Origin of the sequence: Pantoea graminicola (assembly GCF_048452665.1) — a bacterium.
GTDB lineage: Bacteria > Pseudomonadota > Gammaproteobacteria > Enterobacterales > Enterobacteriaceae > Pantoea.
In genome coordinates, this window is record NZ_JBLWSJ010000001.1 from 111,567 (window position 1) to 167,382 (window position 55,816).

Genomic DNA, 55,816 nt, shown 5'->3' on the forward strand with positions numbered 1-55,816 from the left:
GTTAACCTGGTTTACGGTGGCAAACGCATCAACAAGCTGTCTATCTGAGGAGTGCGTTGTGGCACAGGAATATAACATTGAGCAGTTAAATCACGGGCGTAAAGTCGTCGACTTTATGCGCTGGGATAAGCTGGCCTTCATCATTTCGGGACTGCTGATCCTCGCGGCGATTGCGATCGTAAGCGTGCGTGGCTTCAACTGGGGTCTCGATTTCACCGGCGGTACGGTGATTGAGATCGCGCTGGAGAAACCCGCCGACCTCGACACGCTGCGCAGTGAGCTGGTGAAGGCGGGCTTTGACGAGCCGCTGGTGCAGAACTTTGGCAGCAGCCGCGATGTGATGGTGCGTATGGCGCCGGTGACCGGTGGAGCCGGTACCGAGTTAGGCAATAAAGTGGTGTCGGTGATCAACCAGACCACCCAGCAGAACGCGACCGTGAAGCGCATTGAGTTCGTTGGCCCGAGCGTGGGCAGCGACCTGGCGCAGGCGGGGGCGATGGCGCTGCTGTCTGCACTGATTGCGATTCTGATCTATATCGGTTTTCGCTTTGAGTGGCGTCTGGCGCTGGGTACGGTACTGGCGCTGGCGCATGACGTGATCATCACCTGCGGCCTGCTGGCGCTGTTCCGCATTGAAATCGACCTGACTATCGTTGCCTCGCTGATGTCAGTGATCGGCTACTCGCTTAACGATAAAATCGTGGTGTCAGACCGTATTCGTGAAAACTTCCGCAGGATCCGTCGCGGCAGCTCTTACGACATTACGAACGTGTCGCTGACCCAGACCTTAAGCCGTACGCTGATCACCTCGCTGACGACGCTGGCGATGATCCTCATCCTCTTCATCTTTGGCGGTGCGTTGCTGAAAGGCTTCTCGCTGACCATGCTGATTGGTGTGGCGATTGGTACGATTTCATCCATTTATGTCTCTTCGGCGCTGGCGCTGAAGCTGGGCATGAAGCGTGAACATATGCTGGTTCAGAAGGTGGAGAAAGAGGGCGCCGATCAGCCTTCAATCCTGCCGTAAAGACCGTCGCGCAATGAAAACGGGCAGCCCTGTGGCTGCCCGTTTTCATTGCATCGCGCCCCTAAGGGGTAGCGGATGCCGCAGGACGGGTCGGGGCGGGGGCATCACCGGTCACGTTGTGCACCCGGACATAACCTAACTGTTCGGGTGTCAGACCGCTGAGCCGCAACGGAATGGACGCCGTATGCTGTGGCAGCAGCGAGGCTGGCAGCGCAACGGTCTGGCTCAGGCTGTCCCTGTTCAGCGGTTTACCGGTTGCCGGGTCGAGTTCACCCCAGATGACGGTTGCATGCAGGGCGGGCAGAGGCCTATCGTCCATTGAGCGAACGGTCAGAGTCGCCCGCGAGCCGCTGGCTTCGGCGGTGACCGGCGACAGCGTCAGCCGCAGCGTGCCGAGCCGGGTCTTCAACGCCACCGGCGTGTTCGCCTGCGGCACCAGCCACGCACCCTGTTCAGAGTGGGCGTTAAGCTGCCCCTGGATCTCCAGCGCACTGGCCTGCGTAGTCAGATGCTGCATCTGCTGATTCAGCTGAGTGACTTCCTGATGCAGCTCTCTGACCTGCGGATTACCGGCCGTTGTGCTACAGCCGCTCAGCGTAATCAGCGAAAGTGCCACCGGCGCCCAAACCAACCTGTTCATAAGTTATCCTTGTCCGTTATTTGGGAATACGTAAAACCTGACCAGGATAGATTTTATCAGGATGAGAGAGCATCGGCTTATTCGCCTCAAAAATCCTGTTGTATTCATTGGCGTTGCCATAAACCTCTTTAGAGATTGCGCTCAGCGTATCGCCTTTTTTCACGGTGTAGAGCGCTGACTCGGCCGCGCTGTCGGTAACGGTGACCTTGTCTTCCACTTTGGTAATGCCTGCGACGTTGCCCGCTGCGATCAGGATCTTCTCTTTCAGCTCCTGCGAAAGGCCATCGCCGGTGACGGTAACGGTATCGCCGTTGACCTTCACATCCACTTTGTCGCTGTCGGGTAAGCCCAGCTTGTTGATGTGATCCTGCAGCTTTTTATTCTGGTCATCGCCGCCATGCACCGCATCCCATAATTTTTCGCCAGCTTCTTTCACAAAGTTAAACAGCCCCATATTACCTCCGGTGTGTGAGTGGAAAATTTTTACTGTCGTCTGTAAAGCGTAGTCCGTTTTGCGGCAGACGAAATTCAGCGTCATTTATCCTGCGATGAGAATCCCAGGAAAGGCACGGAAGAGATTTTGTTGATCCGCAGTTCGCGTTACACTGTCTGGCCTATCACTCTCGCGTCAGGAAACGTCATGCATTGCCCATTCTGCTCCGCTGTGGACACCAAAGTGATTGATTCTCGTCTGGTTAGTGAAGGATCGTCGGTGCGACGCCGTCGCCAGTGTCTGATGTGTCATGAACGCTTCACGACCTTTGAAGTGGCGGAACTGGTGATGCCCCGCGTGGTGAAAAGCAATGACGTGCGCGAACCCTTCAATGAAGACAAAATGGCCAGCGGGATGATGAAGGCGCTGGAGAAGCGTCCGGTCAGCGCCGACGCGGTCGAGAGCGCCGTGAACCATATTAAAACCCAGCTGCGCGCCACCGGCGAACGTGAGATCCCGAGCAAACTGATTGGCAATCTGGTGATGGATGAGCTGAAAAAGCTCGATAAAGTCGCCTATATTCGCTTCGCTTCGGTTTACCGCAGCTTTGAAGACATTCGTGATTTTGGCGAAGAGATCGCCCGGCTACAGGATTAAACCATGGACGAACGCTACATGGCGCGCGCGCTGGAACTGGCGCGACGCGGCCGCTTTACCACCATGCCGAACCCCAACGTCGGCTGCGTTATCGTGCGCGATGGCGAAGTAGTGGGAGAGGGCTGGCATCAGCGTGCGGGTGAACCCCATGCGGAAGTCCATGCGCTGCGTATGGCTGGCGAAAAAGCGCGGGGCGCAACCGCCTATGTCACGCTCGAACCCTGCAGTCATCATGGCCGCACGCCGCCCTGCTGTGACGCACTGATCGCCGCCGGTGTGCAGCGTGTTGTGGCCGCGATGCAGGATCCCAATCCCCAGGTTGCCGGCCGTGGACTCCACCGCCTGCATCAGGCGGGCATCGACGTCAGCTACGGGCTGATGATGGCCGAAGCAGAGGCACTGAATCGCGGCTTCCTCAAGCGGATGCGCACCGGCTTTCCGTGGGTGCAGCTCAAGCTGGGCGCGTCACTGGATGGCCGGACGGCGATGGCCAGCGGCGAAAGCCAGTGGATAACCTCGGCGGCGGCCCGTCGCGATGTGCAGCAGCTGCGCGCGCAGAGCGCCGCGATCCTCAGCAGCAGCGCCACGGTACTGGCAGACGATCCTGCCCTGACGGTGCGCTGGTCTGAACTCAATGAGGAGAGCCAGGCCCTGCTGGATGAACAGGCAGTGCGCCAGCCGGTGCGGGTCATCATCGACAGCCAGAATCGCGTGACGCCGCAGCATCGGATTATTTCGCAGCCGGGTGAAACCTGGCTGATGCGCCATCAGCCGGATCAGCAGCACTGGCCGGACGGGGTGACGCAAATCGCGGTGCCGCTGCGCGAGCAGCAGCTGGACATGGTGGCGACGATGATGCTGCTGGGACAGCGTCAGATTAACAGCGTCTGGGTTGAAGCTGGCGCCGCGCTGGCCGGTGCCCTGTTGCAGGCGGGCGTTGTCGATGAGCTGATCCTCTATGTCGCGCCTAAACTGTTAGGTCACGAAGGGCGCGGCCTGTGCCAGCTGCCAGGGCTCAGCCAGCTGGCTGACGCCCCGGCGTTCCGTTTCAGCGATGTCCGCCAGGTTGGTGACGATTTACGCCTGACGCTGACACCGCAATAGCATGGTCGGAAAAGCGAGAGCACGCCGCCCAAGAGTATGATAGAATCCGCCCCCCTGCGCGGGGCTAACCAAACCCCTTAAAGGATAAGTATGAAAGTTATCGAAGCTGCTGTTGCAACGCCTGAGGCCCGTGTTGCCATCGTTATTGCGCGTTTTAACAACTTCATTAATGACAGCCTGCTGGATGGCGCAGTTGATGCCCTGAAACGCATTGGCCAGGTCAAAGATGACAATATTACCGTCGTCTGGGTGCCAGGTGCCTATGAACTGCCTCTGGCCGCCCGCACGCTGGCTAACGCTGGCAAACACGATGCGATTATCGCACTCGGTACCGTGATTCGTGGCGGCACCGCTCACTTCGAATATGTGGCGGGTGAAGCCAGCTCCGGTATCGCCAGCGTCGCCATGAACAGCGATATTCCTGTCGCGTTTGGCGTGCTGACCACTGAAAGCATCGAGCAGGCCATCGAACGTGCCGGTACCAAAGCGGGTAACAAAGGTGCCGAAGCGGCGCTGACCGCGCTCGAAATGATCAACGTATTGAAAGCCATTAAAGCCTGATTTTTGTAAGGGGAATTTTGTGAAACCTGCTGCTCGTCGTCGCGCCCGTGAGTGCGCTGTTCAGGCGCTTTACTCCTGGCAGTTGTCGAACAACGACATTGCCGATGTGGAATACCAGTTTCTGGCGGAACAGGACGTCAAAGATGTCGACATTACCTACTTCCGCGAACTGCTGTCCGGTGTGGCGACCAACAGTGCGTATCTGGATGGACTGATGAAGCCCTGGCTGTCGCGTCAGCTCGAAGAGCTGGGTCAGGTAGAGAAAGCGATTCTGCGCATCTCGCTCTATGAGCTCAGCAAACGTGATGATGTGCCCTATAAAGTGGCCATCAACGAAGGCATTGAGCTGGCGAAAGTCTTCGGTGCCGAAGACAGTCATAAATTTGTCAACGGCGTGCTGGATAAAGCCGGTCCACAAATTCGACCCCATCGCAAATAATCAAAAAGGCCGGCTTGCCGGCCTTTTTTCATGAAGGGTTAAGCGGAACGTAATTATGTCTTGTGGTGAATTTGAACTCATCGCACGCTACTTCAACCGCAGAACGCGCAGCCGCCGTGATGTCGAGCTCGGCATCGGTGACGATTGTGCGTTACTTAGCGTGCCGGAAAAACAGACGCTGGCGATCAGCACGGATACGCTGGTCGCGGGTGTCCACTTCTTACGGGATATCCATCCTGCCGATCTCGGTTACAAAGCCCTGGCGGTCAACCTCAGCGATCTCGCGGCGATGGGTGCCGATCCCGCGTGGCTGACGCTGGCCCTGACGCTGCCGCAGGTCGATGAGAGCTGGCTGTCCGCCTTCAGCGAAAGCCTGTTCGAACTGCTGGAATATTACGATATGCAGCTGGTCGGCGGCGACACCACGCGCGGGCCGCTGAGTCTGACGCTGGCGATCCACGGCATGGTGCCGCAGGGTCGTGCCCTGAAGCGTTCCGGTGCAAAACCCGGCGACTGGATCTATGTGACCGGCACGCTGGGCGACAGTGCGGCCGGGCTGGCGCTGCTGCAGCACCACTGTCGCATCAGCGATCCGGTAGTGCATGAAGCGCTGATTAAACGGCATCTGCGCCCGATGCCACGCATTCTGCAGGGACAGGCTCTGCGTTCACTCGCCTCTTCAGCGGTGGATATCTCCGACGGTCTGATCTCCGATCTCGGCCATGTGCTGAAAGCCAGCGGCTGTGGCGCCCGCCTGAATCTGGAGGCGCTGCCGCTCTCGGCGGCGCTGCGCGATCACTTCGAGCCGGAGCAGGTGCTGCGCTGGGCGCTGAGTGGCGGCGAAGATTACGAACTCTGCTTCACCGTGCCGGAAGTCAATCATGGCGCGCTCGATGTGGCGCTGGGTCACCTGGGCGTGCCTTACACCTGTATCGGGCAGATAGCGCCGGAGTCGGATGGCCTGACGCTGCTGGACAACGGCAAGCCCGCGACATTCCGCCATAAAGGGTTCGATCACTTTGAGACTAAATAACGACGTGGCGAAAAGCCGCCTGCGGATGCGTAATCCCTGGCATCTGCTGGCAACCGGTTTTGGCAGCGGGTTAAGCCCGGTGGTGCCCGGTACCATGGGGTCGCTGGCGGCGATTCCCTTCTGGTGGCTGATGACGTTTCTGCCGCAGGATCTCTATTCGCTGGTGGTGCTGGTGGGCATCTGCGTTGGTGTCTATCTGTGCCATCGCACTGCTAAAGACATGGGCGTACACGATCACGGCAGTATTGTCTGGGATGAGTTTATCGGCATGTGGATTACCCTGATGGCGATTCCGGTCAACAGCTGGCAGTGGGTGGCGGGGGGCTTTGTGCTGTTCCGTATTCTTGATATGTGGAAGCCGTGGCCGATTCGCTGGTTTGACCGCAACGTTCACGGTGGCATGGGCATCATGGTGGATGACATCATTGCCGGCGTGATCGCGGCGGTGATGCTCTACGGCTTTGGGGTCTGGCTGGCGGGCTGACCGCTAAGCCGAATCGCTTCCCAAAGGGTGTGACGCCCGGCCAGGGCGTCACGTCTGGCACTACTCGAACCCCACCGCCTGATGCGGCTGGTAAACCTCTTCCAGCAGGGTAATCTCCTCGTCACTCAGCGTGACATCGACCGCCTTCACCAGATCCGCAAACTGCTCCGCACGCGACGCGCCGATAATCGGTGCCGTGACGGCAGGCTTGCTCAGCAGCCAGGCGAGCGCCACCTGCGCACGGGTGACGCCTTTACTCTCCGCCACCTGTGCCAGTCGCCCGGCGATCGCGGCATCGTTCTCTTCAGTGCTCTCATAGAGCTTCGCCATTACCTGATCGGAGACGGAACGTGCGGTGTTTTCACCCCACGGGCGGGTCAGCTTACCGCGTGCCAGCGGGCTCCACGGCAGCACGGCAACCTGCTCTTTCAGGCAGAGCGGATGCATTTCGCGCTCCTCTTCACGCTGAATCAGGTTGTACTGATCCTGCATGGTGACAAAGCGGTGCCAGCCCTGTTCCGACTGCATCTGCAGGGCGCGGGCAAACTGGCTGGCGTGCATTGACGACGCGCCGATATAGCGGGCTTTGCCCGACTGTACAACGTCATGCAGGGCTTCCAGCGTCTCCTCCAGCGGCGTGTCGTAATCCCAGCGGTGGATCTGCAGCAGGTCAACATGCTCCATGCCGAGGCGCTGCAGGCTGTCATCGATGGATTGCAGGATATTTTTGCGTGACAGACCCTGAGAGAGATTGCTCAGCGGAAAATAGACTTTTGTGGCAACCACGATCTCTTCACGGCGGGCAAAATCCCTGAGCGCGCGGCCCAGAATCTCTTCGCTGCTGCCATCAGAGTAGCTGTTGGCGGTGTCGAAGAAGTTGATGCCCGCGTCCAGCGCCTGCTGGATCAGCGGACGGCTGCCTGACTCCGGCAGCGTCCAGGCGTGATTGCCGCGCGTGGGCTCACCGTAGGTCATACAGCCCAGGCAGAGGCGCGAAACCTGGAGATCGGTGGTACCCAGTTGAATCATTTTCATGGTGGAGGCTCCTGCGAAAGTGCAAAGGTTTTAGCATAGCAGGATGTTGCGCTCCCCGAGGGGGAGCGCAGAGAGGAGTGACTACTGCGCCAGCCAGCGGGCGATCTGCTGCTGAATGCCCTCCGCGTCCAGCTGATAGTCGTGGCGTATTTCATCCTGCGTCCCCTGCGGGATGAACTCATCAGGCAGACCGATGTTGAGCACCGGTACAGCCAGGCGTTTCGCCATGATAAATTCATTGACGCCACTGCCGGCGCCGCCTTTGATGGCGCCTTCTTCCAGCGTGATCAGCGAGTCGTGCGTAGCGGCCAGCCCGGCGATCAATGCTTCATCCAGCGGCTTCACAAAGCGCATATCGACCAGGGTCGCGTTCAGCGCCTCTGCAGTGGCAGCGGCTTCCGGCAGCAGCGTGCCGAAGTTCAGGATCGCCAGCTTTTCACCCTGACGCTTCGCCACGGCTTTGCCCAGCGGCAGGCTCTGCAGCGGCGCCAGTGGCGTGCCGACACCGGTGCCACGCGGATAGCGCACGGCGCTGGGGCCATCCTGATAGTGATAGCCGGTGTAGAGCATCTGACGGCATTCGTTTTCGTCGCTCGGGGTCATGATCACCATATCCGGCACGCAGCGCAGATAGGCGAGATCAAAGGCGCCCTGGTGGGTCTGGCCATCCGCGCCAACAATACCACCACGATCGATAGCAAACAGGACCGGCAGTTTCTGAATAGCGACGTCATGGATCAGCTGATCGTAGGCGCGCTGCAGGAAGGTGGAGTAGATGGCCACGATCGGCTTATAGCCGCCAATCGCCATACCGGCCGCGAAGGTGACCGCATGCTGTTCGGCAATCGCCACATCAAAATACTGGTTCGGGAATTCGCGCGAGAAGGCCACCATGCCGGAGCCTTCGCGCATCGCCGGGGTGATCGCCATCAGCTTCGGATCGTCTGCGGCCATCTCGCACAGCCAGTTACCGAAGATTTTCGAGTAGCTCGGCAAACCCTCTGCGCTTTTCGGCAGTTCACCAATCGCCGGGTCAAATTTAGGCACCGCGTGCCAGGCAATCGGATCTTCCTCGGCTGGCGCGTAGCCTTTGCCTTTTTTGGTCATGATATGCAGGAACTGCGGCCCTTTCAGGTTGCGCATGTTGCTCAGCGTATTGACCAGCGTCAGAACATCGTGACCGTCAACCGGGCCGATGTAGTTGAAGCCCAGCTCTTCAAACAGCGTCCCCGGCACGACCATGCCCTTGAGATGCTCTTCGGTGCGTCTGACCAGCTCTTTGATCGGGGGCAGGCTGGTCAGCACCCGCTTGCTGCCTTCGCGCAGGCGGGAATAGGTTTTGCCGGACAGAATCTGCGCCAGGCGGTTGTTCAGCGCGCCGACGTTCTCGGAGATCGACATTTCGTTGTCGTTGAGGATCACCAGCATATCCGGCTTGATATCACCGGCGTGGTTCATCGCCTCAAACGCCATACCGGCGGTGATGGCGCCATCGCCAATGATGCAGGCGGTGCGGCGGCCCTGACCTTCACGTTCGGCCGCAGCCGCCATGCCCAGACCGGCACTGATAGAGGTGGAGGAGTGACCGACGCTCAGCACGTCATATTCACTTTCGCCGCGCCACGGAAACGGGTGTACGCCATTTTTCTGACGGATGGTGCCGATGCGATCGCGGCGACCCGTCAGGATTTTATGGGGATAAGCCTGATGACCCACATCCCAGACCAGATGGTCAAAGGGGGTGTTGTAGACATAATGCAGCGCGACCGTCAGTTCGACTACGCCCAGACCCGACGCAAAATGGCCGCTGGAGCGGCTCACACTGTCTAACAGATACTGACGCAGTTCATCACACAGCGCAGGCAACTTCTCTTTGGGCAGGGCGCGCAGCTCCTGAACCGTGTTTGCCAGCGCCAGTGTCGGGTATTTAGCAATATCAAAACTCATCAGAGACTCATTATGGAAGTTATTTGTCGCGTTCAATTATGAAGCTCGCCAGCGCCTGCAGTGCTGTAGTGTTATAAGAGTGCGCAGCGAGCATTTCTAAAGCATCAAGAGCTTCCTGATACAAATCCCGCGCTTTGGCACGGGCATTTTCAAGACCTAACAATGAAGGATAGGTGCTTTTTCCCAGATGCTCATCGGCACCCTGGCGTTTTCCGATGATCGCTGTGTCACCCACCACATCCAGAATATCGTCCTGCACCTGAAAAGCGAGACCGATCGCCGCGGCATAGCGGTCCAGCAGCGGCAGCGCATCACGGCCCGCGTCACCTGCCGCCAGCGCACCCAGACGCACGGCGGAACGGATCAGGGCACCGGTTTTGTGGCGATGAATCTGTTCAAGCTGGTCGAGACCGACCTGTTTGCCTTCTGCGGCTAAATCCAGTGCCTGGCCGCCACACATCCCGGCAACGCCGCTGGCTTGCGCCAGTTCGGAGAGCATCTTAAGACGATATTCCGCGCTGACACCGGGCATCGCTGCATCGGCCAGAATAGAAAAGGCCAGCGTCTGCAGGGCGTCGCCCGCCAGAATCGCGGTGTCTTCGCCATATTTAATGTGACAGGTTGGCTGCCCGCGACGCAGTGCATCATCATCCATCGCAGGGAGATCGTCATGAATCAGGGAGTACGCATGAATGCATTCAACCGCGGCGGCGGGCGCATCCAGACTCGCCGGGTCGGCGTGGAGCATTTCGCCGGTAGCGTAGACCAGAAAAGGACGCAGGCGTTTACCGCCTAATAATGCCCCATAATGCATGGCATTCACCAGAGGAGAACTCTGAAAAGGAAGTGGCTCTATAAAACGCGTCAGCGCGGCGTTGATCTGCTGCTGACGATCGTCGAGTAAGCGGGCAAAATCCATTAGTTGTTTTCCGGCGTGAAAGCAGTGAGATCGGCGTCTTTGTCGTCGTTCAGCAGAATACGGACGCGCTGTTCAGCCTGCTGCAGCGTCTGCTGGCCGGTGCGCGCCAGCTGAACGCCGCGCTCAAACTCATTCAGGGCTTCTTCCAGCGGCAGTTCACCACTTTCCAGACGGCTGACAATCTGCTCCAGCTGCTGCAATGACGTTTCAAAGCTGGCTGGCTGTTCGGCTTTTTTCGGCATATTTCGTGTCGACTCACGGTTGGGACATTATCTCGCAATCGGTCATGGTAGCTGAGACCCTATGATTAGCAAAATAATCAATGCGGCGGCTGATGAAGAAGCAGTCACCTGACAAAGGTGATATACTCCCGCGCCTCGGATGCGGTTGCGCCTTGCAGCCCGCAATTTTGTGATTTTACCAGCTAAGTGCTGCCTGTTTTAGCACTTATTTGCCCAACGAAGCTGTGTCGCCATGAAGTTTATCATCAAGTTATTTCCTGAAATCACCATCAAGAGTCAGTCGGTGCGTTTGCGCTTTATCAAGATTCTTGCCAGCAATATCCGTAACGTCCTGAAAACCGTGAGCGACGACATCGCCGTTGTGCGTTTCTGGGATCACATTGAAGTGCGGTCAAAAAATCCGGCGCTGCGGGACATTATTCCCGATGAGCTGACGCGCATTCCAGGGATCCATCACGTTTTAGCGGTCGAAGATCGTGAGTACACCGATGTCCATCACATCTTTGAACAGACGCTGGCGCAGTATCGCGACAGTCTCGAAGGAAAGAGCTTCTGCGTACGTGTAAAACGCCGTGGTAAGCATAGCTTCAGTTCGCAGGATGTGGAGCGTTATGTCGGCGGCGGTCTGAATCAGCACATTGAAAGCGCCCGCGTGCAGTTGAAAAACCCGGAAGTCACGGTTCATCTTGAGGTGGAAGAGAACCGACTGACGCTGGTGACCGCGCGCTACGAAGGCCTGGGCGGTTTCCCGATCGGGACGCAGGAAGATGTGCTGTCGCTGATTTCCGGGGGGTTTGACTCCGGCGTCTCCAGCTATATGCTGCTGCGTCGTGGCAGCCGCGTGCACTACTGCTTCTTTAATCTTGGCGGCGCGGCGCATGAGATCGGCGTCCGTCAGGTGGCACATTATCTGTGGAACCGTTTTGGCCGTTCACACCGCGTACGCTTTGTGGCCATCAATTTCGAGCCGGTGGTGGGCGAAATTCTGGAAAAAGTGGATGACGGGCAGATGGGCGTGGTGCTGAAGCGCATGATGGTGCGTGCCGCCTCGACGATTGCGGAGCGTTACGGCGTGCAGGCGCTGGTTACCGGTGAAGCGGTCGGCCAGGTGTCGAGCCAGACGCTGACCAATCTGCGTCTGATTGATAATGCGTCCGATACGCTGATTCTGCGTCCCCTGATTTCGCATGATAAAGAACACATCATCAAAGTTGCCCGCGAGATCGGCACCGAAGATTTTGCCAGCACCATGCCGGAATATTGTGGCGTGATCTCAAAAAGCCCGACGGTGAAAGCGGTGAAGGCGAAGATTGAAGCTGAAGAGCAGAACTTCGACTTCTCCATTCTGGATCGGGTCGTGGAGGAGGCGACGAACGTCGATATCCGTACCATCGCCGAGCAGACCGAAGAGGAAGTGGTGGAAGTGGAAACTGTCGCCCTGCTGAGTGAAAACGATGTGGTGCTGGATATCCGCGCCATCGACGAGCAGGAAGAGAATCCGCTGGAGCTGAACGCCACGGAGGTGAAGTCGCTGCCGTTCTACAAACTCAGCACGCAGTTTGGCAATCTCGATCAGAACCGCACCTGGCTGCTCTATTGCGATCGCGGGGTGATGAGCCGTCTTCAGGCGCTCTACCTGCATGAGCAGGGCTTTAAGAACGTGAAAGTCTACCGGCCTTAGGGCTGTGCGTATTGCCGGTCACGCCTGCTCAGGGCTGACCGGCTTCACTGAAATACCCTGTTTTAAGCCTGATAGTCGTAAATGCCGGGGGCCAGCACCAGCTGTGCCGCAACCTCGCGCGCCCGCTCTTTTCCCACCAGCAGATCGATCAGCTTCAGCGCAAAATCCATCGCCGTGCCCGGTCCCTGGCTGGTCAGCAGATTGACGCGCGGATCCCAGACGACACGCCGCTCCATCCATTTCTCCGCCGGGATCGTCTCTTTTAAGCCGGGAAAACCGGTCATGTTGCCGATCGGGAACAGTTCGTGCGGGATTAATACCGTGCCCGCCGCGGCGCAGATCGCGGCAACGATTTTCTCATTCAGGTGAAACTGACGCACCGTTTCGACCAGCAGCGGGCTGTCGCGAAAGGTTTCTGCCCCTTTGAGACCGCCCGGCAGGACAATCGCGGCGAAATCGTTGTCGGCGACTTCGACCAGCGTGACGTCAGCCAGCAGACGCACACCGCGCGAGCAGACGATCTCCCGGCTGCCATCGCTTTCGACGCTGGCAGTGACGACCCTGAGTCCGGCCCGGACCAGCAGGTCGATGGTGGTGACGGCTTCGGTTTCTTCACTGCCATGTGCCAGGCAGACCAGCACCGATGCGTTCGCGCTCATAATGAGACTCCTTGCGTTTAATCATGTCATACAGACGGCTATTCTCCGTCAGCACCAGGCCGTGCGTCCGGGCGCGGCGCAGCAGAAAACCACTGATATAGTCGATTTCGGTGAGCCGCTGGGCGCGCACGTCCTGCAGCATCGAAGAGGTGTTGGCCGCGGTGCTTTCAATTACGTCGAAGATAATGTCCTGCAGACTTTCGCTGGCGATACTCTGACCTTCACGCTCCATCACCCAGCTGATCTCTTCGCAGAGTTGCGCGATCTGCGCCGGATAAGCGCGCAGGGCACCGTTCTGGCACTCATACTCCACGCTCAGCGGGTTAATGATGCAGTTGACGGCCAGCTTACGCCAGCAGGCCGCCCGGATGTTATCATGCCAGGCCACATCGGGCAGGGCAGGGTGCAGGATATCGGCCAGATCGCTGTAAGCGGCACTCTTGCGGTTGCCGGGGCCGATGTGGGTGATGCCACTGGCAATATGTTTGATGACGGTACCATCGCGCATGGCGGCATGGGTCGTCACGCCGCGCAGCAGCGGCTGCGTCAGCCCTTTCAGCTCCTCCAGCGTGCCCATGCCGTTGTGCAGCAGCAGCACCGGGCAGTTTTCCGGCAGGACGCTTTCCAGATTTTTGACGGCGGGCGAAACCTGCGGCGCTTTAAGCGTGACCAGCAGGAGCTGGCTCTCCGCCAGAAACAGCGGATCGTTGGCGATAAACGTGCGATTCGAGATCGTGCCCTGAGGATCGATCACGTTCGCCGAGCAATAGGGCTGCGGCACCCGCAACCATCCCTGCACATCGTGTCCCTGGCGGGCAAGCGCGGTCAGCCAGACCTGACCCAGAGCGCCGCAACCTAACACGGTAATTTTCATACTGCCTCCCGCTGGCGGGCTATCCATCTGTTATTTGCTGTCACACCTTATTATAGCGTTGTGTGCAGCCTGATTTTATTTAGCACCCTAAGACGCGTATTATGCATGTCACTTTAGCGTCAGGAGAAGAAGAGATGCCATCTTTCGATATCGTTTCAGAAGTCGATCTGCAGGAAATTCGCAATGCGGTGGAGAATGCCAACCGTGAAGTGTCAACCCGCTTCGATTTCCGCAACGTGAGCGCCGAGTTTGAGCTCAACGAAAAGAATGAAACCATTAAAATCACCAGCGAGTCCGACTTTCAGGTTAAGCAGCTGGTCGATATTCTGCGTGAGAAACTGCTGAAGCGCGGAATTGAAGGCGGTGCCTTAGAGGTGCCGGAAGAGATTGAGCACAGCGGTAAGAGCTGGACGGTCGAGGCGAAACTGAAAAAAGGCATTGAAAGCGACGTCGCGAAGAAACTGGTGAAGCTGATCAAAGACAGCAAGCTGAAAGTGCAGACGCAGATTCAGGGCGAAGCGCTGCGTGTGACCGGTAAAGCGCGTGATGATCTGCAGAGTGCGATGGCGATCGTGCGCGGCAGCAATCTGGGGCAGCCGTTCCAGTTTAAAAACTTCCGCGACTAAGCGGGAGAGGCTGAGTTTATTCAGCGCGAAGGCAGTTCAGTGATGAAACCCGGCTCAGGCCGGGTTTTTGATTGACGGGCGGACATCGTCAGGAGGAGGGCGTTTGCATCAGGGAGCCTCTGCCTTTCGCAAAGGGCCGCCATCGCCACAACACCGGTCAGCAACTGCCCAGCAGCGCCTCCAGTTCAGGGCGGCTGGTGACTTTACTGTCGATTTTGATGTAGGCGCTTTTCTCTTCCGGCACGATAAACACGGCGTTCACTCCAGGCTGCGCCTTCAGACGCTGTTCCAGATTCGGCACGGCCAGTGCCGCATCGCTCAGCACGATGCGCAGGCTGCTGACATAAGGCGGCTCCTGCATCGTCATGCTGACAAACAGCCAGGCCACCGCCACGATCGCGCCAGCCAGGAAGACGGTCTGCGCATCGAAATGTCCAAACACCCAGCCGCCCATGCTGCCGCCTACCGCCACGCCCAGGAACTGGCTGGTGGAGTAGATCCCCATTGCTGTGCCTTTATAACCTGCAGGTGACTCTTTACTGATCAGCGAAGGCAGGATCGCCTCCATCAGGTTAAAGGCGAAGAAGAAGAGCTGAACGCCCAGCACTAAAGTCCAGAAATGGCCTTCCGCGCCCCACAGCACGATCTCGGCGATAACAATCATCCCGACGCAGCCGACAAAGACGCGCTTCATGCGACGCTTCACTTCGGCATAGATGATGAACGGCACCACGCCCGCAAAGGCGATCAGCATCGTGGTGAGATAGACCTTCCAGTGCTCGGGCGCCGGGAAGCCCGCCTGCTCAAACTGACCCGGCAGGGCCACAAAGCTCGACATCAGCAGAACGTGCAGGCAGAAAATCCCGACGTTCAGCTTCACCAGACGTGGATTGGCCAGCACTTTGCGGAAGCTGCCTTTAACCATGCCGGACTCGCGGTTCAGAACATGATGAGAAGCGGAGGGCACCACCAGCAGCGTGATCACGATACCCAGCGAGGCCAGAATCGCAATCATCCAGAACAGCGCATGCAGTCCCAGCGCGTGCGTCACCACCGGTCCGACGACCATCGCAATCGCAAACGTGATGCCAAAACTGATACCGATAAACGCCATCGCCTTGGTGCGATTCTGCTCACGGGTTAAATCGGAGAGAAGGGCCATCACGGCCGCAGCAATCGCGCCTGAGCCCTGGAGCGCACGACCCAGAATGATGCCCCAGATAGAGTCGGTGCAGGCAGCGATCACGCTGCCCAGTACAAACAGCAACAGCCCGCCGACGATCAGCGGCTTACGCCCGATGCGATCGGAGAGCAGACCAAAAGGGATCTGAAATATTGCCTGGGCGAGGCCATAGATGCCAATTGCCAGGCCGATCAAGGTTTCACTTGCACCCTGTAATGCCATGCCATAAGTGGTCAGTACCGGCAGGACCATAAACATTCCCAGCATCCGCAGGGAAAAGACCGTACCGAGGCCCCATGTGGCACGCAGCTCCACCGGAGTCATTTTATTATCGTTCATTCCAACCTCTGTTAATGTGCTGCATTTATTCTAGGGGGCGGGGCAGGGCGGGTAAAACAATAGTTTTTAAGCAGTGGTAACAAAAAGAAAGGGCGCGAAAATCGCGCCCTTTTCATGCCATTTCGTTGCTGATTACCAGACGTAAGTCAGCAGGTCCTTCGACACCGGTGCCATCGAATCGACCGACATCATCACGCTCAGCGCGGTGATGGTGACGATAGAGAAGACAAACAGTTTACGCGCCCAGACACGGTCATCCGCCGTTTTGTAACCCGACAGGGCCATGCCCAGCCACCAGACGCTGACCGCAGCGGCCACCACCAGATATTTGTAGCCCGCGTAACCCCCCAGCGTCAGCATCAGCGTGGCAATCATAAACGCCAGAATGTAGAGCGTAATATGATTTTTAGCCACCGAGATGCCTTTCACCACCGGCAGAACCGGGATGTTCGCTGCCTGGTAATCTTTAAAGCGGAAGATGGCAATCGCGTACGAATGCGGCATCTGCCACAGGCTGAAGATCGCCAGCAGGATTAACGCGCCCGCATCAAACTGGTTGGAGACGGCGCAGTAGCCGATAACCGGCGGCGCAGCACCCGACAGACTGCCAATCAGCGTGCCGTAAACGGAGTGACGCTTCATGTAGAGGCTGTAAATGCCCACGTAAACCACGAAGCCCATCACCGCCAGCCACATGGCCAGCGGATTAGCACCGAAGTAGAGCAACGCAAAGCCAGCAATACCCAACACAGTGGCGTAAACCAGGCTTACTTTCGCGGAGATAAGGCCTTTTACCAGCACCCGATTCCTGGTTCTCTCCATCTTGATGTCGATGTCGCGGTCGATCACGTTGTTGAAAACACAACCGGATGCAACCACCAGTGACACGCCCACCAGGGTGATGAGAAACAGGGCGTAATCCGTGTTGCCTTTGGAGGCCAACAGGAATCCGCCGATCACAGAAATTAAATTCCCGAAAATAATTCCTGGTTTTGTAACTTGCAGGTATTGCTTAAACATTACGTGTGACTCTTTAGTGAGGCATCATGTTGTAGTTGAGGTTCCACATGATCCACAGTGAGCCTACTACGACAATCAGGATGATGATGGCCGAGAAGACAATGGCTACCATGTTCCAGCCACCCTCAGATTTGCTGTCTAAGTGCAGGAAGTAGACCAGGTGCACCAGCACCTGAATCACTGCACACACCAGGACAACACCAAGGATCGTACCGTGAGATGCACTGCCATCCATTACCATCCAGAACGGGATCGCCGTCAGGATGATAGAGAGGATGAAGCCGATCATGTAGGACTTCACGCTACCGTGTGAAGCGCCATGTTCGTTAACAGAATGACTCATTACATGGCTCCCATCAGGTAAACAACGGTGAAGACGCAAATCCAGACCACGTCCAGGAAGTGCCAGAACAGGCTCAGGCACATGATACGGGTGCGGTTAGTCGCGTTCAGGCCACGTCTGGAAATCTGGAACATCAGTACCAGCATCCAGATCAGACCGGAGGTCACGTGCAGACCGTGGGTACCGACCAGCGTAAAGAAGCCAGACAGGAAGCCGCTGCGATCCGGGCCAAAGCCTTCGGCAATCAGGTGATGGAATTCATAGATTTCCATCCCGATAAAGCCCAGACCGAACAGGAAGGTCAGCGCCAGCCAGCCGATAACGGCCCCTTTTTGCTCCTTGTTCATGGAGATAACAGCCATGCCGTAAGTGATCGAACTCAGCAGCAGCAGGGCGGTTTCTACCAGAACAAATGGCAGCTCAAAGATATCTTTACCTGCCGGGCCACCGGCAGTGTTGTTGACCATGACAGCATAGGTCGCAAACAGGGTTGCGAAGATAATGCAGTCACTCATCAGGTAGATCCAGAAGCCAAAGACTTTATTGGCTCCTGCATCGTGATGCCCATGCTCCGCATGGGCGTCGTGGTGATGTTTAATCAGAGTTTCAGTTGACATTATTTCAGACCTGCTTTGCTGATTTCGTCAAAGTGCTGGTTTTCAATCTTCTGAACTTCAGCAACCGGAACGTAGTAATCCACGTCTTCGTCGAAGCTTTTCACGATCCAGGTAACGATCATGCCGAGGAATGAAAGACCCGCCATCCACCAGATATGCCAGATCAGCGCGAAACCCATTACCGTTGCGAATGCGCAGATGATGATGGCAGCACCGCTGTTTTTCGGCATATGAATCTCTTCATACGATGCCGGCTGTTTGTACGCTTCGCCTTTCTCTTTCATTTCCCAGAAAGCGTCACGCTCGTGCACATGTGGGATAACAGCAAAGTTATAGAACGGTGGTGGTGAAGAGGTTGCCCACTCCAGCGTACGACCGCCCCACGGGTCACCGGTCAGGTCACGGTTCTGATGACGATCACGTACCGAGACATAGAACATGGTCAGCTGACACAGGATACCCAGTGCAATCAGACCTGCACCGACCGCAGCAACCACCAGCAGAGGATGGAACTGTGGATCGATGTTCTGGCTCAGACGACGGGTCATACCCATGAAGCCCAGTGCGTACAGCGGCATAAAGGCCACGAAGAAGCCGATGATCCAGAACCAGAATGCGCGCTTGCCCCAGGTTTCATTCAGGGTAAAGCCGAACGCTTTCGGGAACCAGTAGGTCACACCCGCCATACAACCGAACACCACACCACCGATAATCACGTTATGGAAGTGCGCAATCAGGAACAGGCTGTTGTGCAGAATAAAGTCAGCACCCGGAACGGCCAGCAGAACACCGGTCATACCCCCGACAGAGAAGGTTACCAGGAAGCCAACGGTCCACAGCATGGCAGAGTGCATCTGGATGCGGCCCTGGTACATGGTGAACAGCCAGTTAAAGATTTTAACCCCGGTCGGAATCGCGATGATCATCGTCATGATACCGAAGAAGGCGTTAACGTTGGCACCCGCACCCATGGTGAAGAAGTGGTGCAGCCAGACGATGAACGACAGAACGGTGATGGCGATGGTCGCCCAGACCAGAGAGGTATAACCAAACAGACGTTTTTTGGAGAAGGTCGCAGTAATTTCTGCGAACACACCAAACACCGGCAGTACCAGGATATACACTTCCGGATGGCCCCAGACCCAGATCAGGTTGACGTACATCATCATGTTCCCGCCCATTTCATTGGTGAAGAAATGGAAGCCGAGATAACGATCGAGCGTCAGCAGCGCCAGGGTCACGGTCAGAACCGGGAACGCAGCGATGATCAGGACGTTGGTGCACAGCGCGGTCCAGGTGAAGACCGGCATTTTGAACAGGCTCATGCCTGGCGCACGCATCTTCAGGATGGTCACGAAGAAGTTAATACCGGTTAAGGTCGTACCAATACCTGAAAGCTGAAGGCTCCAGATCCAGTAGTCGACCCCGACCCCGGGACTGTACTCCGCGCCGGAAAGCGGCGGATACGCCAGCCAGCCGGTCTGTGCGAACTCGCCCACACCCAGAGAAATGTTAACCAGGATCACACCGACCGCAGTAAACCAGAAGCTCAGGTTGTTCAGGAACGGGAACGCAACGTCGCGTGCACCAATCTGCAACGGAACGGCGATGTTCATCAGGCCAACCACAAAAGGCATCGCTACGAAGAAGATCATAATCACGCCGTGCGCGGTAAAGATCTGGTCGTAGTGGTGCGGTGGCAGAATGCCCGCTTCACCGGCCGAAGCCATAACCTGTTGGGTACGCATCATGATGGCATCAGCGAAACCACGCAGCAGCATGACGAACGCCATGATGACATACATGATACCCAGGCGTTTGTGGTCGACTGACGTCAGCCATTCAGACCACAGATATTTCCACTTACCAAAATAGGTGAGCGCAGCGACCAGCGCCAGACCACCTAAGATGATAGCGGCGACCGTAACCATGATAATCGGCTCATGGTACGGCACTGCATCCAGTGTTAATTTTCCGAACATCGTATTATTCCTCGGCTCCCGCGGAAGCGGTGTGACTCATGTCCATACCTTCATGCTGTGGCATGTCCATTTTCCCGTGGCTCATCTTGAACTTGTCGATGACTTGCATGAACAGTTTCGGATCAGCTGAAGAGAAATATTCCACCGGGTGATTTTCGCTTGGCACAGCCACTTTCTCGAAATCATCCATCGTGGTCAGCGTGTTAGGGGCTGCTTTAACTTTAGCCACCCACTGCTGGAATTCCGCATCGTCTTTGGTTGCAATGGCTTTGAACTTCATGCCAGAGAAACCACGACCACTGAAGTTCGCAGAGATACCGTCGAAAGTTCCCGGCTCATTCGCAATCAGATGCAGCTTGGTCTGCATACCGGCCATCGCATAGATCTGGCTGCCGAGCGTTGGGATGAAGAAAGAGTTCATGACGGAGTTAGAGGTGATTTTGAAGTTCACCGGAGTATTTGCCGGGAAGGCAATCTGGTTCACGGTCGCAATACCCTGTTCCGGGTAAATGAACAACCATTTCCAGTCCAGTGCAACCACATCGATCTCAACCGGCTTCACATCAGATTGCAGCGGTTTGCTGGGCTCCAGTGCATGGGTCGATTTCCAGGTCAGCACGCTGAGGAAGAGAATGATCAGGATCGGAATGGTCCAGACCACGGCTTCCACTTTGTTAGAGTGTGACCAGTTAGGGCTGTACTTCGCATTCGTGTTGGACGCCCGATACTTCCAGGCAAACACCACGGCCATCAGGACTGCGGGAATCACGACGATCAACATCAGGCCAAAGGCAGTCAGTATCAGCGAACGTTGCTCCAGTGCAATCTGTCCTTTGGGATTTAACAATGCACTATCGCAGCCACTCATTAATAAAGTGCCTGCAATTAATGACAAAATCCCCAAACTTTTATTGTATTTACTGAGTCTCATTTAACGACCTCAATGACAAAGGGCTCTATTGTCGTTTAAGTGTGCGCGCATTTTACGGGAAGGTTTATGCAGTGTAAACCAGCTTAAGGATGTGTCAGATACGTGTTGACACCTTTTGCTAAGGGTGTCACAGATGTTGCGTCAGGTGACAAATAATTAACGCAGACAAGCAGTTGGCACCAATATAACAAAAACCAATGGAAGCCACCGCGAAAAAATCAGGGAAAGGAATAACCCTTACTTTTAACTCCCAAATATTTAACAAGTCTGCATCATTTATGTGATGAAATTTAACTAAAGTAATTGCTCACCGGTTTTTAGTATTCAGTCTGCGTCTCCTCAGGCCATATTGTTATTTTTTGAAAATAACACGCGATGATAAATGACCGGGGCTTATTCGGCTGCTAAAAAAATAAGCCACGGTCCGTCAACCTATCGATTTCGCTTAAGCGTCAGATGCAGGGGGCGCAGGCGTTTTTTTCAGCGCCCGGTAGTCCAGCAACACGCCAGCCAGCACCGCCAGCAGGGCGATCGTCATGCCCAGCTCAAACAGACGAGCAAGCCACGACGACAGCGCCGTCCAGCCCAGCGCATCCATTGCCAGCGCCACCAGCCAGAGCGCCAGGATGCCGCACCCGGCTGCAAACAGACGATTCGTCCAGCGATAGCCATGAGGATAGTAGCTGCGCGTCAGGAATTTGCCACTCCGCTCCACCTGATTCAGTGTCTGACGACAAAACAGCAGCAGCAGCAGACCCGGCAGACCGGCCACCACCGTGAAGGCATAAAAGGCCGGCCAGCCCCACAGCTCCACCAGCCAGCCTGCCGCCGGGCCGACATAGACCCTGCCGACCGCCGAGAGCGCCGAGAGCAGCGCAAACTGGGTCGCCGAAAATGATTTGTTACACAGCGTCATCAGCAGGGCGACAAAGGCCGCGGTGCCCATTCCGCCACAGAGGTTTTCAACAAAGACCGCGCTGGCCATACTCCATAGCTGTTTGTCGGTCACCGCCAGCAGCCAGTAGCCAAAGTTCGACACCGCCTGCAGCACGCCAAAAATCAGCAGCGCACGGAACAGGCTCAGGCGCTGCATCAGCACCCCGCCGTACAGGGCGCCGATAATCGTCGCCAGCAGGCCCAGGGTCTTGTTGACCAGGCCGACGTCACCGGCGTTGAAGCCGACGCCGCGGATCAGAAAGGTTGTGGTCAGCGAGGCGGCAAAGGCATCGCCCAGCTTGTAGAGAATGATCAGGGTGATCAGCAGCCACGCATTGTTGCGCTGGAAGAAATCCTTCAGCGGATCGACGACCGCCTGACGCAGCGAGTGGGGCGTGGCAATGCGCGTGTCCGGCTCACTGGCCATCAGCGTAGCGAGAATCCCCGGCACCATCATCAGCGCCATCAGCCAGTAGGTGGCCTGCCAGCCCAGATAACGGTCAGCCAGCCACAGCGCCAGCCCGCCAGAAATCAGCATCGCCAGCCGGTAACCCAGCACGGTGATCGCCGCACCGCTGCCGCGCTCCTCTGGCGGCAGGATGTCCGTTTTCCAGGCGTCGAACACGATATCCTGCGAGGCGGAACAGAAGGCGATCAGCACCGCCAGTGCGGCCATCAGGGTCAGATCGCGTCCGGGCTGAAGAAAGCCCATGGCGAGGATGCCGCTCACCAGCGTCAGCTGGCTTACCAGTAACCAGCCGCGACGCCGGCCCAGAAACGGCGGCGTGTAACGGTCCATCATCGGTGACCAGAGAAATTTAAAGACATAAGCCTGGCCGACCAGTGAAAAGAACCCGATGGTTTTCAGATCGACATTATCCACCGTCATCCATGCCTGCAACGTGCCTGAGGTCAGTGCCAGCGGCAGTCCGGAAGCAAAACCGAGGAGTAACAGGACGGCGGCGTTTTTCTGGCGGAAGAGGCGGAGATAGTGATTCATGCGCATCCTGCAGATAACAAAGTGCCCTGCACGAGGCAGGGCAGGAAGGAGAGGAGATTAACGGGCGTTCTGTTTGATGAAGTCGTTGACGCTGGTGTCCTGCGCCATATCGGCGATCACATCGCTCATGGTGGCATTCACGGCATTGGTAATCTTCTGGTTACTGGCGTTGAATGCGCCTTCTACGCTGTAAGTCTGACGGTAATTTTTAACCTGCTTGTTGCCGTTTTTCGCGGTAGCGATGATAGAGATGTCCGCTTTGGTGGTGATGCTGTAGCGCACATTACCCTGTGTCACATCAGCATAAAGGTTGTTAACCACAATCTGCAGGTCGACCGCGCCATCAGGACCGATCATATATCCGCGTGCGGTCATCTGCTTCTCCAGCACTTCCTGCAGCAGGAAACGCAGATCGCGTGATGGGGTTAAGGTGACTAACTGACCGTCACGGTTCACTTTTGCCAGCGCCTGATCTTTACGCTGGTCGGCACCGTTGATGCTGACGGTCACACCCATCAGGCCCGGATCCTGCTGCGGCAGCTCAATTTTAGGCTGAATAGTCAGGGTATTATTGCTGGTTGCACAGCCGGCTAAAACAAACGCAGCCAACAGGGGGAATAACAGTTTTTTCAACATACTTTTTCTCGTTGGTGTCAGGGGTTGGTTTGCAAAAACTGCGGCCATCATAGCATTGCCCGGCAGTGAAAAAAGCCCTGTCGCGGGTGAAATTGTGTCTGAAATCGTTTTAAAAGGCTCCGCCGCGGCCGGGTTTGCGGTTCGTTTCAGCTGGGTTATGATGCGCGCGGTTAACGTGCAGATCACAAATGCAAAATTTACCCTCTGCTGACGGGTAAGCGCACAAAAAGCGACTAAGATTGAATGAGATGGGGCACTGCGCTCGCCATTGAGGAGTAATAGCCATGATCCGCGAACAAATAGAAGAAAAGCTGCGTGTGGCGTTTCAGCCAGCTCATCTGGAAGTGCATGACGAAAGTTACCGTCACAACGTGCCCGCCGGGTCTGAAAGCCACTTTAAAGTGGTGATTGTCAGTGACTGCTTTGCGGGCCAGCGTTTTCTGGCGCGTCACCGCCTTATCTACGGCGAACTGGCGGCGGAATTAGCGGGCAGCGTTCACGCCCTGGCCCTGCATACCTACACGCTCAAAGAGTGGGAAGGATTGCAGGATACAGTACTCGCGTCCCCCAACTGCCGGGGTGCCGGTACGCTCGCCTGATCTCCCTTCTCTGAAACGGCCTGCGGGCCGTTTTTTCATTTAATTAGCGATAAACGCGATCCCTGGCTCAAAAAAGCAGCAAAGTTGCTGAAAAGTGGTGAGTAAGCGTCCTCGACTCATTCCGGTGATGCCGCTATAATGCTGCGTCTATTTTTCCGGAATGTCTTCGGGACGCTTCTGGTAACAGGGATCAGGTTCTCTTCACGGAAGCCGTCCCGGTTGTTAGATACGGCGCATTTCACGATGTGTGGTGTCTGAAGTTGACCGAGCACGTGATTTTTTGAGGTAACAAGATGCAAGTTTCTGTAGAGACCACTCAGGGCCTGGGCCGTCGCATTACGATTACTGTCGCTGCTGACAGCATCGCAAGCGCAGTAAAAAAAGAACTGGTTGACGTTGCCAGGAAAGTTCGCATCGACGGTTTCCGTAAAGGCAAAGTGCCGATGAACATCGTAGAGCAGCGTTACGGCGCTTCTGTTCGTCAGGACGTGCTGGGCGAGCTGATGACGCGCAACTTCGTTGATGCCATCATCAAAGAAAAAATTAATCCGGCTGGCGCACCGAACTACGTGCCAGGCGAATACAAAGAAGGTCAGGATTTCACCTACGCGGTTGAGTTCGAAGTTTATCCGGAAGTTGAGCTGAAAGGCCTGGAAAACATCGAAGTCGAGAAACCACTGGTTGAAGTGACCGATGCTGACGTTGACACCATGCTGGATACCCTGCGCAAGCAGCAGGCCAACTGGATCGAAAGCGACGCGGCTGCAGGCCCGGAAGATCGTGCGACTATCGATTTTAACGGTTCTGTTGACGGCGAAGAGTTCGAAGGCGGTAAAGCTTCTGATTTCGTTCTGGCCATGGGCCAGGGCCGCATGATCCCAGGCTTCGAAGAGGGCATTGTGGGTCACAAAGCGGGCGAAACCTTCACTATCGACGTGAAATTCCCGGACGACTACCACGCAGAAACCCTGAAAGGGAAAGATGCGAAGTTTGAGATCGTATTGAAGAAAGTTGAAACGCGCGAACTGCCAGAACTGACCGAAGAGTTCATCAAACGTTTTGGCGTTGAAGATGGTTCAGTGGCCGGCCTGCGTACCGAAGTGCGTAAAAACATGGATCGCGAGCTGAAAGGCGCTATCCGCAACCGCATCAAGTCTCAGGCCATCGACGGCCTGGTTGCGGCAAACGAAATCGACGTTCCTGCAGCCCTGATTGACAGCGAAATCGACGTTCTGCGTCGTCAGGCTGCACAGCGCTTTGGTGGCAACGAAAAACAGGCGCTGGAACTGCCACGCGAACTGTTTGAAGAGCAGGCTAAACGCCGCGTGGTTGTCGGTCTGCTGCTGGGCGAAGTGATTCGTACCCACGAGCTGAAAGCAGATGACGCGCGCGTGAACACCATGATTGAAGAGATGGCTTCTGCGTATGAAGATCCGCAGGAAGTGATCGAGTTCTACAGCAAGAACAACGAGCTGATGAACAACATGCGCAACGTCGCGCTGGAAGAGCAGGCGGTTGAAGCGGTCCTGGCGAAAGCGAAAGTGACCGAGAAAGAGACCAACTTCCAGGAACTGATGAACCAGACCGCTCAGGCCTGATCACTCAGTTAACCTTCTGTGCTAAGCCCGTGACTGAAAAGTCGCGGGCTTTTTTGTATTCTGCATCCGGGACGCGCTGCGTCACGGCTATTTGTTTAATTTATCGGCAAATTATTCACGCATCGCTTTTTCCGGTTTAGCGAACAGGGAAAAGATTGTTATGCTTGAAACATGTGTGCAGCATCCCCAGATATTGGGAGTATGCAGAAATGAGAGTAAGGCTGACTGATTAACCGTCCTGAAGGTGTCGGAAAAGATGCGGCGTGGAGTTTCCCGCGCGTCTTACGTAGAATCGGTACAGAATGTTGCCAATGAAATTTATCCAGGAGACGGTAATGTCATACAGTGGCGATCGTGAATATACTGCACCGCACAATGCGCTGGTGCCAATGGTGGTTGAACAAACTTCGCGTGGTGAGCGTTCTTACGACATCTACTCCCGTCTGCTGAAAGAGCGCGTCATTTTCCTGACCGGCCAGGTTGAAGATCACATGGCTAATCTGATTGTGGCGCAGATGCTGTTTCTGGAAGCTGAGAATCCGGAAAAAGATATCTATCTCTATATCAACTCACCTGGCGGTGTGATCACGGCCGGTATGTCGATCTACGACACCATGAAATTTATCAAACCGGATGTCAGCACCATCTGTATGGGTCAGGCCTGCTCCATGGGCGCTTTCCTGCTGACGGCGGGCACTAAAGGCAAGCGTTTCTGCCTGCCTAACTCACGCGTCATGATCCATCAGCCGCTGGGCGGCTATCAGGGCCAGGCAACCGACATCGAAATCCATGCGCGCGAAATCCTGAAAGTGAAGCAGCGTATGAATGAGCTGATGGCCGAGCATACCGGTAAAACGCTGGAAGAAATTGAGCGTGATACCGAGCGCGATCGTTTCCTCTCTGCAAATGAAGCGGTAGAGTATGGATTAGTCGATTCGATTCTGACGCATCGTCAATAAGACCCGACCTGCCGTTGTTCCTGGTCTATAGTTATCGGGACAACGGTACTGTAATGGGTTGAATGAATTTCGGCCGTCTCAGCACGGCCAGCGCCATACGCGGGTATGGCCTGAGAACAGGAAGAGGTTAACTGATGACAGATAAGCGCAAAGACGGTTCAGGAAAGTTGCTGTACTGCTCTTTTTGCGGCAAAAGCCAGCATGAAGTGCGAAAGCTGATTGCCGGGCCGTCAGTGTATATCTGCGATGAGTGTGTTGACCTGTGCAACGACATCATTCGCGAAGAGATTAAAGAAGTCGCTCCGCACCGCGAACGTAGTGCTCTGCCTACCCCACATGAAATCCGCCATCACCTCGATGACTATGTCATTGGTCAGGAAAGAGCGAAGAAAGTGCTGGCGGTGGCGGTCTACAACCACTACAAGCGTCTGCGTAACGGCGATACCAGCAACGGTATTGAACTGGGCAAAAGTAACATTCTGCTGATCGGCCCGACCGGGAGCGGTAAAACGCTGCTGGCCGAAACCCTGGCTCGCCTGCTTGATGTGCCTTTCACCATGGCTGATGCCACCACGCTGACCGAAGCGGGTTACGTGGGTGAAGACGTTGAAAACATCATCCAGAAACTGCTGCAGAAGTGCGATTACGATGTGCAGAAAGCGCAGCGCGGCATCGTCTATATCGATGAAATTGACAAAATTTCACGTAAGTCTGACAACCCGTCGATTACCCGTGACGTGTCAGGCGAAGGCGTCCAGCAGGCTCTGCTGAAACTGATCGAAGGCACCGTGGCAGCCGTTCCGCCACAGGGCGGGCGTAAGCATCCGCAGCAGGAATTCTTACAGGTCGATACCTCTAAGATCCTGTTTATCTGCGGCGGCGCATTCGCCGGTCTGGACAAGGTGATCTCCCAGCGTGTTGAAACCGGCTCCGGTATCGGTTTCGGCGCAACCGTCAAAGGGAAATCGCAGAAAGCCAGCGAAGGCGAACTGCTTTCACAGTGTGAGCCTGAAGATCTGATCAAATTTGGTCTGATTCCGGAGTTCATCGGTCGTCTGCCTGTGGTGGCAACCCTGAGTGAACTCAGCGAAGAAGCGCTGATCCAGATCCTGCGTGAACCGAAAAACGCCCTGACAAAACAGTACCAGGCGCTGTTTAACCTGGAAGGCGTTGAGCTGGAGTTCCGTGACGAGGCATTAACGGCAATCGCGAAAAAGGCGATGTCACGTAAAACCGGTGCGCGTGGTCTGCGTTCAATCGTAGAAGGTGCGTTGCTGGAAACGATGTATGACCTGCCTTCGATGGACGATGTAGAGAAAGTCGTGATTGATGAATCAGTTATTGATGGTCAGTCTGATCCTATGTTGATCTACGGAAAGCATGAAGCCCAGGCATCTGGCGAATAAATAAACAGATCGTCCATGTCGTACTCGTAAAAAAGGGGAAAATTTTTCCCCTTTTGCTTTTCTCGCCTCTGTGACGTTGAATGTCGGACAATCATCCCCATATACTCAGATACCTGTGGGTTTAACTGCATACCTGCCTGATGCGGTTCCCATCACCTGGCGGACATTAAACAAAGAGAGAGCTCTATGAATCCTGAGCGTTCTGAACGCATTGAAATCCCCGTGTTGCCGCTGCGCGACGTGGTGGTTTATCCGCACATGGTAATTCCGTTGTTTGTTGGCCGGGAAAAATCAATTCGGTGCCTTGAAGCCGCAATGGATCATGATAAAAAAATCATGCTGGTCGCACAGAAAGAGGCTTCAACGGATGAACCTGGCATTAACGATCTCTTCTCAGTAGGGACCGTTGCATCTGTATTGCAAATGCTGAAACTGCCGGATGGCACCGTCAAAGTTCTGGTCGAAGGTTTACAGCGCGCCCATATTACGACGCTGGCCGATAACGGTGACCATTTTGTAGCACAAGCTGAATATCTGGTGTCGCCAGAGATCGAAGAGCGCGAGCAGGAAGTGCTGGTGCGCACGGCGATCAATCAGTTTGAAGGCTATATCAAACTCAATAAAAAGATCCCACCCGAGGTGTTAACCTCGCTGAACAACATTGACGATGCGGCGCGCCTGGCCGACACCGTTGCGGCACATATGCCGCTGAAGCTGGCCGACAAACAGTCTGTGCTGGAGATGTCCGACGTTAATGAGCGTCTGGAATATCTGATGGCCATGATGGAATCTGAAATCGATCTGCTGCAGGTTGAGAAGCGCATTCGCAACCGCGTGAAGAAGCAGATGGAGAAGAGCCAGCGCGAGTACTATCTGAATGAGCAGATGAAAGCGATTCAGAAAGAGCTGGGCGAGATGGATGACGCGCCGGACGAGTATGAAGCGTTAAAACGCAAAATCGATGCGGCGAAAATGCCGGAAGAGGCGCGTGAGAAAGCGGACGCTGAGCTGCAGAAACTGAAAATGATGTCTCCGATGTCCGCAGAAGCGACCGTGGTTCGCGGCTATATCGACTGGATGGTGCAGGTTCCGTGGAACGCCCGCAGCAAAGTGAAAAAAGATCTGCGTAAGGCGCAGGAGACCCTGGATACCGACCATTACGGCCTGGAGCGCGTGAAGGATCGTATTCTTGAGTATCTTGCGGTGCAGAGTCGCGTCAGCAAAATCAAAGGCCCGATTCTGTGCCTGGTCGGACCGCCAGGGGTGGGTAAAACCTCGCTGGGTCAGTCGATCGCCAAAGCGACCGGCCGCAAATATGTGCGTATGGCGCTGGGCGGCGTGCGTGACGAAGCGGAAATCCGTGGTCACCGCCGGACTTACATCGGCTCCATGCCGGGTAAGCTGATCCAGAAAATGGCCAAGGTCGGGGTAAAAAACCCGCTGTTCCTGCTGGATGAGATCGACAAAATGTCCTCCGACATGCGTGGCGATCCTGCTTCTGCGCTGCTGGAAGTGCTCGATCCTGAGCAGAACATTGCGTTCAACGACCACTATCTGGAAGTCGACTATGACCTTTCCGATGTGATGTTCGTGGCGACTTCGAACTCCATGAACATTCCGGCGCCGCTGCTGGATCGTATGGAAGTCATCCGTCTGTCGGGCTATACCGAGGATGAGAAGCTGAACATCGCCAAGCAGCACCTGCTGACCAAGCAGATCGAACGTAACGCGCTGAAAGCCAGCGAAATTACGGTCGAGGACAGCGCGATTATCGGCATCATCCGTTATTACACCCGTGAAGCCGGGGTGCGTAGCCTTGAGCGTGAGCTGTCGAAACTGTGCCGTAAAGCGGTGAAATCACTGCTGATGGACAAGAGTAAAAAGCACATCACCATCAATGGCGAAAACCTCAAGGATTTCCTGGGCGTTCAGCGCTTTGACTACGGCCGTGCCGACAGTGAAAACCGCGTGGGTCAGGTCACCGGTCTGGCGTGGACCGAAGTGGGCGGCGATCTGCTGACCATCGAAACCGCCTGCGTACCGGGTAAAGGTAAGCTGACCTACACCGGCTCTCTGGGCGAGGTGATGCAGGAGTCAATTCAGGCTGCACTGACGGTCGTGCGTGCCCGTGCAGAGAAGCTGGGCATCAATGGTGACTTCTACGAAAAACGCGATATTCACGTTCACGTTCCTGAAGGTGCCACACCGAAAGATGGCCCGAGTGCTGGTATCGCCATGTGTACGGCGCTGGTCTCCTGTCTGACCGGAAACCCGGTGCGGGCGGATGTGGCAATGACCGGTGAGATCACCCTGCGCGGTCAGGTGCTGCCGATTGGCGGACTGAAAGAGAAACTGCTGGCCGCACACCGTGGTGGCATCAAAACCGTGCTGATCCCGGACGACAACAAACGTGACCTGGAAGACATTCCACAGAACGTGATTGCCGACCTGGAGATCCATCCGGTGAAGCGCATTGAAGAGGTGCTGAATCTGGCCCTGGAAAATGCGCCATACGGTATGCAGGTCGCGACAGCAAAATAGTGATTAACGGCATAAACCGTTAAAAAGCGGAGCTGGCAAGGCAATTGGCGCTTGCCAGCTTTTTTTTGTGCCGCTAATTTAGGTGGCTGCCGACGCGACGATCTCAGAGAAAACCCGTTGTTTCGGCTCCACAGGCTTGATATAACTTGCTGCGCGTTCGTACCCGGCCGGAAGCCCGGTGCGATGTGAAATAATAAAGAGGGGATGAAGAGAGTGAATAAGTCACAATTGATCGACAAAATTGCTGCTGATGCTGATATTTCTAAAGCGGCAGCGGGACGTGTTTTAGATGCATTTATGGGTTCCGTTTCAGATGCGCTGAAAGAGGGTGACGAAGTGGCCCTGGTCGGTTTCGGCACTTTCTCCGTGCGTGACCGCGCGGCACGTACCGGTCGTAACCCGCAAACCGGTAAAGAGATCACCATCCCGGCCGGTAAAGTACCCGGTTTCCGTGCTGGTAAAGCATTGAAAGACGCAGTCAATTAATAACAACGAATAGATTCATTGACGCATTTTCTTCAGTGGATTAGAGGACGCTTTGCGCGTTCTCATGTAACATACGGGCACATCAATCAGATGTGCCTTTTTTGTTTTAACCGGTGAGAATCGGGCCGTAAAATGGACCAGGACCGGATTGAGACTGCCAGCGGAGCCAGCAGTTACGTGAGACGCCAGCCAGTGGCGAATTGCGACCGAGCTTTACATTCACACTACAGCGGAGTGTTGCCATACCATGATGGACAATTTACGCGCGGCGTCGAACCATGTCGTGCTCAAGATTATTTTGGGGCTGATTATCCTCTCCTTTGTGCTGACGGGCGTTGGCAACTATCTGATTGGCGGCAATAACGACTATGCAGCCAAAGTAAACGGTCAGGAGATCAGCCGGGGACAGCTGGAGCAGGCGTTTAACAGCGAACGCAACCGTCAGCAGCAGATGCTGGGCGACCAGTTCTCGCAGCTGGCCAGTAACGACGGCTATATGCAGCAGATCCGCCAGCAGGCGCTGTCGCAGCTGATCGATCAGGCGCTGCTCGACAGCTACATCAAAGATCTTCATCTCAGCATCAGCGACGATCAGGTCAAACAGGCGATCTTCAATCAGAAGGCGTTCCAGACCAACGGCAAATTCGACAACGCGAAATATCTGGGCCTGATCGGCAACATGGGCTTTAGCGCGGATCAATATGCGGAAGCGCTGCGCAAGCAGCTCTCCAATCAGCAGCTGATCAATGCGGTGGCGAACACCGACTTCACGCTGAAAGGCGAAGCCAGCAAGCTGGTTGATCTGGTGTCGCAGCAGCGTGAAATCCGTCAGGCCACACTGGACGTCAACGCGCTGGCAGCGAAACAGACCGTAACCGACGATGAAATCAGCCAGTATTATCAGCAGCATAAAAGCAGCTTTATGGCGCCGGAACAGTTCCGGGTCAGCTACCTGCTGATGGATGCAGCCAGCATGCAGCAGGCAGCCAGCGATGCCGATATTCAGGCCTGGTACGATCAGCATAAAGCGGATTACACCCAGCCACAGCGCAACCGCTACAGCGTGATTCAGACAAAAACAGAAGCCGATGCCAATGCGGTGCTGGCGCAGCTGAAAGCGGGAGCCAGCTTTGCTGACGTGGCAAAAGCCAAATCGATTGACCCGATCTCTGCCCGTAAAGGCGGCGATATGGGCTGGCTGGAACCCTCAACGACGCCGGATGAGCTGAAAAATGCCGGGCTGACGGAGAAAGGCCAGATGTCAGGCGTGATCAAATCCTCTGTCGGCTTCCTGGTGGTTCGCCTGGATGATATCCAGCCAGAGCAGGTGAAATCGCTGGATGAGGTTCGCAGCGCCGTAGCGGCCAAAGTGAAGCAGGAGAAGGGCGTGGATGCCTTCTACAAACTGCAGCAGAAGGTCAGCGAAGCAGCCAGCAATGACAACGAGTCACTGGCGGGTGCCGAGCAGGCGTCTGGTCTGAAAGCGAAAGAGACCGGCTGGTTCAGTCAGGATACGCTGCCAGCGGAGCTGAATTTCGATGCGGTGAAACAGGCGATCTTCAATGGCGGTCTGGTGGGCCAGAACGGCGCGCCGGGCAACAACTCTGACATCATCACCGTCGATGGCGATCGTGCTTTTGTGCTGCGTATCAGTGAGCATAAACCGGAAGCGGTAAAACCGCTGGATCAGGTTAAAGCGCAGATCACCGACACGCTGAAGCATGACAAAGCAACGCAGCAGGCCAAAGCTCAGGCAGATAAGCTGCTGGCCGACCTGAAAGCCGGTAAGCAGGATGCGCTGACGGCGGCAGGTCTGACGCTGAGCGCCAGCAAGACCGTAGATCGTAATGCACAGGATCCGGTGGCTCAGACTGCTTTCAATCTGCCTCAGCCAGCGGAAAACAAACCCTCCTGGGGTGTCAGCGAAGATATGCAGGGCAACGTCGTGCTGGTGGCGGTCGATAAGGTTAAAACCGGCAGCATGCCGCAGGCGCAGATTGACGAGATGGTCAAAGGCGTCACGCAGAACAATGCGCAGCTGACGTTTGAAGCACTGCTGCAGAACCTGCGTAAAGAGGCCAAAATCAAGTACGGCGCAGCCGCACAAATGCAGTAAGCCTCGCAGAAACTGTGTAACGACTGTAACAATCAAAGGCCGCATTCGCGGCCTTTTCCATTTCTGTCATCCGGTGTTTGAGCCCTGTGCAGGGCAGTGACACGCTGTCGCTGCTGTTTACACACAAGGAGAAACACAGCATGGCTAAATCACAACTTATTGCCCTCTATTTTTCACTCGCGCTGGGCGGCGCACTCTGTCACAGCGTCTCACTGGCTGCGGAACCGGAACCGGCTGGCAGCGTCGTTACGCAACATGCCTCACCGGGATTGTTGCCGGAGAACAGCCCGCCGCCGCAACAGGAACAGGTCAGCATCAACCAGGCGACAGCCGAACAGCTCTCTGCTGCCATGAATGGCGTGGGGCTGAAAAAGGCTCAGGCGATTGTGAACTACCGCGAACAGTACGGGCCCTTTAGTGCCATTCAGCAACTCAGCGAAGTGCCGGGCATTGGTAATGCGCTGATTGAACGTAATGCAGCCAGGCTGAAACTGTGAGGCAGTACACATCGGTGATGCTTAATCTCCCTGAGCCAGGCCACTCTGCTAAAGTGAGCAGGTCCAACCAGTTAACCTGAGCGAGCAGGAGAGCATCACCATGCAGACCATAATAAAAGTGCGCGGCTATCATCTGGATGTCTATCAGCACGTTAACAATGCACGCTATCTTGAGTTTCTTGAGGAGGCGCGCTGGCAATGGCTGGAAGAGGTTGAGGCATTTCACTGGTTGCTGGAACAGAAGCTGGCTTTCGTCGTGGTCAATATCAACATCAACTACCGTCGTCCGGCCGTGCTGGGCGACGTGCTGGCGATAGAGAGTGAGATCACCCAGCTAAATGGCAGAAGCGGCATTATTGCTCAGCGGGTAATGCTGGCAGGCCAGGAGACCGTGGTGGCGGATGCCGCACTGACCTTTGTCTGCATCGATTTGCAGACTCAGAAGGCCGTTGCGCTTGAAGGGGAGCTCCGCGAGCGCCTGATGCGCCTGATGGCCTGAGATGGAAAGGAGGGCAGAGCGAAAAGCTCTGCCGCCTTACCGGATGGCTTCAGTTCAGGCCGCTTTTCGCTTTCATAGCCGCCATCACGCCCGGCCGATCGTCCAGATAGGCCTGTAAACCCCTGGCCCGCAAATGACAGGCCGCGCACTCACCACAGCCGTCGCCTTTTACGCCGTTGTAGCAGGTCAGCGTCTGCTCGCGTACCAGGGAGAGCTGTTGCCAGTAGTCCGCCAGCGCCCAGGTTTCCGCTTTGTTGAGCCACATCAGCGGCGTTTCGAAACGGATCGTGCGCGCCATACCCAGCGTAACCGCCTGGTTCAGGGCTTTGACAAACTCATCGCGGCAGTCGGGATAGCCGGAAAAATCGGTCTCACAGACGCCGGTGATCACTGCTTCCGCCTCGACCTGATAGGCGTAAACCGAGGCCAGCGTCAGGAAGAGAATATTGCGTCCGGGAACGAACGTACTGGGCAAACCGCTGGCCGCAGGATCGTAAGCCGGTACCGGAATGTTATCCCGGGTCAGGCTGCTGACGGCAAGTTCGTTCAGCATGGTGACATCCAGCACTTTATGCGCGCGCGCACCCAGCTTCAACGCCAGATCCTGGGCCACCTCGATCTCTTCCCGGTGGCGCTGCCCATAATCGAAGGTGACGCAGTGGACTTCATCATAAAGCTGCAGAGCCTGGATCAGGCAGGTGGTGGAATCCTGTCCACCGCTGAAAACAACAACCGCGCGTTTCATGGCATTTTCCTGGTAATGAATTTTGCGCCTATGGTAATGCCTCATTCCGTTGCTGAACAGCGGCAGGATGGATCGATGGGGGGCGGGATCCAGGCGCGGCTGAAATCGAACCAGCCCAGCGTGTTCAGCTCAATGCCCTCTACGCCGGGCGGCGCATGGATCTGATAGCGATAATTAAACAGGGGCAGCAGGATACCGTCGCGCATCAGCCGATCGTAAAGCTGGTGCAGCGCGTGGCTACGGGCTTCGCCATCCACGATCTGCCGGATAGTCTGCAGCTGCGCCGCCACCTGTTTGCCCTGCGCGCCAGACCACAGCGGTCGCCAGAGCGGATCAATCTGCAACCAGCTCGCCAGCGTAAAGATCGGCGCATCGCCAATCAGCCGATCGCCCATTACGATATCCGCCTCATCAGGCGGGGCGAGGGTGTGCCAGTTTTTTACCGAATGAAACACCACCTTCAGGATGCAGCCGTGCGCTTCCAGCAGCGCCACCAGCGCCTGCGACATCTCATGCAGCTCCACCGGTAACTGATAATGCAGCGTCAGGGATGCCGGTAAAGGAACCGGGTCGTCATCAAATAGCGGTACGCCCCAGCCGGGTAGCAGCTCCCGGCTGGGAGTGATCAATCCCTCATCCAGTGGTAACCGGCTGACGATGCCGCTCTGCTGGATCAGCTGAAAAAGTCTGCGCGCCTGGCTGGCGGAAAAACCGGCCCGCGGGCGGCAGACCAGGTAGCAGAAGCCGAGACTGATGCTGCTGCTGACCGGCTGCAGCGTCCTGAGTGCGGCGGGTTCGCCTATCGCAATCTGCACCGGATGACGACAGCTGCTGCCCAGGCTGGGATCAAACAGCTGCGGCGTAATCCAGTACTCCACCGCCTGCAGCAGCGGCTGCTGCAGATGCCAGCGCGCATGGCTTTCGATCCTGACCAGCTCGGGGCTGAAGTGTCGCAGTTTCCAGGGGCCGCTGCCGATGGCGGGTTCTGTGGGGTGGGGCAGCAGGCACAGCAGGTGGGCGAGGCGATGGGGCAGCCAGAAATCTGGCTGGCGCAGGGTAAACCGCACAGCCAGCGGATGGGGCGCATCAATGCCGGTCACCTCCGCCAGCAGCAGGCTGACGCGCTTATCCTGCAGCAGCTGGCGGAACTGCGTGACCAGTTGTCCGGCCCGAACGGGCTCATCGTTGTGCCACATCAGCTGTGGCCGCAGCCAGAACAGCCAGTGGCAGGCCGTTTCATCGTGCTGCCAGTGATGCGCCAGATCGCCGACCGGCTCATCCTGCTCAAAGCGGGTCAGGCCGGAATAGATCTGACGAACCAGATGCTGCTCAGCGCGACCGGCAATCTGGCGTGGATCGGTGCTTTCCATCGGTCGATAGTAGGGGATGCGCAGAACCGGCGTATCATTCTGCCACTGGCCGCCCATCAGGGGCCGCAGCATATTGATCAGCCTTTCCGGCGGCAGATCCAGCAGCTGCAGGGCCTCCGCCGCCTCGCCAGCTTCAAGCTGCCGTTGCAGGAGCTGCTGGCGTAACTGTTCCGGTGTGCGCAGAAACCGCAGCTGCCCCAGTTTGCCGCGACCGGGTTCGCCCTGCCAGCTGAGCCAGCCTGCCTGCTGCCATTGTGACAGCAGGGTACGCAGATGACGCTCGCTGCAGATGCAGTGGCGGGCCATCTCCGCTACGCAGGTCTGCTGTGGCGCGCCCTGACTTTGCTGCCACAGACGCTGAAACTGATTGAGACGGTTAAGCTGGCGCATTCTAAACCCGGAACAATTTTTTCAAAGTATTCACTATTAGTTCCGCAATTAACAGGCAATAGTGGACTTCCTCTTTCAGCAGGAGATCACTCATGGTGCGTTTAGCGGCGTTCGATATGGATGGCACACTGTTACTGCCAAATCATCAACCGGGACAGCAGACGCTCGACACTCTGCAGGCGCTGCATCAGCGCGGCATTCATCTGGTGCTGGCGACGGGACGTCATCTGCTGGAGATGCAGATGTTACGTGAGAAAATGGCGCTGCCCGCGTGGCTGATCACCGGCAATGGCACCCGCGTTCATGACCCGTCCGGTCAGCTGATTGCTGCGCAGGATCTGCCCGCTGCCGTGGCAGAAACGGTGATCCACGGTCACTGGACAACCTCCGCTTCCCTGCATGTTTTCAATGATCAGGGATGGTTTACCGACCGTCCGCGGCCTGAACTGCTCAACGCTCATCAGATGAGCGGATTCCGCTATCAGCTCTGCGATCTGAAAGCACTGCCCGCGCATCAGGTGACTAAAATCTGTTTTATTGACGAGCACCCGCGCCTGCTGGCGCTGAAAACAGAGCTGGATGTGGCGCTGGGCGATCAGGCCGATATCTGTTTTTCCGCTGTGAATTGTCTGGAGGTGCTGCCCGCAGGCTGCAACAAAGGCAGCGCCCTGAGTCAGTTATGTGAGCATCTGTCGCTGACAATGGCGGAGTGTATGGCGTTTGGTGACGCAATGAACGATCGCGAAATGCTGGCGCAGGCCGGACAGGGCTTCATCATGGGCAATGCGATGGCGCAGCTGAAAGCCGCGCTGCCGCATCTGCCGGTAATCGGCCATTGCGAGAGACAGGCCGTGTCTCATTACTTAAATCACTGGCTGGCAACGCCCCACCTCGCGTATTCCCCCGAATGCTGAGGTTTGCCGTGTACCGGACAGGATGTCCGGTTTTTTACGCCAGCTCGCGCTGCCAGGGCGTGATATCGCCGATATGTTTTGCCACCCACTCAGGCTGATAGTAGCTGTCGGGATAGCGCTCACCGCTGTCGCACAGCAGGGTGACCAGCGATCCCCGCTGGTTCGCGGCCCGTAAACGTTTTGCCACCTGCATCATGCCCCAGAAGTTGGTGCCGGTTGAGGCGCCGGGTTTGCGTCCCAGAATACTCTCCAGCTTCAGCATCGCGGCCAGCGTCGCGCCATCCGGTACTTTCACCATTTCATCGATCACGTCCGGCATAAATGATGGCTCTACCCGGGGACGGCCAATGCCCTCAATCAGGCTGCCGCGCGTGCTGGTCAGCGTGGCATCGCGCTGCTGCCAGTAATCGAAAAAGACCGAGTGTTGCGGATCGACCACCAGCAGTTTTGTTTCCAGTCCCTGATAGCGGATATAGCGGCCCAGCGTGGCCGAGGTGCCGCCGGTGCCCGCACTCATGATCACCGTATGCGGAATCGGGTAGGGCTCATGCTGCATCTGACGGAAGATGCTTTCCGCAATATTGTTATTGCCGCGCCAGTCGGTGGCGCGTTCCGCATAGGTGAACTGATCCATAAAGTGGCCGTTCAGCTCGCGCGCCAGCCGTTCAGATTCTGCATAGAGCTGGCAGGGATCCTCCACAAAGTGGCACTGGCCGCCATAAAAGGTGATCTGCTCGATTTTGCGCTTCGCGGTACTGGCAGGCATCACCGCAATAAAGGGCAGTCCCAGCAGCCTTGCGAAGTACGCCTCAGAAACGGCAGTGCTGCCTGACGAGGCTTCAATAATCGGCGTATTCTGCTTAATCCAGCCGTTGGAGAGGCCGTAGAGAAACAGCGAACGAGCCAGCCGATGTTTAAGGCTGCCGCTGGGATGGGTGCTCTCATCTTTCAGGTAGAACCAGATGCCGGGAAAGTCCGCCAGATCGAAACGGATCAGATGGGTTTCCGCCGAACGTTGAAAGTCAGCGTTAATTTCGTTGATAGCGTGGCGAATCCAGCAGGTGTGCATCTCAGGTGTCCGGTAAACAATGATGTGGCTATTTTATGGCACACGCAGGAAAAAGAGATTGCATAATTGCCGCTAAAATCGCACCGGTGGAGAAAACCATTCTCTCGGAGCCGCAAATGTTAGATAAAACTGACCTGAAATTACTGGCGCTGCTGCAGCAGGACTGTACCCTGTCACTGCAATCGCTGGCGGAGGCCGTCAACCTCACGACCACGCCCTGCTGGAAGCGCCTGAAAAAGCTGGAAGATGATGGCATTATTCGCGCACGCGTGGCGCTGCTGGACGGGGATAAAATCGGGCTGTCACTGACGGCCTTTATGTTTGTGAAAACCCAGCAGCACAGCCGCGAGTGGTATCAGACTTTTGTCTCGGTCGTGAGCGGCATGCCGGAGGTGATGGCCTTTTACCGGATGGCGGGGGAGTATGACTATCTGCTGCGGATCCAGGTGGCCGATATGAAGAGCTATGATGCTTTCTACAAACGATTAGTGAATGGTGTGCCCGGCCTGATTGATGTCACCTCCAGCTTTGCCATGGAAGAGATTAAATACACCACGGCCTTACCCGTCGCCCCCTGAGGGCCTGAGATTGAGAACAGCGTTGTGCGATTATTCAGTCAATTAAGTTGGTATTTTCTGCGGGAGTGGCGGCGCTATCTGGGCGCGGTCATCCTGCTGATCGTGATTGCGATCCTGCAGCTCCTGCCGCCACATGTGGTTGGCGTGGTGGTGGATGGCGTGACGCGCGACAACATGAGCACCGGCCGTATCATGATGTGGATCGGGGTCATGCTGGCAACGGCGGTGGTGGTCTATCTGCTGCGTTATGTCTGGCGCGTGCTGCTGTTCGGGGCCTCCTACCAGCTGGCGGTTGAGCTGCGCGAAGATTTCTATCGCCAGCTGAGTCGTCAGCAACCCGCCTTCTATCTGCGTCACCGCACCGGCGATCTGATCGCCCGCGCCACCAATGATGTGGATCGGGTGGTATTTGCCGCCGGAGAGGGCGTTCTGACGCTGGTCGACTCGCTGGTGATGGGCTGCGTGGTGCTGCTGGTCATGAGCACGCAGATTAGCTGGCAGCTGACGCTGCTCGCGCTGGTGCCGATGCCGATCATGGCCATCGTCATCCATCGCTACGGCAATCAGCTGCATCACCGCTTTAAGCTGGCGCAGGCCGCCTTCTCCAGCCTCAACGATCAGACGCAGGAGAGCCTGACCAGTATCCGGATGATAAAGGCCTTCGGACTTGAGCAGCATCAGTCGCAGCAGTTTGCCGATATTGCCCGCGATACCGGGGAAAAGAACCTGCGCGTGGCGCGGGTCGATGCCCGTTTTGATCCGACCATCTATATCGCAATCGGCTTCTCTAACCTGCTGGCGATTGGCGGCGGCAGCTGGCTGGTGTGGCACGATCAGATGACGCTGGGCCAGCTCACCAGCTTTGTCATGTACCTGGGCCTGATGATCTGGCCGATGCTGGCGCTGGCGTGGATGTTTAATATTGTCGAGCGCGGCAGCGCGGCCTGGAGCCGCATCGGCGCGCTGCTGGCCGAGGCACCGGCGGTGGAGGATGGCGACACCACTCTGCCAGCCGAACCTGGCACGCTGCAGGTCGCCATTCGCGCGTTCAATTACCCGGCCAGTGCCGGTCCGGTGCTGAGCGACGTCAGCTTCCAGCTGAAACCGGGCGAGATGCTGGGGCTGTGCGGCCCCACCGGCAGTGGCAAAAGCACCCTGCTGAGCCTGATTCAGCGCCACTTCGATATTCAGCAGGGCGACATCCGCTATCACCAGATCCCGCTGCCGCAGCTGCGGCTGGACAGCTGGCGCAGCCGTCTGGCGGTCGTCAGCCAGACGCCGTTCCTCTTCTCCGACAGCGTGGCAAACAATATTGCGCTGGGGAAACCGGATGCCACCCGCGAGGAGATCGAACGGGCCGCCACGCTGGCCTGCGTGCATGATGATATCCTGCGTCTGCCGCAGGGCTATGAAACCGAGGTCGGGGAGCGCGGTGTGATGCTGTCGGGGGGGCAGAAACAGCGCCTGTCGATCGCCCGGGCGCTGCTGCTGAATGCCGAAATCCTGATTCTGGATGACGCGCTTTCGGCGGTGGATGGCCGGACCGAACACGAAATCCTGCATAACCTGCGGATCTGGGGGCAGGGGCGCACGCTGATTATCAGCGCCCATCGCCTGTCGGCCCTTACCGAAGCCAGCGAGATTCTGGTGCTGCAGCAGGGCCGTGTGGCGCTGCGGGGCGACCACGACGCGCTGACCAGCCAGGCGGGCTGGTATCGCGATATGTACCGTTACCAGCAACTGGAAGCCGCGCTGGATGATGATAAAAACGAAAAAGGAGTGCCGCATGGCTAAGTCCGGACGCGTGTGGCCGACCCTGAAACGTTTACTCAGCTACGGCAAACCCTGGCGTAAATCCCTGTCGCTGGCGGTGGGGATGCTATGGATCGCTGCCGCAGCAGAAGTGACCGGACCGGTGCTGGTCAGCTACTTTATCGATAACCTGGTGGCGAAACATCAGATGCCCTGGGGGCTGGTGGCCGGACTGGTGGCCGGTTTTATCCTGCTTCAGCTGCTGGCCGCCGCGCTGCACTACTGGCAGGCGCTGCTGTTTAATCGCGCCGCCATCGGGGTGGTACAGCGGTTACGCAGTGATGTGATGAACGCGGCGCTCTGTCAGCCGCTGAGCGCCTTTGATACCCAGCCGGTCGGGCAGATTATTTCACGTGTCACTAACGACACGGAAGTGATCCGCGATCTCTATGTCACCGTGGTTTCCACCGTACTGCGCAGTGCCGCGCTGGTCGGTGCCATGATGGTGGCGATGTTCACTCTTGACTGGCGCATGGCGCTGGTGGCGATGATGATCTTCCCGCTGGTACTGATGGTGATGTTTATCTATCAGCGCTACAGCACGCCGATTGCCCGCCGGGTTCGCAGCTATCTGGCTGACATCAACAACGGCTTTAACGAAGTGATCAGCGGCATGAGTGTCATCCAGCAGTTCCGCCAGCAGGCGCGGTTCGGTGAGCGGATGGGCGAAGCGAGCCGTTCCCACTATCTGGCACGCATGGAAACGCTGCGTCTTGATGGTTTTCTGCTGCGCCCGTTGCTGAGCCTGTTCTCCGCGATGGTGCTGTGCGGGCTGCTGATCCTGTTCAGTTTCTCCGTGCCTGGCGTGTTTGAGGTCGGGGTGCTCTACGCTTTTATTACCTATCTGGGCCGGCTGAATGAGCCGCTGATTGAGCTGACCACCCAGCAGTCGATGCTGCAGCAGGCGGTCGTCTCCGGTGAGCGCATTTTTGAACTGATGGATGCAGCACAGCAGCAGTATGGTGTCGATCAGCAACCTCTGGCGTCCGGTCGTATTACGCTGAACCAGCTGAGCTTTGCCTACCGCGAAAACCGCAACGTGCTGAGCGACATCAATCTGGAAGTCGCGCCGCGCGAATTTGTGGCGCTGGTGGGGCATACCGGCAGCGGAAAAAGCACCCTGGCGAATCTGCTGATGGGCTATTACCCGGTGACGCCTGGCGCAATCCGGATTGACGGTCGCCCCATCGGCGACCTCAGCCACGCCGTGCTGCGTCACGGTATCGCGATGGTGCAGCAGGATCCGGTGGTGCTCGCCGATACACTTCTGGCAAACGTGCGGCTGGGACGTGACATCAGCGAAGAGGCCGTCTGGCGGGTGCTGGAGCAGGTGCAGCTGGCTCCGCTGGCGCGTGCGCTGCCAGAGGGGATTCATACCCGTCTCGGCGAGCAGGGCAACAACCTGTCGGTGGGGCAGAAGCAGCTACTGGCACTGGCGCGGGTGCTGGTTGACCTGCCGCAGATCCTGATCCTGGATGAGGCGACGGCCAATATCGACTCCGGTACGGAGCAGGCTATTCAGCAGACCCTGACGACGCTGCGCCAGCACAGTACGCTGGTAGTGATTGCGCACCGGCTCTCGACGATTATCGAGGCAGACAAGATTCTGGTGCTGCATCGTGGTCACGTCGTGGAACAAGGCACCCATCAGCAACTGCTGGCGATGCAGGGCCGTTACTGGCAGATGTACCAGCTTCAGCAGGCGGGAGATGAACTGGCGTCGGGCGCGGCGGCGACCGCTGAAAGCTGAGTTGCACCTTTTTTGCGCACCTTTATCAGACTAATCTGTATAAATGCACTCCTTTGACGCCTGAAGCACCAAAGGAGTGCACTCAGCGACTGTGATCTCTGTCATACCGCGCGCCTGCGCAGCAGGCACTCTATACCATCCCTTGCCGCGTCTCGTCTGAACCACTGATTTGTGCCGGTTTTACACTCTGGCACAGGCTTTGCTTATATCCCTGCGTGTCCGTAAACGTTACTTATTTACTCGCTGGAGGGGATCCAATGAAGCTGGTTACCGTCGTAATTAAGCCATTCAAGCTGGAGGATGTGCGTGAAGCTTTATCCTCTATCGGCATTCAGGGGCTCACCGTCTCCGAAGTGAAAGGATTTGGTCGTCAGAAGGGCCATGCAGAGCTTTATCGCGGGGCTGAGTACAGCGTGAACTTTCTGCCCAAGGTCAAGATTGATATCGCGATTGCCGACGATCAGTTAGACGAAGTGGTGGATGTCATCAGCAAAGCAGCTTACACCGGCAAAATTGGCGACGGTAAAATTTTCGTGGCTGAACTGCAGCGCGTTATCCGTATTCGTACCGGCGAAACCGACGAAGCCGCTCTGTAATTACGACTCAGTACTGTGATGGGATGGGATAAAAATGAATAAAATGTTAGCGAAGTTGGGCCTCACCAGCCTGGCACTGTTACCCTCACTCGCGATGGCCGCGCCTGCCGTTGCGGACAAGGCTGATAACGCATTTATGATGATTTGCACCGCGCTGGTGCTGTTTATGTCAATTCCAGGTATTGCACTCTTTTACGGCGGCCTGATCCGCGGCAAAAACGTACTGTCGATGCTGACTCAGGTTGCGGTCACCTTCTCACTGGTCTGCGTGCTGTGGGTAGTCTACGGCTACTCGCTGGCCTTCAGCGAAGGCAACGCCTTTTTCGGCGGCTTCGGCTGGGCGATGCTGAAAAACATTCAGCTCACCGCCGTAATGGGCAGTTTCTATCAGTATATCCACGTAGCGTTCCAGGCCTCCTTTGCCTGCATCACCGTGGGGCTGATTGTGGGTGCCATTGCCGAACGTATCCGCTTCTCTGCCGTGCTGATCTTTGTCGGCGTCTGGCTGACGCTCTCTTACCTGCCTATCGCACACATGGTCTGGGCGGGCGGTTTCCTGGCCCAGGATGGCGCGCTGGACTTCGCTGGCGGTACGGTCGTACACATTAACGCCGCAGTCGCGGGCCTGGTGGGCGCTTACCTGGTAGGCAAACGTGCCGGTTTTGGCAAAGAAGCCTTTAAACCGCACAACCTGCCAATGGTCTTTACCGGAACGGCCATTCTTTATGTCGGCTGGTTCGGTTTCAACGCCGGTTCCGCGTCTGCGGCAAATGAAATTGCGGCGCTGGCCTTCCTGAACACCGTTGTTGCAACCGCGGGTGCCGTGCTGTCATGGACCTTCGGCGAGTGGGCGGTGCGTGGTAAACCTTCTCTGCTGGGTGCCTGTTCAGGCTTTATTGCCGGACTGGTTGCGATTACCCCAGCCTGTGGTTACGTCGGCGTGGGTGGCGCGTTAATTATCGGTCTGGTGGGTGGTCTGGCGGGCCTGTGGGGTGTGACCACCCTGAAAAAATGGCTGCGCGTGGACGATCCCTGCGATGTGTTCGGCGTGCATGGCGTGTGCGGCATCGTGGGCTGTATCCTGACGGGCGTGTTCGCGTCCTCTTCACTGGGCGGCGTAGGCTATGCACAAGGCGTAACCATGGGCCATCAGGTGTGGGTGCAGATCTTCAGCGTGGGCGTAACCGTTGTCTGGTCAGGTGTCGTCGCCTTCGTCGGCTTTAAGCTGGCCGATCTGATTGTTGGCCTGCGCGTGCCGGAAGAGCATGAGCGTGAAGGTCTGGATGTGAACAGCCACGGCGAGAACGCTTACAACCAGTAATCGTCGGGCAGCAAAAGAATCGGGGGGCGAGCAATCGCCCCCTTTTTTTATTCGCTGCGCTGACGCATCACGCCTTCCTGAACTGTTGAGGCTACCAGCACACCCTGCTGATTATAAAACTCCCCGCGGACGAAACCGCGCGCGCCGGACGCCGAGGTACTGACCACGCTGTAGAGCAGCCATTCGGTGAAGTCGAACGGACGATGGAACCACATCGAGTGGTCGATCGTCGCGACCTGCATATCCGGCTCCAGAAAGCCTTTGCCGTGCGGCTGCAGGGCAACCGGCAGGAAGTTAAGATCCGAGGCGTAGCCGAGCAGGTACTGATGGATACGCAGATCGTCGGGCAGTGGCCCGGTGGCCCGGATCCAGACCTGACGTTCAGGCTTATCCACATGTCCCCGCAGCGGATTGTGGATCTGCACCGGACGGATCTCCAGCGGGCGTTCGGCAATGAACTTTTCACGCAGTTTTTCGGGCAGCAGATGGGCCATCTTCTGCGCCATCGCCTGCTCGGTTAACAGATTCTCAGGGCCTGCCACCTGCGGCATCGGATTCTGATGTTCAAATCCCTGTTCCGGTGACTGGAAGGAGGCGGTCATATAGAAAATCGGCTGGCCGTTCTGAATGGCACTGACCCGCCGGGCGCTGAAGCTTTTGCCATCGCGCAGCGTTTCCACATCGTAAATAATCGCTTTCTGACTGTCGCCAGGCCGCAAAAAGTAGCTGTGAAAAGAGTGAACGGTGCGATCTTCCGCGACGGTCTGCTTTGCGGCATACAGCGCCTGACCCACTACCTGACCGCCAAACACCTGGCGCAGCCCCAGATCTTCGCTCTGGCCGCGATATAAACCCTCTTCCAGTTTTTCCAGATTCAATAAATTCAGCAGATTTTGCAGTGCCTGACTCATGGCGCATTCCTCAATGTAGTGACCTGCTCAGTGTGAAAGATCGGACCAGTTAACGTCAATCAGACTTTCCGCTTTGCCTGTGCCAGGCAAAATCTCATTTTTGTGCCAACATTAAGGACATACGGCGAGTGAAGCGCTGTAAGCAGGATTCGCTGCCGATAATCATTTTGATCAAATGGAGACGACATCAATGAAACTCAGGCATGTGTTCAGTGGAGTAGTTATGGTGGTTGCTGTTGCGGGATGCGCCGATAAAAGTAAACCTGTGCCCACGCCGACGCTGGGGTCAGCCGTGGCAGGACAGACGACGGCGATTGCGCAGCCGAACGTCAGTGGCTCAATCTTCATCCGTCAGCGCATTGCGCTGCCGCCGGATGCCGTATTAACCGTGACGCTGTCTGATGCGTCGATGGCCGATGCCCCATCAAAAGTGCTGTCACAGCGTGTCGTGCGCACCGAGGGTAAACAGGCTCCGTTCCAGTTCGTTCTGCCGTTTAACCCGGCCGACATCCAGCCCAACGCCCGCATTCTGTTAAGTGCGGCGATTGCCATCGACGGCAAGCTGGCCTTTGTCACCGAAGGCGTGAAGCCGGTGATCAATCAGGGTGGCACCAAAGCGGAACTGCTGCTGGTCCCGGTCCCGTCTATGGCGATGCCAACCCAGCCAGGCGCTGCAACTACCGTGCCTTCTACCTCACCGACGATGGTAACGCCATCCGCTGCGGTTCCGGCACCGACCCACATTTAAGCGTGTTTCGGGGCGACGCTGTCGCCCCTTTTCCTGTCTAAAATCGCCAGCGCCAGGTTGCCAGATCGAGCTGCCCGTCATCACTGATCGCTATACCTTCCGCCGCCAGGGCATCCCGCTGCCGTAACAGACGATCCCCCTGCAGGGAAAGGGTGCCGTGCCGGTTAACGACGCGATGCCAGGGCAGGGTAGTCTCTTCAGGCAGACGGCTCAGTACGCCGCCGACCTGACGTGCTGCGCGCGGAGAACCGGCGAGCAGGGCAACATCGCCATAGGTGGCGACGCGGCCATACGGAATCGCGGCAACAATCTGCCAGATGCGGTGCTGAAAAGTGTCAGGCTGATCCATCTGCTTGTTTCATCCGGAAAAAGGGCCTTAATTTTAGCATGGAGAAGGGCGTCTGAACGCTTTCGTGTCAGGGTTGTTCAAGAAAACAACGGTTGTCCCGACTACGCTTGCAATTGACCCCTCCTTCCCAGATAATGCCCCCGCTCTCGTAAAGAGGGCTTGTCAATGGGGGCCCTGTTGGTTCTCCCGCAATGCTAGCTTGTGAACTCGGTCAGATCCGGAAGGAAGCAGCCGCAGCAGGTGACGCGTGTGCCGGGATGTAGCTGGCAGGGCCCCCACCATTTTCCCCCCTGAAAACCCCCACGAATTGCAGACAGCCAAAACCCGCCCGGGCCGATCCTGTGCCGGCAGGCAGGAATGTCTGGTACTAAACAGGGGTAAAACTTAGCAATAATCGATTAGATTAACGGACAAATTTCCACACTGAACCCGGGACTTTATCGTAGAGCTTGTTCATGGTCAGTTCCGCCAGACGATGGTCAGCCGCCGAATAGAATATGGCTAATTCGTCTTCCGGTAATTCATACTTATTTTTTTCAATCACCCTTTCGAGGGTATCCAGCGAGCGGCAGCGCCGCAGTCGCATCAAATAATCGGTTTTTGTCAGGGTTTTGTTCATAAATAAATCGTTCTCATGTCAGTACTATAATGAATGGCTCGGCTGCTGGAGAAAAGCGCACTCTTCAGTGAACAGATTAAATAAGCGCTTCGCTGAACGTTGCCACCGCTGAAGATCCGGGGTTGTGACACCATAGTTGCTGAATAACATAAAGGTATCATCAAGATATTCATCGATTTGCGAAATCAGCGCTTCATCTTCAACGTGCTTGATTTTGTAATTCATGGTGAAAGAGGCGATATGCTCAATCAAATCATTCAGCTGCAGATTGCTTTCGGAAGTCGGATCATTTACCCAGCCATGATGGCTGTCCGTTAATGATGCCATGCTGTCGTCAAACAGGCTCTCACACAGGTATTTAAGCTGGGCAATATCATGCCGTTTCGGTGAGTATTCGTCCATCTTTTTCCCCTCCATAGCTAGCACAGTTGCCGCAGGCCGGCGAGATAAGAGAACACGGCCATGAAGCGATTATCGGGGCAGTTATTAAACGGGACATCCTAAAGATAGTGTAAAACCATTAGTTCTGCTCACCTCCATTACTAAATATTACAATTCATCGCCGGGGGAGGGTTGCTGATTGTCTATCACATCAAACTCAAGTGCGCCGGGCTTAATGTGAAAGTTTACCTGTTCCGACTGTGTGACCGTTTCATTCAGATCCTGGCAGGGGCTAAATAAATTCCAGTCAAAATCGTAAAGTAATTTAAAACTATTCAGATCCTGATATTCAATGGAAATAATTTTTAAACTGCCTGGAACAAACCGGGCATTTTGTGAATACCAGCGTAAATCTCCCACCAGAAGATCGGTTATTTTGAGAATATTCCGCTGAACAATCTCAGCTATTTTTGCGCAGTCCGTTTCGCCTGCGGCAATATCGCACTCAATGCGTGACAGCATATCCGGTTCGCCTTAAACCATTAATAACCTATCATTGGTTTTCTGCAACGGGTTTGCAAGCCCGCTGAGCACAAAAGCGTCTGTTTACCCGACTGGCCAGCAACACCGAGCCGGTTTCCCCTGTTCAGGTCTGCCAGTCACCGCCAGCCTGTTTATCTTTTGATACACATTCCCCCGTTTAACTGTGCTCAACATCCGTTATCTTAATTGTTATGTTATAACATTTTGGTGAAGTGATGCATCAGAGCGGATTACTTATGTCACTGGGCGGGCGACTGACTGTTGCACTGCTCGTCATCGCCCTGCTGGCCGTGGCGATCAAATGGGGGATCAGCGCATGATCCGGTTTGATTCGCTTCGGGCGGGCTACCAGGGTGAGGCCGTGACCCCGGCCCTGAGCGGCCAGCTTGCCGCAGGCTCGATGACTGCCCTGGTGGGCGCCAACGGCAGCGGCAAATCGACGCTGCTGAAAACCATTGCGGGTTTACTGCCCCCGATAGCCGGGCGCTGCGAACTGCAGATTGCGCGGCGGGATATTGGCTGGCTACCGCAGCGTACCGAGCTGGAAACCCGCTTTCCCCTGACCGTCTTTGAACTGGTCTCGATGGGCTGCTGGCCTCGCTGCGGCTGGTTCGGCGGTATCAACCGGATGCTGCGTCGGGAAATCTGGCAGGTGCTGGAGGCGGTACAGATGCGTGATTTCGCCGGGGCGCAGCCCGCAACCCTGTCCGGCGGCCAGCTTCAGCGCGTGCTGTTTGCCCGGCTGATGCTGCAGCGCAGCGCGCTCTGGCTGCTGGATGAGCCGTTTAACGGCATCGACAGCCAGACGGTGACGTTGCTGATGGCGATCCTGGAGCAGCAGCAGCGGGCGGGCACCACGCTGCTGGTGGTTCTGCACGATCGTCCGCTGGTCGCCCGCTATTTCAGCCGCGTACTTTCACTGGATGAAGATGAGACCGGCGAATTCTGCTCGCCTCTCTCCCTGCAGCGGAGCCTGGCACCGTGACCCTGATACAGCCTTTTATTGAGTTCGGTTTCATGCGACGCGCGCTGGTCGCCTGCGTGGCGCTGGCTGTCAGCGCCACGCCACTCGGCGTGTTTCTCTCGCTGCGCCGCATGAGCCTGATCGGCGACGCCTTGTCCCACGCGGTGCTGCCCGGCGCTGCCGTCGGTTATCTGATCTCCGGCCTGTCACTCGTCGCCATGGGGGTGGGAGGGCTGATCGCCGGTTTAGCCGTGGCGCTGCTCTCGGGAGCCGTCAGTCGCTACACGCCGCTGAAAGAGGATGCCAGCTTTGCCGGGTTTTACCTTGGCTCACTGGCGCTGGGCGTGACGCTGGTTTCTCTGCGTGGCTCTGGCGTGGATCTGCTGCATGTGCTGTTCGGCTCGCTGCTGGCAGTAGACAACGCGGCGCTGCTGCTGGTGGGCGGCATCGCGGCGTTTACGCTGATTATGCTGGCCATCATCTACCGGCCGCTGGTGATTGACGCTTTCGACAGTGACTTCCTGCGGGCGCAGGGAAAGTGGAGTGCCCCGCTGGTTCATGGTCTGTTTTTAATGCTGGTGGTGCTGAATCTGGTGGCCGGTTTTCAGGTGCTCGGCACCCTGATGTCGGTGGGACTGATGATGCTGCCCGCCGCCAGCGCACGTTTCTGGAGCCGCCATCTGGCCGCCATGCTGCTCATCGCGATGGGGATGGCCATGATGTCGGCGCTGGCAGGTCTGATGCTCTCCTGGCACTTTTCTCTGCCAGCCGGACCTGCGGTGGTGCTGAGCGCCGCCATGCTCTTTTTTCTCTCCATTCTGACAGGACCGTGCGGCGGAATTTTACGCCGCCATTAAATCTATGAGGACGCTATGAAAAAATTACCCCTGACGCTGGCGCTCGCTGCGCTGTTTGCTGCGCCTGTAGCAATGGCAAAAACGGTGGATGTGGTTGCCAGCTTTACCGTGCTGGGCGATATCGTTAAGCAGGTCGGTGGCGACCATGTGAAAGTCAAAAGTCTGGTGGGGCCGAACGGCGATCCCCACACCTTTGAACCCACACCGCAGGACAGCGAGGCGCTGGCGAAGGCCGACCTGGTGTTTGTCAGCGGACTGGGCCTGGAAGGGTGGATGGATCGGCTGGTTACCGCCTCCGGTTATCGGGGGCAGCCCGTGGTCGCTTCAGCGGGCGTCACCACCCGCAGCATGGAGGACGAGGGCAAAACCATTACCGATCCGCACGCCTGGAACAGTATGCAGAACGGCGTGATCTACGCGACCAACGTGATGAATGCGCTGGTTAAAGCCGATCCTGCAGACGCGCCGGACATCCGTCGGCGTGGAGAGGACTACATAGAGCAGCTTCAGGCGCTGGATCGCTGGGCGAAAACCGCTTTTGCGCGAGTGCCGGTCGATAAACGGAAAGTGCTCACCAGCCACGATGCGTTTGGTTACTTCGGCCAGCGCTATGGCGTGACATTCCTGGCACCGGTGGGCTTCTCCACCGAAGCCGAGGCGAGCGCCAGCAACGTGGGGGGGTTAATCACTCAGCTGAAGCAGCAGCACATTACCCGCTACTTTATCGAGAACCAGACCGATCCGCGGCTGGTCAGGCAGATTGCCAGTGCCACCGGTGCGGAGCCGGGAGGCGAGCTTTATCCGGAAGCCCTCTCTACGGCCTCAGGCCCGGCGGCAACCTATCAGGCCGCCTTTAAACATAACGTGAATGCGATGCTGAAGAGCATGCAGTAAGCATAAAAAAGGCCGGGCAAGCCCGGCCACTCATCACGACACACACTAGCGTCTTTTTTTTCTTCCCTGCACCGCTTTGAAACGTGGATTAGTTTTACAGATAACGTAAACACGTCCTTTCCTGCGCACCACTTTGCAATCGCGATGGCGATTTTTGGCGGAGCGCAGCGAGCTGACGACCTGCATGACTCATCTCCTATTTGCGGCCAAGAAAGCGCCCGAAACGCTGGTTAAAGCGTGCGGTACTACCCTCTTTGGCGAAATCTTTCTGTTTACCGGTGTAGAAAACGTGCGAAGCCGACGACACATCCAGGGTGACGTAGGGCAGGGTTTCGCCTTCAAACTCCACGGTACGGTCGGTTTTGATGGTCGATCCGATTTTGAACCAGACGTCAGCCGACGTGTCGTGGAAGACCACCGGACGATAGTGAGGATGAATATTCGCTTTCATAACGCTCTCAATTGTAATGTTATACTATAACAATAGTATGCGGCAGACCGTCCAGGATTGCAACGATCGTCGTGTCCGGAAGGCGTAAAGTGGGAAGCACGGGGCGAAGGACAAAGCCGCGACCCGCAGAGGGCCGCAGCTGAAAAGAGAATTGCAGGCAAAAAAAAAGGCCGCTTGCGCGGCCCTTTAACGGATGACAGCTTAGTGTGTCTGATCAGAGGTGACCGGATGACCTTTTGCTGCGTTATCTTTTTTCCTGCCGAAGCGGCGGCGGACCACCACGAAGAACACCGGCACGAAGAAGATCGCTAACAGCGTTGCGGTGACCATACCCCCGATAACGCCGGTGCCCACTGCGTTCTGCGAACCGGAACCGGCGCCGGTACTGATTGCCAGCGGCAGTACCCCGAGAATAAACGCCAGTGACGTCATCAGGATAGGACGCAAACGCATACGACACGCCTCCAGCGCCGCTTCAATCAGCCCTTTGCCCTCTTTATCCATCAAATCTTTCGCAAATTCGACGATAAGGATGGCGTTCTTGGTCGAGAGGCCGATGGTCGTCAGTAATCCCACCACGAAGTAGACGTCATTGCTTAAGCCACGCAGCGTGGTAAAGATCAGCGCACCGATGACCCCAAGCGGCACCACCAGCATGACCGAGAACGGAATCGACCAGCTCTCATACAGCGCGGCAAGGCAGAGGAAGACCACGATCAGCGAGATAGCGTAGAGGGCAGGGGCCTGGTTGCCTGACAGACGTTCCTGATAGGACATACCGGTCCAGTCATAGCCGATACCGGCAGGCAGCTTCGCCGCCAGCTCTTCCATCAGATCCATCGCGGCACCCGAACTCTTGCCAGGCGCAGCCTGTCCCAGGATCTCCATCGCCGGCAGGCCGTTGTAGCGCTCAAGGCGCGGCGAGCCATACTGCCATTTCGCGGTTGAGAAGGCCGAGAACGGCACCATGGTTCCGCTGCTGTTACGCACGTACCACTTACCGATGTCGTCCGGCAACATACGCGAATCCGCTTTACCCATAACGTACACTTTCTTCACGCGACCACGATCGATGAAGTCGTTGACGTATGAGCCGCCCCAGGAGGCTGCCAGCGTGGTATTGATATCGCTCAGCGATACGCCCAGCGCCTGCGCTTTCTCCTGATCGATTGTCAGCTTGTACTGCGGGGTATCTTCCAGTCCGTTCGGACGCACACCCACCAGGGTATCAGGATGCTGAGCAATCATGCCGAACAGCTGATTACGCGCTTCCGTCAGCTTCTCGTGACCGAGGTTGTTCTGATCGATCAGCTCGAAGTCGAAGCCAGTGGCGTTACCCAGCTCGATAATCGCAGGCAGGTTGAACGGAATCACCATCGCATCTTTGATCGCGCCCAGCGCCTGCATGGCACGGCCCGCAATCGCCGGCACTTTCATGTCGCTGCTGGTACGCTCATCCCAGGGTTTAAGACTGACGAAGGCGATACCGGTGTTCTGTCCGCGACCGGCAAAGCCGAAGCCGTTAACGGTGAACACGGATTTAACCGAATCCTTTTCCTGAGTCAGGAAGTAGTCGGTAACCTGATCCAGCACCTTCTGGGTACGCTCCTGGGTTGCACCGGCCGGCAGCTGCGCCTGCGCCAGCAGCAGACCCTGATCCTCTTCCGGTAAGAAGGAGGAGGGCAGTCGCATAAACAGGAACGCCATACCCACCACGATCAGCAGATAGATCAGCATATAGCGACCGGTGCTGCGGATCATGTGGCCCACGCTGTCCACATAGTGGTTGGTGCTCTTGTCGAACATGCGGTTGAACCAGCCGAAGAAGCCGGTGGTTTTGCCATGCTCGCCTTTTTCAACCGGCTTCAGCATGGTGGCACAGAGTGCCGGCGTCAGAATAAAGGCGACCAGTACTGACAGGGCCATGGCGGAAACGATGGTGATGGAGAACTGGCGATAAATAACGCCGGTCGATCCGCCAAAGAACGCCATCGGAATGAAGACGGCGGCCAGCACCAGCGCGATACCCACCAGCGCGCCCTGGATCTGCTCCATGGAACGTTTGGTTGCCTCTTTTGGCGGCAAACCCTCTTCGGCCATGACGCGCTCGACGTTCTCGACCACGACGATGGCGTCATCCACCAGCAGGCCGATCGCCAGCACCATCCCGAACATCGTCAGGGTGTTTATCGAGTAACCAAAAGCACTGATCACGGCGAACGTCCCCAGCAGGACCACCGGCACGGCGATCGTCGGGATCAGCGTCGCGCGGAAGTTTTGCAGGAAGAGGTACATCACCAGGAACACCAGCACGATCGCTTCAATCAGCGTTTTTACTACTTCAAAAATCGAGATTTTTACGAAGGGCGTGGTGTCATACGGATAGACCACTTTCATCCCGGCCGGGAAGGTCGACTGCATTTTGGCCAGTTCAGCTTTCACCGCATTGGCGGTATCCAGCGCATTCGCACCGGTGGCCAGCTTGATACCGATACCGGACGCAGGCTTGCCGTTGTAGCGGGCGATGATCTCGTAGTTTTCCGCACCCAGTTCGATCCTTGCCACATCACGCAGACGGACCTGAGAACCATCCTCATTGACCTTGAGCAGGATTTTGCCGAACTCTTCGGTCGAGGTCAGACGGGTTTGCGCGATGATCGAGGCGTTAAGCTGCTGACCCGGAACCGGAGGCGTACCGCCTAACTGACCGGCAGCAACCTGGGTGTTCTGGGTGTTCAGCGCGCTGATCACGTCAACCGGCGTCAGGTTGTAGTTGTTCAGCTTGTGCGGATCCATCCAGATGCGCATGGCGTATTGCGCACCGAAGACCTGAGTATCACCCACGCCCTTGGTACGGCTCAGCGGATCCTTAATGGTCGACGAAATATAATCAGAAATGTCATTCTGCGTCATATTGTCGTCGTCGCTGATGAAACCGGCCACCATCAGGAAGCTGCTGGAGGATTTTTTAACCTGAATCCCCTGTTGCTGAACTTCCTGCGGCAGCAGCGGCGTCGCCAGCTGCAGTTTGTTCTGCACCTGAACCTGCGCGATGTCCGCATCGGTGCCTGACTCAAACGAGAGCGTCAGGGTCAGCGTACCCGAGGAGTCGCTGCTCGAGGACATATACATCAGTCCGTCGATACCGTTCATGTTCTGCTCAATGACCTGGGTCACCGAGTCCTGTAGCGTTTTCGCATCCGCACCCGGATAAGAGGCCTGAATCTCAATCGCCGGCGGCGCAACATTGGGATATTGCTCGATCGGGAGTTTGAGAATCGATAGCGCACCGACCAGCATGATGATGATGGCGAGTACCCACGCAAAGATGGGGCGATCGATAAAGAACTTAGCCATGAATCAACGGCTCCTGTTATGACGATGACTTGTCAGACTGCGGCTTTGCATCGGGTGCCGCTTTCGCATCGTCTGAGACTTCTTGTGGAGTCACCTGTGCGCCAGGTTTGGCACGCTGGAGACCGGTGCTGATCACGCGCTCGCCCGCTTTCACTCCGCCGGTGACCAGCCACTTGTCGCCAATCGCCTGCGAGGTGGTGACCGTACGGGATTCCACTTTGTTATCCGCACCTACCACCATCACCGTCGCCTGACCGGTTGGTGTGCGGGTGACTGCCTGCTGAGGAACCAGCAGCGCATTCGGATTGGTGCCTTCATCCAGACGCGCACGCACAAACATCCCCGGTAACAGGGTGTGGTTCGGGTTCGGTACGATGGCGCGCAGCGTGATGGAACCGGTGGTTTCATCCACGGTCACGTCAGAAAACTCCAGGGTACCCGTCTGCGCGTAGCTGCTGCCATCCTGCATCAGCAGGGTGACGTTGGCTTTGCCATCGTTCTGCTTCAGCTGACCCGACTCCAGCTCTGAACGCAGGCGCATAAAGTCTTCGCTCGACTGCGTAACGTCGACATACATCGGATCCAGCTGCTGAACCGTTGCCAGCGCGGTGGTCTGTGCGCTCTGGACCAGGGCACCTTCGGTCACGGACGATTTACCGATACGGCCACTGATTGGGGAGGTCACGCGGGTGTACGCCAGATTAATACGGGCGGTTTCCACATTGGCTTTGGCAACCTGAACGGCAGCATCGTTTTGCGCGGCGGTCGCCACGGCGGTGTCGTAATCCTGCTGACTGATATATTTCGTGCCGAGCAGCGGCTTGTAACGCTTAACGGTCAGTTGCGCGATACGGGCATTCGCCTGCGCCTGTGTTAAGTCGCCTTTCGCGCTGTCGTAAGCCGCCTGGTAGGTGGCAGGATCGATCTGATAGAGAGACTGACCGGCTTTGATATCGCTGCCTTCAACGAAATTACGCTTCAGAATGATACCGGACACCTGCGGACGGACTTCAGCCACACGATATGCCGAGGTGCGGCCGGGTAATTCAGTTGAAATCTTAAGGGGTTCAGTTTTCAGTGTCACCACACCGACGGCTGGCGGTTGCTGCTGGGCGGCTTGTTCGGATTTATTGTTGTCACATCCTGTT

Annotated in this window: 57 protein-coding genes and 1 other RNA gene (2 of these 58 only partly in view); 30 read left to right on the forward strand and 28 right to left on the reverse strand. The window is 56.6% G+C overall.

Annotated elements, in window-relative coordinates:
- A protein-coding gene (secD, locus tag ACNY69_RS00560; protein ID WP_111140009.1) for a protein translocase subunit SecD crosses the window boundary here: on the forward strand, positions 1–48 show its final stretch. It extends 1,800 nt beyond the left edge of the window; the window shows 48 of its 1,848 coding nt (coding positions 1,801–1,848); its start codon lies off the left edge, out of view; it ends in the stop codon at positions 46–48.
- A gap of 10 nt (positions 49–58) precedes the next feature.
- Positions 59–1,027, forward strand: a complete 969-nt coding sequence (gene secF, locus ACNY69_RS00565; RefSeq protein WP_111140008.1) for a protein translocase subunit SecF — start codon at positions 59–61, stop codon at positions 1,025–1,027.
- 61 nt (positions 1,028–1,088) lie between these two features.
- Here the strand turns inward: secF and ACNY69_RS00570 are convergent, their stop codons facing one another.
- The gene (locus ACNY69_RS00570; RefSeq protein WP_418797130.1) at positions 1,089–1,667 is read right to left on the reverse strand and encodes a SadB/YajI family lipoprotein; all 579 of its coding nucleotides are present in this window, start codon (positions 1,665–1,667) and stop codon (positions 1,089–1,091) included.
- A 16-nt stretch (positions 1,668–1,683) separates the two neighbouring features.
- Positions 1,684–2,121 carry a peptidoglycan-binding protein LysM gene (gene lysM, locus ACNY69_RS00575; protein ID WP_111140027.1) on the reverse strand — a complete coding sequence of 146 codons (438 nt, stop codon included), beginning with the start codon at positions 2,119–2,121 and terminating at the stop codon, positions 1,684–1,686.
- Positions 2,122–2,307: 186 nt separating this feature from the next.
- Here lysM and nrdR point away from each other — a divergent pair, with 186 nt between their 5' ends.
- The 6 genes from nrdR (at position 2,308) to pgpA (ending at position 6,378) form a co-directional block, all read left to right on the forward strand.
- Positions 2,308–2,757, forward strand: a complete 450-nt coding sequence (gene nrdR / locus ACNY69_RS00580; RefSeq protein WP_009091750.1) for a transcriptional regulator NrdR — start codon at positions 2,308–2,310, stop codon at positions 2,755–2,757.
- Between the two features lie 3 nt (positions 2,758–2,760).
- A complete protein-coding gene (gene ribD / locus ACNY69_RS00585; RefSeq protein WP_418797132.1) occupies positions 2,761–3,861 on the forward strand; it encodes a bifunctional diaminohydroxyphosphoribosylaminopyrimidine deaminase/5-amino-6-(5-phosphoribosylamino)uracil reductase RibD in 1,101 nt (366 codons plus the stop codon).
- A 90-nt stretch (positions 3,862–3,951) separates the two neighbouring features.
- Positions 3,952–4,422 carry a 6,7-dimethyl-8-ribityllumazine synthase gene (gene ribH / locus ACNY69_RS00590; protein ID WP_111140005.1) on the forward strand — a complete coding sequence of 157 codons (471 nt, stop codon included), beginning with the start codon at positions 3,952–3,954 and terminating at the stop codon, positions 4,420–4,422.
- A gap of 19 nt (positions 4,423–4,441) precedes the next feature.
- On the forward strand, positions 4,442–4,861 hold the full coding sequence (gene nusB, locus ACNY69_RS00595; RefSeq protein ID WP_111140004.1) for a transcription antitermination factor NusB: 420 nt from the start codon (positions 4,442–4,444) through the stop codon (positions 4,859–4,861).
- Positions 4,862–4,916: 55 nt separating this feature from the next.
- Positions 4,917–5,894: a thiamine-phosphate kinase gene (gene thiL / locus ACNY69_RS00600; RefSeq protein ID WP_111140003.1), complete on the forward strand. Its 978-nt coding sequence runs from the start codon at positions 4,917–4,919 to the stop codon at positions 5,892–5,894.
- Positions 5,881–6,378, forward strand: a complete 498-nt coding sequence (gene pgpA, locus ACNY69_RS00605; protein ID WP_255562716.1) for a phosphatidylglycerophosphatase A — start codon at positions 5,881–5,883, stop codon at positions 6,376–6,378. Before thiL ends, pgpA begins: the two co-directional genes overlap by 14 nt.
- 60 nt (positions 6,379–6,438) lie before the next feature.
- Here pgpA and ACNY69_RS00610 read toward each other — a convergent pair whose 3' ends face one another.
- The 4 genes from ACNY69_RS00610 to xseB all read right to left on the reverse strand — a co-directional run bounded on the left by ACNY69_RS00610 (position 6,439) and on the right by xseB (position 10,521).
- Positions 6,439–7,413 (reverse strand): aldo/keto reductase, encoded by a 975-nt coding sequence (locus ACNY69_RS00610; RefSeq protein ID WP_111140001.1) that lies wholly within the window; start codon positions 7,411–7,413, stop codon positions 6,439–6,441.
- Between the two features lie 81 nt (positions 7,414–7,494).
- The gene (gene dxs / locus ACNY69_RS00615; RefSeq protein ID WP_418797135.1) at positions 7,495–9,360 is read right to left on the reverse strand and encodes a 1-deoxy-D-xylulose-5-phosphate synthase; all 1,866 of its coding nucleotides are present in this window, start codon (positions 9,358–9,360) and stop codon (positions 7,495–7,497) included.
- A gap of 19 nt (positions 9,361–9,379) precedes the next feature.
- Complete coding sequence (gene ispA, locus ACNY69_RS00620; RefSeq protein WP_111139999.1) at positions 9,380–10,279, reverse strand: (2E,6E)-farnesyl diphosphate synthase; 900 nt, start codon at positions 10,277–10,279, stop codon at positions 9,380–9,382.
- Complete coding sequence (gene xseB, locus ACNY69_RS00625) at positions 10,279–10,521, reverse strand: exodeoxyribonuclease VII small subunit (protein WP_111139998.1); 243 nt, start codon at positions 10,519–10,521, stop codon at positions 10,279–10,281. Before xseB ends, ispA begins: the two co-directional genes overlap by 1 nt.
- Before the next feature lie 232 nt (positions 10,522–10,753).
- Here xseB and thiI point away from each other — a divergent pair, with 232 nt between their 5' ends.
- On the forward strand, positions 10,754–12,202 hold the full coding sequence (gene thiI / locus ACNY69_RS00630) for a tRNA uracil 4-sulfurtransferase ThiI (protein WP_418797136.1): 1,449 nt from the start codon (positions 10,754–10,756) through the stop codon (positions 12,200–12,202).
- Positions 12,203–12,264: 62 nt separating this feature from the next.
- Here the strand turns inward: thiI and yajL are convergent, their stop codons facing one another.
- Together yajL and panE are read right to left on the reverse strand one after the other, a co-directional pair.
- A complete protein-coding gene (yajL, locus tag ACNY69_RS00635) occupies positions 12,265–12,861 on the reverse strand; it encodes a protein deglycase YajL (protein WP_111139996.1) in 597 nt (198 codons plus the stop codon).
- Positions 12,815–13,735, reverse strand: a complete 921-nt coding sequence (gene panE, locus ACNY69_RS00640; protein WP_111139995.1) for a 2-dehydropantoate 2-reductase — start codon at positions 13,733–13,735, stop codon at positions 12,815–12,817. The genes yajL and panE overlap by 47 nt, the downstream gene beginning before the upstream one ends.
- Positions 13,736–13,869: 134 nt before the next feature.
- Here panE and ACNY69_RS00645 point away from each other — a divergent pair, with 134 nt between their 5' ends.
- Complete coding sequence (locus ACNY69_RS00645; RefSeq protein WP_111142254.1) at positions 13,870–14,361, forward strand: YajQ family cyclic di-GMP-binding protein; 492 nt, start codon at positions 13,870–13,872, stop codon at positions 14,359–14,361.
- 157 nt (positions 14,362–14,518) lie between these two features.
- Here the strand turns inward: ACNY69_RS00645 and ACNY69_RS00650 are convergent, their stop codons facing one another.
- The 8 genes from ACNY69_RS00650 to ACNY69_RS00685 form a co-directional block, all read right to left on the reverse strand.
- Positions 14,519–15,883, reverse strand: coding sequence for an MFS transporter (locus ACNY69_RS00650; RefSeq protein WP_111142255.1), 1,365 nt, complete (start codon positions 15,881–15,883; stop codon positions 14,519–14,521).
- A 132-nt stretch (positions 15,884–16,015) separates the two neighbouring features.
- A complete protein-coding gene (gene cyoE / locus ACNY69_RS00655; RefSeq protein WP_111142256.1) occupies positions 16,016–16,903 on the reverse strand; it encodes a heme o synthase in 888 nt (295 codons plus the stop codon).
- Positions 16,904–16,916: 13 nt separating this feature from the next.
- Positions 16,917–17,246, reverse strand: a complete 330-nt coding sequence (locus ACNY69_RS00660) for a cytochrome o ubiquinol oxidase subunit IV (protein WP_008924889.1) — start codon at positions 17,244–17,246, stop codon at positions 16,917–16,919.
- The gene (locus ACNY69_RS00665; protein WP_111140969.1) at positions 17,246–17,863 is read right to left on the reverse strand and encodes a cytochrome o ubiquinol oxidase subunit III; all 618 of its coding nucleotides are present in this window, start codon (positions 17,861–17,863) and stop codon (positions 17,246–17,248) included. Before ACNY69_RS00665 ends, ACNY69_RS00660 begins: the two co-directional genes overlap by 1 nt.
- Positions 17,863–19,845 carry a cytochrome o ubiquinol oxidase subunit I gene (gene cyoB / locus ACNY69_RS00670; protein ID WP_111140968.1) on the reverse strand — a complete coding sequence of 661 codons (1,983 nt, stop codon included), beginning with the start codon at positions 19,843–19,845 and terminating at the stop codon, positions 17,863–17,865. Before cyoB ends, ACNY69_RS00665 begins: the two co-directional genes overlap by 1 nt.
- Before the next feature lie 4 nt (positions 19,846–19,849).
- Positions 19,850–20,776, reverse strand: coding sequence for a cytochrome o ubiquinol oxidase subunit II (cyoA, locus tag ACNY69_RS00675; RefSeq protein ID WP_111140967.1), 927 nt, complete (start codon positions 20,774–20,776; stop codon positions 19,850–19,852).
- Positions 20,777–21,221: 445 nt separating this feature from the next.
- Positions 21,222–22,712: a muropeptide MFS transporter AmpG gene (gene ampG, locus ACNY69_RS00680; RefSeq protein ID WP_418797137.1), complete on the reverse strand. Its 1,491-nt coding sequence runs from the start codon at positions 22,710–22,712 to the stop codon at positions 21,222–21,224.
- Between the two features lie 57 nt (positions 22,713–22,769).
- Entirely contained in the window at positions 22,770–23,348 is a 579-nt protein-coding gene (locus tag ACNY69_RS00685; RefSeq protein WP_111140965.1) for a lipoprotein, read from the reverse strand.
- 284 nt (positions 23,349–23,632) lie between these two features.
- Between ACNY69_RS00685 and bolA the strand changes: the two genes are divergently transcribed.
- The 9 genes from bolA (at position 23,633) to ACNY69_RS00730 (ending at position 34,049) form a co-directional block, all read left to right on the forward strand.
- On the forward strand, positions 23,633–23,947 hold the full coding sequence (gene bolA, locus ACNY69_RS00690) for a transcriptional regulator BolA (protein ID WP_008924895.1): 315 nt from the start codon (positions 23,633–23,635) through the stop codon (positions 23,945–23,947).
- Positions 23,948–24,240: 293 nt separating this feature from the next.
- Positions 24,241–25,545, forward strand: coding sequence for a trigger factor (gene tig / locus ACNY69_RS00695; protein WP_111140964.1), 1,305 nt, complete (start codon positions 24,241–24,243; stop codon positions 25,543–25,545).
- A 335-nt stretch (positions 25,546–25,880) separates the two neighbouring features.
- A complete protein-coding gene (clpP, locus tag ACNY69_RS00700; RefSeq protein ID WP_111140963.1) occupies positions 25,881–26,504 on the forward strand; it encodes an ATP-dependent Clp endopeptidase proteolytic subunit ClpP in 624 nt (207 codons plus the stop codon).
- Between the two features lie 134 nt (positions 26,505–26,638).
- Positions 26,639–27,910 carry an ATP-dependent protease ATP-binding subunit ClpX gene (gene clpX / locus ACNY69_RS00705; RefSeq protein WP_111140962.1) on the forward strand — a complete coding sequence of 424 codons (1,272 nt, stop codon included), beginning with the start codon at positions 26,639–26,641 and terminating at the stop codon, positions 27,908–27,910.
- A gap of 186 nt (positions 27,911–28,096) precedes the next feature.
- Positions 28,097–30,451: an endopeptidase La gene (gene lon / locus ACNY69_RS00710; RefSeq protein WP_111140961.1), complete on the forward strand. Its 2,355-nt coding sequence runs from the start codon at positions 28,097–28,099 to the stop codon at positions 30,449–30,451.
- A gap of 213 nt (positions 30,452–30,664) precedes the next feature.
- Positions 30,665–30,937, forward strand: coding sequence for a nucleoid-associated protein HU-beta (hupB, locus tag ACNY69_RS00715; RefSeq protein WP_033731763.1), 273 nt, complete (start codon positions 30,665–30,667; stop codon positions 30,935–30,937).
- Between the two features lie 247 nt (positions 30,938–31,184).
- Positions 31,185–33,053, forward strand: coding sequence for a peptidylprolyl isomerase (gene ppiD, locus ACNY69_RS00720; protein ID WP_367396136.1), 1,869 nt, complete (start codon positions 31,185–31,187; stop codon positions 33,051–33,053).
- 140 nt (positions 33,054–33,193) lie between these two features.
- Complete coding sequence (locus ACNY69_RS00725) at positions 33,194–33,550, forward strand: ComEA family DNA-binding protein (RefSeq protein WP_293770844.1); 357 nt, start codon at positions 33,194–33,196, stop codon at positions 33,548–33,550.
- A 100-nt stretch (positions 33,551–33,650) separates the two neighbouring features.
- A complete protein-coding gene (locus ACNY69_RS00730; RefSeq protein WP_111140959.1) occupies positions 33,651–34,049 on the forward strand; it encodes a YbgC/FadM family acyl-CoA thioesterase in 399 nt (132 codons plus the stop codon).
- 49 nt (positions 34,050–34,098) lie between these two features.
- On the opposite strand, the gene queC is transcribed toward ACNY69_RS00730, so the two are convergent.
- Entirely contained in the window at positions 34,099–34,794 is a 696-nt protein-coding gene (gene queC, locus ACNY69_RS00735; protein ID WP_111140958.1) for a 7-cyano-7-deazaguanine synthase QueC, read from the reverse strand.
- 41 nt (positions 34,795–34,835) lie between these two features.
- Complete coding sequence (locus tag ACNY69_RS00740; RefSeq protein WP_418797138.1) at positions 34,836–36,554, reverse strand: SgrR family transcriptional regulator; 1,719 nt, start codon at positions 36,552–36,554, stop codon at positions 34,836–34,838.
- A gap of 92 nt (positions 36,555–36,646) precedes the next feature.
- Here ACNY69_RS00740 and cof point away from each other — a divergent pair, with 92 nt between their 5' ends.
- Positions 36,647–37,468 (forward strand): HMP-PP phosphatase, encoded by an 822-nt coding sequence (cof, locus tag ACNY69_RS00745; protein WP_293770842.1) that lies wholly within the window; start codon positions 36,647–36,649, stop codon positions 37,466–37,468.
- Between the two features lie 34 nt (positions 37,469–37,502).
- On the opposite strand, the gene ACNY69_RS00750 is transcribed toward cof, so the two are convergent.
- Positions 37,503–38,537 carry a PLP-dependent cysteine synthase family protein gene (locus ACNY69_RS00750; RefSeq protein WP_418797140.1) on the reverse strand — a complete coding sequence of 345 codons (1,035 nt, stop codon included), beginning with the start codon at positions 38,535–38,537 and terminating at the stop codon, positions 37,503–37,505.
- A 116-nt stretch (positions 38,538–38,653) separates the two neighbouring features.
- On the opposite strand from ACNY69_RS00750, the gene ACNY69_RS00755 reads away from it, so the two are divergent.
- The 5 genes from ACNY69_RS00755 (at position 38,654) to amtB (ending at position 44,594) form a co-directional block, all read left to right on the forward strand.
- Positions 38,654–39,115 (forward strand): Lrp/AsnC family transcriptional regulator, encoded by a 462-nt coding sequence (locus tag ACNY69_RS00755; RefSeq protein WP_111140970.1) that lies wholly within the window; start codon positions 38,654–38,656, stop codon positions 39,113–39,115.
- A gap of 24 nt (positions 39,116–39,139) precedes the next feature.
- Positions 39,140–40,909: a SmdA family multidrug ABC transporter permease/ATP-binding protein gene (locus ACNY69_RS00760; RefSeq protein WP_418797141.1), complete on the forward strand. Its 1,770-nt coding sequence runs from the start codon at positions 39,140–39,142 to the stop codon at positions 40,907–40,909.
- Positions 40,902–42,677 (forward strand): SmdB family multidrug efflux ABC transporter permease/ATP-binding protein, encoded by a 1,776-nt coding sequence (locus ACNY69_RS00765; RefSeq protein ID WP_367396140.1) that lies wholly within the window; start codon positions 40,902–40,904, stop codon positions 42,675–42,677. The genes ACNY69_RS00760 and ACNY69_RS00765 overlap by 8 nt, the downstream gene beginning before the upstream one ends.
- A gap of 257 nt (positions 42,678–42,934) precedes the next feature.
- Positions 42,935–43,273, forward strand: a complete 339-nt coding sequence (gene glnK, locus ACNY69_RS00770) for a P-II family nitrogen regulator (protein WP_003850469.1) — start codon at positions 42,935–42,937, stop codon at positions 43,271–43,273.
- 34 nt (positions 43,274–43,307) lie between these two features.
- On the forward strand, positions 43,308–44,594 hold the full coding sequence (amtB, locus tag ACNY69_RS00775; RefSeq protein ID WP_293770840.1) for an ammonium transporter AmtB: 1,287 nt from the start codon (positions 43,308–43,310) through the stop codon (positions 44,592–44,594).
- A gap of 47 nt (positions 44,595–44,641) precedes the next feature.
- On the opposite strand, the gene tesB is transcribed toward amtB, so the two are convergent.
- Positions 44,642–45,505: an acyl-CoA thioesterase II gene (tesB, locus tag ACNY69_RS00780; RefSeq protein ID WP_111140293.1), complete on the reverse strand. Its 864-nt coding sequence runs from the start codon at positions 45,503–45,505 to the stop codon at positions 44,642–44,644.
- 190 nt (positions 45,506–45,695) lie between these two features.
- Here tesB and ACNY69_RS00785 point away from each other — a divergent pair, with 190 nt between their 5' ends.
- Positions 45,696–46,253, forward strand: a complete 558-nt coding sequence (locus ACNY69_RS00785; RefSeq protein ID WP_111140294.1) for a YbaY family lipoprotein — start codon at positions 45,696–45,698, stop codon at positions 46,251–46,253.
- Between the two features lie 37 nt (positions 46,254–46,290).
- Here ACNY69_RS00785 and ACNY69_RS00790 read toward each other — a convergent pair whose 3' ends face one another.
- Entirely contained in the window at positions 46,291–46,602 is a 312-nt protein-coding gene (locus tag ACNY69_RS00790; RefSeq protein WP_293770839.1) for an MGMT family protein, read from the reverse strand.
- A gap of 175 nt (positions 46,603–46,777) precedes the next feature.
- Here ACNY69_RS00790 and ffs point away from each other — a divergent pair.
- Positions 46,778–46,874: signal recognition particle sRNA small type (gene ffs / locus ACNY69_RS00795), an RNA gene on the forward strand.
- Positions 46,875–47,005: 131 nt separating this feature from the next.
- On the opposite strand, the gene ACNY69_RS00800 is transcribed toward ffs, so the two are convergent.
- The 3 genes from ACNY69_RS00800 to ACNY69_RS00810 all read right to left on the reverse strand — a co-directional run bounded on the left by ACNY69_RS00800 (position 47,006) and on the right by ACNY69_RS00810 (position 48,124).
- Positions 47,006–47,221 (reverse strand): HHA domain-containing protein, encoded by a 216-nt coding sequence (locus tag ACNY69_RS00800; protein ID WP_111140296.1) that lies wholly within the window; start codon positions 47,219–47,221, stop codon positions 47,006–47,008.
- Between the two features lie 24 nt (positions 47,222–47,245).
- On the reverse strand, positions 47,246–47,623 hold the full coding sequence (tomB, locus tag ACNY69_RS00805; RefSeq protein ID WP_111140297.1) for an Hha toxicity modulator TomB: 378 nt from the start codon (positions 47,621–47,623) through the stop codon (positions 47,246–47,248).
- Between the two features lie 147 nt (positions 47,624–47,770).
- Positions 47,771–48,124, reverse strand: a complete 354-nt coding sequence (locus ACNY69_RS00810; protein WP_111140298.1) for a hypothetical protein — start codon at positions 48,122–48,124, stop codon at positions 47,771–47,773.
- A gap of 337 nt (positions 48,125–48,461) precedes the next feature.
- Between ACNY69_RS00810 and ACNY69_RS00815 the strand changes: the two genes are divergently transcribed.
- Genes ACNY69_RS00815 through ACNY69_RS00825 form a run of 3 tightly spaced genes read left to right on the forward strand, consistent with a single transcriptional unit; the run spans position 48,462 to position 50,860 of the window.
- Positions 48,462–49,130, forward strand: coding sequence for a metal ABC transporter ATP-binding protein (locus ACNY69_RS00815; protein WP_111140299.1), 669 nt, complete (start codon positions 48,462–48,464; stop codon positions 49,128–49,130).
- Entirely contained in the window at positions 49,127–49,966 is an 840-nt protein-coding gene (locus ACNY69_RS00820; protein ID WP_111140300.1) for a metal ABC transporter permease, read from the forward strand. The genes ACNY69_RS00815 and ACNY69_RS00820 overlap by 4 nt, the downstream gene beginning before the upstream one ends.
- A gap of 15 nt (positions 49,967–49,981) precedes the next feature.
- Positions 49,982–50,860: a metal ABC transporter substrate-binding protein gene (locus ACNY69_RS00825; RefSeq protein ID WP_418797144.1), complete on the forward strand. Its 879-nt coding sequence runs from the start codon at positions 49,982–49,984 to the stop codon at positions 50,858–50,860.
- A 45-nt stretch (positions 50,861–50,905) separates the two neighbouring features.
- Here the strand turns inward: ACNY69_RS00825 and ykgO are convergent, their stop codons facing one another.
- The 4 genes from ykgO to ACNY69_RS00845 all read right to left on the reverse strand — a co-directional run.
- A complete protein-coding gene (gene ykgO / locus ACNY69_RS00830; protein WP_111140302.1) occupies positions 50,906–51,046 on the reverse strand; it encodes a type B 50S ribosomal protein L36 in 141 nt (46 codons plus the stop codon).
- Positions 51,047–51,056: 10 nt separating this feature from the next.
- Positions 51,057–51,311, reverse strand: a complete 255-nt coding sequence (locus ACNY69_RS00835) for a type B 50S ribosomal protein L31 (RefSeq protein ID WP_111140303.1) — start codon at positions 51,309–51,311, stop codon at positions 51,057–51,059.
- 201 nt (positions 51,312–51,512) lie between these two features.
- Positions 51,513–54,668: a multidrug efflux RND transporter permease subunit AcrB gene (locus ACNY69_RS00840; protein ID WP_111140304.1), complete on the reverse strand. Its 3,156-nt coding sequence runs from the start codon at positions 54,666–54,668 to the stop codon at positions 51,513–51,515.
- A 16-nt stretch (positions 54,669–54,684) separates the two neighbouring features.
- Positions 54,685–55,816, reverse strand: the 3' portion of a protein-coding gene (locus ACNY69_RS00845) for an efflux RND transporter periplasmic adaptor subunit (protein ID WP_111140305.1). The gene runs 65 nt beyond the window's last position; 1,132 of the gene's 1,197 nt are visible here — the last part of the coding sequence; its start codon lies beyond the right edge, outside the window; the stop codon is at positions 54,685–54,687.

Bases quoted from the DNA above. Each gene is read 5' to 3' on its own strand.
- tomB (WP_111140297.1), bottom strand. From the start codon at position 47,623: ATGGACGAATACTCACCGAAACGGCATGATATTGCCCAGCTTAAATAC.
- ACNY69_RS00570 (WP_418797130.1), bottom strand. From the start codon at position 1,667: ATGAACAGGTTGGTTTGGGCGCCGGTGGCACTTTCGCTGATTACGCTG.
- lysM (WP_111140027.1), bottom strand. From the start codon at position 2,121: ATGGGGCTGTTTAACTTTGTGAAAGAAGCTGGCGAAAAATTATGGGAT.
- yajL (WP_111139996.1), bottom strand. From the start codon at position 12,861: ATGAGCGCGAACGCATCGGTGCTGGTCTGCCTGGCACATGGCAGTGAA.
- ppiD (WP_367396136.1), top strand. From the start codon at position 31,185: ATGATGGACAATTTACGCGCGGCGTCGAACCATGTCGTGCTCAAGATT.
- ACNY69_RS00750 (WP_418797140.1), bottom strand. From the start codon at position 38,537: ATGCACACCTGCTGGATTCGCCACGCTATCAACGAAATTAACGCTGAC.
- ACNY69_RS00765 (WP_367396140.1), top strand. From the start codon at position 40,902: ATGGCTAAGTCCGGACGCGTGTGGCCGACCCTGAAACGTTTACTCAGC.
- cyoB (WP_111140968.1), bottom strand. From the start codon at position 19,845: ATGTTCGGAAAATTAACACTGGATGCAGTGCCGTACCATGAGCCGATT.
- ACNY69_RS00800 (WP_111140296.1), bottom strand. From the start codon at position 47,221: ATGAACAAAACCCTGACAAAAACCGATTATTTGATGCGACTGCGGCGC.
- ampG (WP_418797137.1), bottom strand. From the start codon at position 22,712: ATGAATCACTATCTCCGCCTCTTCCGCCAGAAAAACGCCGCCGTCCTG.
- amtB (WP_293770840.1), top strand. From the start codon at position 43,308: ATGAATAAAATGTTAGCGAAGTTGGGCCTCACCAGCCTGGCACTGTTA.
- thiI (WP_418797136.1), top strand. From the start codon at position 10,754: ATGAAGTTTATCATCAAGTTATTTCCTGAAATCACCATCAAGAGTCAG.
- ribH (WP_111140005.1), top strand. From the start codon at position 3,952: ATGAAAGTTATCGAAGCTGCTGTTGCAACGCCTGAGGCCCGTGTTGCC.
- bolA (WP_008924895.1), top strand. From the start codon at position 23,633: ATGATCCGCGAACAAATAGAAGAAAAGCTGCGTGTGGCGTTTCAGCCA.
- cyoA (WP_111140967.1), bottom strand. From the start codon at position 20,776: ATGAGACTCAGTAAATACAATAAAAGTTTGGGGATTTTGTCATTAATT.
- clpP (WP_111140963.1), top strand. From the start codon at position 25,881: ATGTCATACAGTGGCGATCGTGAATATACTGCACCGCACAATGCGCTG.
- panE (WP_111139995.1), bottom strand. From the start codon at position 13,735: ATGAAAATTACCGTGTTAGGTTGCGGCGCTCTGGGTCAGGTCTGGCTG.
- ykgO (WP_111140302.1), bottom strand. From the start codon at position 51,046: ATGCAGGTCGTCAGCTCGCTGCGCTCCGCCAAAAATCGCCATCGCGAT.
- ribD (WP_418797132.1), top strand. From the start codon at position 2,761: ATGGACGAACGCTACATGGCGCGCGCGCTGGAACTGGCGCGACGCGGC.
- ACNY69_RS00835 (WP_111140303.1), bottom strand. From the start codon at position 51,311: ATGAAAGCGAATATTCATCCTCACTATCGTCCGGTGGTCTTCCACGAC.
- lon (WP_111140961.1), top strand. From the start codon at position 28,097: ATGAATCCTGAGCGTTCTGAACGCATTGAAATCCCCGTGTTGCCGCTG.
- cof (WP_293770842.1), top strand. From the start codon at position 36,647: ATGGTGCGTTTAGCGGCGTTCGATATGGATGGCACACTGTTACTGCCA.
- ACNY69_RS00840 (WP_111140304.1), bottom strand. From the start codon at position 54,668: ATGGCTAAGTTCTTTATCGATCGCCCCATCTTTGCGTGGGTACTCGCC.
- nrdR (WP_009091750.1), top strand. From the start codon at position 2,308: ATGCATTGCCCATTCTGCTCCGCTGTGGACACCAAAGTGATTGATTCT.
- ispA (WP_111139999.1), bottom strand. From the start codon at position 10,279: ATGGATTTTGCCCGCTTACTCGACGATCGTCAGCAGCAGATCAACGCC.
- ACNY69_RS00785 (WP_111140294.1), top strand. From the start codon at position 45,696: ATGAAACTCAGGCATGTGTTCAGTGGAGTAGTTATGGTGGTTGCTGTT.
- ACNY69_RS00725 (WP_293770844.1), top strand. From the start codon at position 33,194: ATGGCTAAATCACAACTTATTGCCCTCTATTTTTCACTCGCGCTGGGC.
- tig (WP_111140964.1), top strand. From the start codon at position 24,241: ATGCAAGTTTCTGTAGAGACCACTCAGGGCCTGGGCCGTCGCATTACG.
- glnK (WP_003850469.1), top strand. From the start codon at position 42,935: ATGAAGCTGGTTACCGTCGTAATTAAGCCATTCAAGCTGGAGGATGTG.
- ACNY69_RS00740 (WP_418797138.1), bottom strand. From the start codon at position 36,554: ATGCGCCAGCTTAACCGTCTCAATCAGTTTCAGCGTCTGTGGCAGCAA.
- ACNY69_RS00665 (WP_111140969.1), bottom strand. From the start codon at position 17,863: ATGTCAACTGAAACTCTGATTAAACATCACCACGACGCCCATGCGGAG.
- clpX (WP_111140962.1), top strand. From the start codon at position 26,639: ATGACAGATAAGCGCAAAGACGGTTCAGGAAAGTTGCTGTACTGCTCT.
- tesB (WP_111140293.1), bottom strand. From the start codon at position 45,505: ATGAGTCAGGCACTGCAAAATCTGCTGAATTTATTGAATCTGGAAAAA.
- ACNY69_RS00755 (WP_111140970.1), top strand. From the start codon at position 38,654: ATGTTAGATAAAACTGACCTGAAATTACTGGCGCTGCTGCAGCAGGAC.
- ACNY69_RS00790 (WP_293770839.1), bottom strand. From the start codon at position 46,602: ATGGATCAGCCTGACACTTTTCAGCACCGCATCTGGCAGATTGTTGCC.
- ACNY69_RS00825 (WP_418797144.1), top strand. From the start codon at position 49,982: ATGAAAAAATTACCCCTGACGCTGGCGCTCGCTGCGCTGTTTGCTGCG.
- dxs (WP_418797135.1), bottom strand. From the start codon at position 9,360: ATGAGTTTTGATATTGCTAAATACCCGACACTGGCGCTGGCAAACACG.
- ACNY69_RS00610 (WP_111140001.1), bottom strand. From the start codon at position 7,413: ATGAAAATGATTCAACTGGGTACCACCGATCTCCAGGTTTCGCGCCTC.
- ACNY69_RS00660 (WP_008924889.1), bottom strand. From the start codon at position 17,246: ATGAGTCATTCTGTTAACGAACATGGCGCTTCACACGGTAGCGTGAAG.
- ACNY69_RS00815 (WP_111140299.1), top strand. From the start codon at position 48,462: ATGATCCGGTTTGATTCGCTTCGGGCGGGCTACCAGGGTGAGGCCGTG.
- ACNY69_RS00645 (WP_111142254.1), top strand. From the start codon at position 13,870: ATGCCATCTTTCGATATCGTTTCAGAAGTCGATCTGCAGGAAATTCGC.
- queC (WP_111140958.1), bottom strand. From the start codon at position 34,794: ATGAAACGCGCGGTTGTTGTTTTCAGCGGTGGACAGGATTCCACCACC.
- thiL (WP_111140003.1), top strand. From the start codon at position 4,917: ATGTCTTGTGGTGAATTTGAACTCATCGCACGCTACTTCAACCGCAGA.
- ACNY69_RS00650 (WP_111142255.1), bottom strand. From the start codon at position 15,883: ATGAACGATAATAAAATGACTCCGGTGGAGCTGCGTGCCACATGGGGC.
- ACNY69_RS00810 (WP_111140298.1), bottom strand. From the start codon at position 48,124: ATGCTGTCACGCATTGAGTGCGATATTGCCGCAGGCGAAACGGACTGC.
- xseB (WP_111139998.1), bottom strand. From the start codon at position 10,521: ATGCCGAAAAAAGCCGAACAGCCAGCCAGCTTTGAAACGTCATTGCAG.
- cyoE (WP_111142256.1), bottom strand. From the start codon at position 16,903: ATGTTTAAGCAATACCTGCAAGTTACAAAACCAGGAATTATTTTCGGG.
- ACNY69_RS00730 (WP_111140959.1), top strand. From the start codon at position 33,651: ATGCAGACCATAATAAAAGTGCGCGGCTATCATCTGGATGTCTATCAG.
- ACNY69_RS00685 (WP_111140965.1), bottom strand. From the start codon at position 23,348: ATGTTGAAAAAACTGTTATTCCCCCTGTTGGCTGCGTTTGTTTTAGCC.